The sequence below is a fragment of the Micromonospora sp. NPDC051196 genome (genome assembly GCF_040682415.1).
Lineage (GTDB): Bacteria > Actinomycetota > Actinomycetes > Mycobacteriales > Micromonosporaceae > Micromonospora.
Window position 1 is genome coordinate 173,015 of sequence record NZ_JBFBAY010000007.1, and the last position, 57,671, is coordinate 230,685.

Sequence of the window (57,671 nt, forward strand, 5' to 3'; positions counted from 1 at the left end):
CGCCGCCTCCACCGCGAAATGACCCACGAAACCCACCGCCACACCACCCGCCCCGTCCGCCCCACCCGCCCCCGCCACCCCCGCTGACCCGCCCGCCCGCTCTCCCCACCCGCCCCGCCCCGCCCGCGCTCCCTCTCGCCCCGCCCCGTCGATCTTGCACTTTTGGTCGCCCGAATACCGGTTGTGATCGGTTATGTCCCGACCGGAAGTGCAAGATCGGCGAAGTGAGGGCGGGGCGGGGGGGGGGCGGGGGAGGGCGGGCGACGGGGCGGGGAGGGTGAAGTCGCGGGGGTGGGGAGGGGGTGTGGGGGAGGGGGAGGGGTGGGATGTGTGGTGGGGGGAAGTTGTCGTAGGGCGGGTCTACAGTTGCCGGGGCGCACTCTCCGCGCTGGCACAACCGCTGGGTTCACCCTGAAAGCGGACAGATCCTCCTCTTCATCCTCACCCGGGAGTACACGGACCGTGGCCGACCGTCTGATCATCCGTGGCGCACGCGAGCACAATCTGCGTGACGTCAGCCTCGACCTTCCCCGGGACGCCCTGATCGTGTTCACCGGGCTGTCCGGGTCGGGCAAGTCGAGCCTGGCGTTCGACACGATCTTCGCCGAGGGGCAGCGCCGGTACGTCGAGTCGCTGTCGTCGTACGCCCGGCAGTTCCTCGGCCAGATGGACAAGCCGGACGTCGACTTCATCGAAGGGCTGAGCCCGGCGGTGTCGATCGACCAGAAGTCGACCTCACGCAACCCGCGTTCCACCGTCGGCACCATCACCGAGGTCTACGACTACCTGCGGTTGCTGTTCGCCCGGGTCGGTGAGCCGCACTGCCCGGTCTGTGGTGAGCGGATCTCCAAGCAGAGCCCGCAGCAGATCGTCGACCGGGTCCTGGCGATGGCCGAGGGCACCCGGTTCATGGTGCTCGCCCCGGTGGTGCGCGGTCGCAAGGGTGAGTACGTCGACCTGTTCGCCGAACTCCAGGCCAAGGGGTACGCCCGGGCCCGGGTCGACGGCGTGGTGCATCAGCTCACCGACCCGCCGAAGCTCAAGAAGCAGGAGAAGCACACCATCGAGGTGGTGATCGACCGGCTCAGCGTCAAGCCGAGCGCCAAGCAGCGGCTCACCGACTCGGTCGAGGCGGCGTTGGGGCTCTCCGGCGGCCTGGTCCTGCTCGACTTCGTCGACCTGCCCGAGGACGATCCGGGTCGGGAGCGCCGCTACTCCGAGCACCTGGCCTGCCCCAACGATCATCCGCTGGCGATCGAGGACCTGGAGCCCCGGGTCTTCTCCTTCAACGCGCCGTACGGCGCCTGCCCCGAGTGCACCGGCCTGGGCACCAAGAAGGAGGTCGACCCGGAGCTGCTCGTGCCCGACCCGGAGCGCAGCCTGCGCGAGGGCGCGATCCAGCCCTGGGCCACCGGCCACAACCTGGAATACTTCCTGCGCCTGCTGGAGGCCCTCGGCGAGGCCGAGCACTTCGACATCGACACGCCCTGGCGGGCGCTGCCGTCGAGGGCGCAGAAGACCATCCTGCACGGCTCCGACGACCAGGTGCACGTGCGCTACCGCAACAAGTACGGCCGGGAGCGGTCGTACTACACCGGCTTCGAGGGCGTGGTGCAGTGGATCGAGCGCCGGCACTCCGATACCGAGAGCGAGTGGTCCCGGGAGAAGTACGAGGGCTACATGCGCGACGTGCCGTGTGCGGCCTGCGGCGGTGCCCGGCTCAAGCCCGAGGTGCTCGCCGTCACGCTGGCCGGGCGCAGCATCGCCGAGGTGTGCAACCTGTCCGTCGGTGAGTGCGCCGACCTGCTGGCCGGCATCGAGCTGACCGACCGGCAGAAGTTGATCGCCGAGCGGGTGCTCAAGGAGATCAACGCCCGGCTGCGGTTCCTGCTCGACGTCGGCCTGGACTACCTCTCCCTGGACCGCCCGGCCGGCACGCTGTCCGGCGGCGAGGCGCAGCGCATCCGGCTGGCCACCCAGATCGGTTCCGGGCTGGTCGGTGTGCTCTACGTGCTGGACGAGCCATCCATCGGTCTGCACCAGCGCGACAACCACCGGCTGATCGAGACCCTGGTCCGGCTGCGCGGGCTGGGCAACACGCTGATCGTGGTGGAGCACGACGAGGACACCATCCGCACCGCCGACTGGATCGTCGACATCGGCCCCGGCGCGGGCGAGCACGGTGGGCAGATCGTGCACAGCGGCTCGGTGCCGGCGCTGCTGGCGAACCCGGAGTCGATCACCGGGGCGTACCTCTCCGGTCGTCGGGAGATCCCGACGCCGAAGGGCCGCCGGTCGCAGACCCCCGGGCGTGAGCTGGTGGTGCACGGCGCCCGCGAGCACAACCTGCGCAACCTGACGGTGAGCTTCCCGTTGGGCCAGCTGATCGCGGTCACCGGGGTCAGCGGCTCCGGCAAGTCGACCCTGGTCAACGACATCCTGTACGCCGTGCTGGCCAACCAGATCAACGGTGCCCGGCTGGTGCCCGGCCGGCACACCCGGGTCTCCGGGCTGGAGCACGTGGACAAGGTCGTCGGCGTCGACCAGTCGCCGATCGGGCGTACGCCCCGGTCCAACCCGGCCACCTACACCGGGGTCTGGGACCACGTGCGCAAGTTGTTCGCCGAGACCACCGAGGCCAAGGTGCGGGGGTACGGCCCCGGCCGGTTCTCGTTCAACGTCAAGGGTGGCCGCTGCGAGGCGTGCTCCGGCGACGGCACGATCAAGATCGAGATGAACTTCCTGCCCGACGTGTACGTCCCGTGCGAGGTCTGCAAGGGCGCCCGGTACAACCGGGAGACCTTGGAGGTGCACTACAAGGGCAAGACGGTCTCCGACGTACTGGAGATGCCGATCGAGGAGGCGGCCGAGTTCTTCTCCGCGATCCCGGCCATCCACCGGCACCTCAAGACCCTGGTCGACGTGGGTCTGGGCTACGTACGGCTGGGCCAGCCGGCGCCGACACTCTCCGGCGGTGAGGCGCAGCGGGTCAAGCTCGCCTCCGAGTTGCAGAAGCGCTCCACCGGGCGGACGGTCTACGTGCTCGACGAGCCGACCACCGGCCTGCACTTCGAGGACATCCGCAAGCTGCTGATGGTGCTGGAGGGCCTGGTCGACAAGGGCAACACGGTGATCACCATCGAGCACAACCTCGACGTGATCAAGAGCGCCGACTGGCTGATCGACATGGGTCCCGAGGGCGGCCACCGGGGCGGTACCGTGCTCGCCACCGGCACCCCGGAGGAGGTCGCCGAGGTCGCCGAGAGCCACACCGGGCAGTTCCTGCGTACCGTGCTCAAACTTGACGGCGCGGCCAAGGGCGCGGCGGCGGCCACCGCCCGGGCGGCCAAGGCGAACGGAAGCAAGTCGCGCGGCGGTCGCAAGACCGTCGCGGCCGGCTGACCCGGCATCGGGGCGGCACGCTGTGGTGTTCGCCGCCGTAGGTGGGTCGATCGGTCCGTGGGGTGGTCGATCGGGTGAACCGCCAGGCAGAGTGGTCCCGGTTGGGGAAGGTAGCCACGGATCATGCACGGTGGTAGCCGAGGAGGGCATGGGATGACTGACGACCAGGCGACGACTAAGCCGGTGCGGACACGGCGGGCACTGCTGGCCGGCGCGGGCGCGGCCGGCGCGGCGGCGGTGCTGGCCGCCTGCGGCGGCGGGGACGACGACGGCGCGGCGACCACCAGTCCGGGTCCGCAGGTGACGAACACCGGCGACGCCGGTGGGGGCGGCCGACAGGACAGCCAGTCCCTGGCCCGGACCAGCGACATCCCGGTCGGCGGGGGTGCCGTCCTGCCCGCCCAGGGGATCGTGATCACCCAGCCGTCGCCGGGCGAGTTCCGTGGCTTCGACCCGAAGTGCCCGCACCAGGGGTGCAACGTGACGACCGTCGAGGGCGGCACGATCAACTGCGTCTGCCACAACAGCCGGTTCTCCATCGAGGACGGCTCGGTGCAGTCCGGCCCGTCTCCCGCGCCGCTGGCGGCCAAGGACGTGAAGGTCTCCGGCGACCAGATCTCCCTCGCCTGAGCCTGCCCGCCCGTCGTCGGCCGTGGCCGGGATGAGTCCCGGCCACGGCCGATCGCACTCAGTGGGCGTACACGGACAGCTCCCACAGGGAGAAGCCGTAGGAGGTGCTTCGGGTGAGGCCGTACATCCGGACGTAGCGGGCCTGCTGCGGGGTGAAGGCGACCACATCCGTGCCGCCGTCGCCGGCCGTGGTCGACCAGACCGGCCGCCAGGTGTTCCCGTCGCTTGAGACCTCGACCCGGTACGACCGGGCGTATGCCGCCTCCCAGGCCAGCACCACCCGACCGACCTGTCGGACGCTGCCCAGGTCCACCCTGATCCACTGGTTGTCGGACCAGGAACTGGCCCAGCGGGTACCCAGGTCCCCGTCGACGGCGCGGGCGGCACCGTTGCCGAGTTGGCTGCTGGAGGCCGTCACCGGCCGTCCGACGGCCAGGTTGGTCAGGTCGTTGCCGCGGCGGGCCGGGAACGAGACCACCTGCTGGTAGGTGGGGCGGTTCTGCCAGGCGATGGTGGCGTGCTTGATGCCGCCCAGCGGGGACTGGATGATCGCGTCCGCGCACCACTGGTCGCCGGCGGCGCAGCTGGCGTCACCGGGATACGTCGTGGTGGCCGGGGTGGTCGCCGCCGTGCGCAGGGTGTCCAGCAGGATCTGCCGGCACGAGCCGAGGTTGCCGTTGCCGCAGAAGGTACGCCCGGGTCCACCGGCGACCGGGGCACCGAGGACCGCCCGCAGGTCCTTGTCGACGTAGCCCCACCAGCCGTACTGGAACGCCGAGCCCTTGTGGGTCTGTGCGCCGTTGGCCGAGGACGGCAGGTTCGACACGTCGCCCTGCTGAAGGCCGGAGGGCGACTCGTTGATCTGGAGGGTGTTGACCAGGGACTGGTAGAGGTCCGGGCCGAGCGGTTCCCGGAACATCCCCCGTACCAGCAGGGGCCACCAGGCGTCGAAGGTGCGGATCGCCTCGGCGTGCTGGTAGACCTTGGAGCCCTTGGCGGTCTCCACCCGCAACGCCCCCGCCTGCCGCCACGCCTTGAGCCGGCTGATCTCGGTGGTCAGCGCGGCGTCGGTGACCGGCTGGCTCTCCAGCACCCGGATCAGCTCGTCGAGCACCTCGGCACCGCGCAGGTCGGTCAGGCCGGCCCGCTGCACCAACTCGGTCAGCGAGGCCCGGTCGAACTTGCGGCCCGCGGCGATGGCCGCCTTCACCGGCTTGTCCAGCAGGTCACCCCGGTGTACGGCGCCGAAGCTGAAGTTGCCGTCGGCCGCCCCGAAGTCCTTGGCCTGCTTGTTGTTCCAGCTGATGTAGTAGTCCTGGTCGATCGACTGCGGGTGGGCGGAGCGTGGCGCGTACCGGGCGGTGCGGGCGTCCGGGTCGAAGTCCTGCCACTCGTAGGCGCGATCGGCGCGCATCGGCAGGTTCGGGTTGCTGCCGGTGGCCCGCACCGGGTTGAGCCCGGAGTTGAAGTACGCCGACTGGGTGGAGTTCACGTAGAACCAGTTGAAGGCGTACTCGACGTTGTGCGCCGACTCGATGAACGCCGACGCGGTGCCCATCTGGGTCGGGTCGTTGAACATCTGGAACCCGATCGCCGAGTCGGCCTCCCGCCCGTAGGTGGAGCGCAGCTGGGTGAAGGCGTGCGGGACGCCGCCGACGGTGCCGCGCCAGGCCACCAGGCCCAGCTTGGTCCGCCAGGCGACCAGCTTGTACGACCCGGCCGGGGTGCTGTCGGCGACGGTGGGGTTCCAGCGGTTGACGTGCGACAGTTCCTCCATCGCCAGGCACTGGCCACGGAACAGGTAGTGGTTGCTGGCCAGGGTGGGCGTGCCGCCACCGGGTACGCAGAGCGGCACCGCGTACGTGTCGGTGATGTCGTGGACGGCGGAGGTGGCGCTCCAGGCGTAGTCCTGGCCCCGGCCGAGCAGCACGTACAGGTTGAGTCCGGCGAAGGCGGCGCCCCGGGCGCTGATACCGGGGCCCTGCAACTCCTGAACCATCAGCAGTTGCGGGGAGAAATAACCGGTCTGCGGCCCGAACACGGCGATCGGATGGCCGGTCGCGGAGTGCTCGGCGGAAACTACCGCCGCGTTGGACATGCCCCGGTTGGCCGGGGTGATGGTCATCCCGGACAGCGCGGCGGCCAGCTCGGAGGAGCTGTTGGACCCGGCGGTGGTGGCGGAGCCGGTCGGGTCGGTGACGACCGGTTCGACCCGGGCGGAGCCCGCGTCGGGCAGCACCACGCTGGGGGCGTCGGGGGAGGCGTCACCGTACGGGAAGCTCTGCCCGTCGTGCAGGGTCAGCACGGTCTCCGGGTCGTTCTGGCCCCGGAAGCCGTTCCACACCCGGTCGCCCTCGACCGGGCCGTACTTGGCGCGGGCGGCGATGCGGACCAGCGCGGACTGCATCTCGTTGCCGCCACCGCCACCGAACAGGCCGCCGACCACCCCGGCGATGGCGATCAGGTCGGTCATGGTGAACGGCTTCGGCCCACCGGCGTTGGTGATCGCGTCCATGTGGCCGGTCAGCACGTACTCGCCGGGGCAGTTGCGGCCCGCCATGCAGGTGCGGATGTAGGCGTTGATCCCGGCGATGTACTCCTGCACGTCGGCGTAGAGCTGCTCGCCGCGCGCCCCGCCCTTCTGACGCAGCGCCGCGACCTGCGCGGCCAGGTCGGCCTCGGTGTACGGCGAGGTGCGCCAGACGCTCTGTTCAAGGGCGCGGTTGCCGGGGGCGCCGCCGGCGAACGAGGTCAGGGTGCCACGGCCGACGTGGCGCAGCAGGTCCATGGTGAACAGCCGGTCCTCGGCTCCGGCGTAGCCCGCGCCGTACATGGTGCCGGCCCGGGTGCTCCCGGTGATGTGCGGTACGCCGGTGGCCTTGTCCCGCACGATCCGTACGTCCGAGCGCGGGGAGTAGTCGCGTTCGACCTGGTTGGGGGCGACGCCGAAGGCGGCGTCGTGGAAGAACTCGCCGATCTTCTCCTCGCGCAGCCCGGCGTAGCCGTAGACGAGGTTGGCGTACTTGTCGAGTTGGTCGGCGGAGTGCCGGGGCAGGGTGCCGAAGGCCTGGTTGCCGAGGATCTCGACCAGGGTGGCGTTGCCGTTCTGGCCGGGCGGCAGGATCTCCGAGCATTCGCCGAGGCAGTAGTCGTTGCCGGCGAAGGCGCTGGCGACGTTCACCGCGAGGGTGCTGTTCGCGGGCGCGGCTGCGGTGACGGCGGTGGTGGCGGTGGCGGTGGTCGGGACGGCGACCAGCAGGGCGGCGACGGCGATGGCGCCGGTCGCACCGGCGAGCAGCCGGCGGGTGACGGTGGGAGCAGACATGGCGATCCTCTGTGGACGGGGGGCCATCGGGCGGGATCATTACATGAAGAACATTCGGTTACTGGATGGTAGGCCGAGTCGGTCGATATTGGAAGACGTCAATCGGGATGATCGGGCCTGACGGGCTCAGCCCGGCAGCAAACCGTCGACCAGGGACGATCAGGGCTGTCGGGGGCGGCGACTAGGCTCGGAGCGTGGCTGATCCGTCGACCTACCGCCCCGCCCCCGGCACCATCCCGGAGTCCCCCGGGGTCTACCGGTTCCGCGACGGCACCGGTCGGGTGATCTACGTCGGCAAGGCGAAGAACCTGCGCAGCCGCCTCAACTCCTACTTCGCCGACCTGCTGGGGCTGCACGACCGGACCCGGCAGATGGTCACCACCGCCGAGGCGGTCGACTGGGTCACCGTCGGCACCGAGGTCGAGGCCCTCCAACTCGAATACACCTGGATCAAGCAGTACGACCCGAGGTTCAACGTCCGCTACCGCGACGACAAGTCCTACCCCTACCTGGCGGTCACCCTCGACGAGGAATATCCGCGGTTGCAGGTGATGCGCGGCGCCAAGCGCAAGGGGGTGCGCTACTTCGGGCCGTACTCCCACGCCTGGGCGATCCGCGAGACGCTCGACCTGCTGCTGCGGGTCTTCCCGGCGCGGACCTGCTCGGCCGGGGTGTTCAAGCGGGCCGGTCAGGTCGGGCGGCCCTGCCTGCTGGGCTACATCGGCAAGTGCTCCGCGCCCTGCGTCGGCAGTGTCACCCCGCAGCAGCACCGCGAGATCGTCGACGGGTTCTGCGACTTCATGGCCGGGCGCACCGACACCATGGTGCGCAAACTGGAACGCGAGATGGCGCAGGCCAGCGCCGAGTTGGAGTTCGAGCGGGCGGCGCGGCTACGCGACGACGTCGCCGCGCTGCGCCGGGCGATGGAGAAGCAGACCGTGGTGCTGGGCGACGGCACCGACGCCGACGTGGTCGCCTTCGCCGACGATCCGCTCGAAGCCGCGGTGCAGGTCTTCCACGTCCGGGGCGGTCGGGTTCGGGGCCAGCGCGGCTGGGTGGTGGAGAAGACCGAAGACCTCACCACCGGCGACCTGGTGCACCACTTCTGCACCCAGGTCTACGGCGGTGAGCACGGCGAGGGCGACGTGCCGCGCGAACTGCTGGTGCCCGAGTTGCCCGCCGACGCCGAGGCGCTGGCCGACTGGCTGGCCACCCACCGGGGCAGCCGGGTGAGCCTGCGGGTGCCGCAGCGCGGTGACAAGCGTGCCCTGCTGGAGACGGTGGCGCGCAACGCCAAGGACGCCCTGGCCCGACACAAGCTCAAGCGGGCCGGCGATCTGACCACCCGGAGCAAGGCCCTCGACGAGATCAGCGAGGCGCTCGACATGCGGACGGCGCCGCTGCGCATCGAGTGTTTCGACATCTCCCAGATCCAGGGCAGTGACGTGGTGGCCAGCATGGTCGTCTTCGAGGACGGCCTGCCGCGCAAGAGCGAGTACCGCCGGTTCATCATCCGGGGCGCCACCGACGACCTGTCGGCGATGTCCGAGGTGCTGCGCCGCCGCTTCGCCCGCTACCTCGACACCCGCGCCGAGACCGGTGAGATCGGCGAGGAGACCGCCGCGGATCCGGATCGCCCCGGCGTCGACCCGACCACCGGGCGCCCGCGCAAGTTCGCGTACCCGCCGCAGTTGGTGGTGGTCGACGGCGGTGCGCCGCAGGTGGCCGCTGCCGCGCAGGCCCTCGCCGAGCTGGGCATCGACGACGTGGCGTTGTGCGGCCTGGCCAAGCGGCTGGAGGAGGTGTGGCTGCCCGACGACGACTTCCCGGTCATCCTGCCGCGCACCTCGGAAGGGCTCTACCTGCTGCAACGGGTACGCGACGAGGCGCACCGCTTCGCCATCACCTTCCACCGCCAACGCCGCTCCAAGCGAATGACCGCCTCCGCCCTCGACAACATCCCCGGCCTGGGCGAGATACGCCGCAAGGCCCTCCTACGCCACTTCGGCTCGCTCAAGCGGCTGTCGGCCGCCACCGTCGAGGAGATCACCGAGGTCCCCGGCGTGGGCCCCCGCACCGCCCAGGCGATCCTGACCGCCCTCAACCCACCCGATGCCCCCGTTGATCATGAGGTTAACGGCAGTGGGGGAGATCAACTTCGCCGCTAACCTCATGATCAACCTTGCGAAGGTTCGGCGAGCACAGTGAGGATCTGCTCGCCGTACTTGGCGAGTTTGTTCTCGCCGACGCCGCTGATCCGGGACAGCTCGGCCAGCGAGGTCGGAGTGTCGGCGGCGATCTGGCGCAGGGTGGCGTCGTGGAAGATGACGTATGCGGGGACGCTCTGTTCCTTGGCGGTCGCTGCCCGCCAGGCGCGGAGGCGCTCGAAGGTGCCGGTCGCCTCGGGGGACAGTTCGGCGACCATGGTGGCCGCGCCGCGCGGCTTGGCGGCGCGTGCCGCACGCGCCGGGCGGGCCGCCTCACGGCGCAACATCACCGTACGCCGCCGACCCAGCACCTCGGCGCTGGCGTCGGTGAGCGCCAGGGTGCCGTAGTCGCCCTCCACCGTCAGCAGCCCTTCGGCCAGCAGTTGCCGGACCACACCCCGCCACTCGGCCTCGCTGAGTTCGCCGCCGATGCCGAACACGGTCAGCGAATCGTGCCGATGCTGAGTGATCTTGTCGGTGCTGCGGCCCAGCAGGATGTCGATGCAGTGCCCGGCACCGAAGTGCTGATTGCGTTCCCGATCGAGCCGGAAGACGGTGGAGAGCAGCTTCTGCGCGGCGACGGTGCCGTCCCACGACTCGGGCGGTTCCAGGCAGGTGTCGCAGTTGCCGCAGGTGCCGTCCAGTCGCTGATCGAAGTAGTCGAGCAGCTGTACGCGACGGCAACGGACCGTTTCGCAGAGCGCCAGCATCGCGTCGAGGTGGGCGGCGAGGTTACGCCGGTGCGCCAGGTCACCCTCGGACGTGTCGATCATCTTGCGCTGCTGCACGACGTCTTGCAGCCCGTACGCCAGCCAGGCCGTCGACGGCAACCCGTCCCGGCCCGCGCGGCCGGTCTCCTGGTAATAGCCCTCGACGGACTTGGGCAGGTCGAGGTGGGCGACGAAGCGGACGTCCGGCTTGTCGATGCCCATCCCGAACGCGATGGTCGCCACCATCACCACCCCGTCGGCGCGCAGGAACCGCTGCTGGTTGGCCGCCCGGGTCGCCGCGTCCAGGCCGGCGTGGTAGGGCAGCGCGTCGATGCCGTTGGCGAGCAGGAACTCGGCGGTCTTCTCCACCGAGGCGCGGGACAGGCAGTAGACGATGCCGGCGTCACCCGGATGCTCGTCGCGCAGCAGGGCGAGCAGTTGCTTGCGCGGCTCCCGCTTCGGCACGATCCGGTACTGGATGTTGGGCCGGTCGAAGTTCGCCACGAAGTGCCGAGCCTCGGTCAGGTTGAGCCGGGTGGCGATCTCGGACCGGGTGGCGCTGGTCGCGGTGGCGGTCAGCGCGATCCGGGGTACGCCGGGCCAGCGCTCGTGCAACATCGACAGGTTCAGGTAGTCCGGGCGGAAGTCGTGGCCCCACTGCGACACGCAGTGCGCCTCGTCGATGGCGAACAGGCTGATCCGCCCCCGGTCGAGCAGGCTCAGCGTGGCCCGACTGGCCAGCGCCTCCGGGGCGAGGTAGAGCAGATCGATCTCACCGGCCACGAACTCCGCCTCGACCAGCCGGCGAGTGTCCAGATCGAGGGTGGAGTTGAGGAAGCCGGCCCGGACCCCGACGGCGGTCAGCGCGTCCACCTGGTCCTGCATCAGGGCGATCAGCGGCGAGACCACCACGGCGACGCCGTCGCGGACCAGCGCCGGGATCTGGTAGCACAGCGACTTGCCGCCGCCGGTCGGCATCAGCACCAGCGCGTCGCCGCCGGCCACCACGTGGTCGATCACCTCACGCTGGAAGCCGCGGAAAGCGTCGTACCCGAAGACCCGCCGCAGCACGTCGAGCGCTGCTGTCACCTTCTCGCCGGTAGGCGCATCGGAGGTGGTCAGGTCGGTGACGCTCACGTCGGCGCTGCTCACGGTGGTGCTGATCGACTCGGCGGGAGAAACCATCCAGGGATTCTATGAGCGCCCGTCACTCCCGCGGCGCACGGCTGAGAGCTGTGTCGAGGTCGTCGAGGTGACGTGCGACGGCGCCGACGGTGAGCATGCCGCTGCCCGCCCCGGCCAGCTCGCGGACGGCCGGCGTGAGTTCGATCCGGGCCCGTTTCATGGCTGCCCGGTCGTCGAGAGCGATCGCGGCTTGTGCGGTGAGGCACCACAGGGCCTCGAAGAGCAGGTCGCGTGGCGGATCCGGGGTCTGGCGCAGCACGTCGGCGGCATCGGCCAGGCGGTCTCGTCCCAGTAGGACCAGTGGGCGCGCCCAGGGCGTGTAAGGGCCCCAGTCGGGTTCGTCGTCGCAGCGCAGCGGTTCGCCATGCGACATCCGCAGGCAGAGCAGGGCCAGCGGCAGGAGGCCCCGTTCGACGCCGGGCATGCCGACGTTGGCGTGCTGTCTCGCCGCGTCGCGGTAGGCCGCTTCGGCGGCCTGGGGCGACGGCTCGGTCGCGGCCAGCCGCAGGGCGCGGTACCACTGGGTGAACACGCCGACCAGCGGACGGTCGTGCCGTGCGGCGAGCCGGTCCGCCGCGTTGGCGTGCTGGTTGGCGGTGGCGAAGTCCGCGAGCGCGCTGCGGGCCTGCAACCGGACGAGATGACCGAGGATCTCGAACGTCCCCAGGCCGTGCTGGGCGGAGAGGGCGACGAGTTCGGCGCCGATCTGGTCCCGCTCGGGCGCCAGGCCGGCACGGTGAAAGGTCTGCATGAACACGCCGTTCAGCGCGAAGGCCAGCAGGGCCGGGTCGCCCAGGCGGCGCGCGATGCGTTGCGCCTCCTGGGCTGCCTCGGGTCCGCGTGCCGCCCGCGTACCGCGTGACTCCACCGCGATCGTGGCCAGCAGCCGGGCTCGGGTCGCCTCGGACGAGCCGGGACGCAAGGCGGTCAGGGCCCGCTCGGCCGCCGTCACGATCTGCGCCGCCTGAGCGGGATCATCCGAGCGCGTCCAGATCGCGGGTACGTCGTAGCCGCCGACCACCTGGGCAGTGAGATCGGCATCACCCAACTGCTCGGCGGCGGCGATCACCGCGATCCGCTGCTGCCGCGCTGCCTCAAGTCCGCTCGCGCCCGTTACGGCGAGACTTCGCAGCAGGCCGACCGTGGACTCCAGTCGGGACCCGGAGCCGGAGGCCACGGCGCGGTCGTACGCCGCTGCGGTCTCCGCCCAGACCCGTTCCGGTCCCGCCGCGGTGGGACTGTCGCTGACCCCGTCGGCCTGCCGGAGGATGTCGGTTTCCAGGCGACGCAGTCGCGGGCTCGGATCGATGCCGAGCTGTTCCAGCAGCAGGCCGCGAGCTCGGCGTAGTACCGCAAGCGCATCACCCTGGCGTCCCGCGCGGTACAGGGCAAGGGCCAGCAGCCGCCACGCCTCCTCCCGCCACGGATGCTCGGCGACGTGGGCGTCGAGATCGGGTACGACCTCCGAGGCACGCCCGACGGCAAGCCGCGCCTCGGCGCGCTGCTCGATCGCGTTGAGCCGTAGCTGTTCGAGGCGGGAACGCTCGACCAGCGCCCACGGCTCGTCGTCGAGGCCGGCGAACGCGGGCCCCCGCCACCAGTTCAGCGCCCGATCGAGCCGTTCGACTGCCGCTTGCGGCGGCGCTTCGGACGCGACCGCGACCGCGTCCTCGAACTGCCAGGCGTCGACCGCGTCCGGCGCCACTCTGAGCGCGTAGCCCGGGCCCTCGGTGACCAGCAACCGAGCTGGCTCGCGTGGTGGACGCTGCGGCTCCAGCGCCCGCCGCAACGCCGCCACGAACGTGCGGACGCTGCCCACCGCGCCTGGTGAGGGCTCCTGCCACAGGTCATCGACGAGGCGGTCGACCGGTACGACCCGACCGCGTGCGACGAGGAGTCGCGCCAGCACCGCGCGGTGTTTCGGCCCCTTGAGGTCCATCGGCGCGCCGGAGCCGTCCCAGGCGACGACCGGCCCGAGCACACCGAACCTGACCTGCACCGATCGAACCGCCCTTCCGTACCTGCGCTCAACGTATCGCGCTCATCGTTTACTCATCCGCGCTCGGCAGGCTGGGTTCGTTCCAGCTGACGAGAGAAGGACGACCATGACCATCACCGTTCCCGGTTTCGACTACCAGCGCGTCGCGGTCGACGAGGACGTGACACTCAACGTGGCAGTGGGGGGTACGGGCCGCCCGATCGTGCTGTTGCACGGCTTTCCGCAGACCCACGTCATGTGGCGGCACGTCGCCGTCGACCTGGCCACCGAGCACACCGTGATCTGTCCCGACCTGCGCGGTTACGGTGCCAGCGACAAGCCCGAGGTGCGCGACGCGGACACGTACTCCAAGCGGACCATGGCCGCCGACATCGTCACGCTCGCCGGCAAGCTCGGCCACGAGCGCTTCGCCCTGGCCGGACACGACCGCGGTGCTCTCGTCGCCATCCGCGCCGGACTCGACCATCCCACGACGATCTCGCACCTCGCCATCCTCGACGTCCTGCCGACGCTGGACATGTGGGACATCCTGCACGGGTCCTCCGCCGCGGTCGCCTTCCACCTCTACCTGATGGCCCAGCCGCCCGGCCTGCCGGAGCAGATGATCAGCGCCAGTGCAGACGCCTTCTTCGGCTACTTCCTCGACGGGTGGGCCCAGAATCCGCAGGCCATTCCGGCGGAGCTGCGGGCGGAGTACCTGAGGGCATCCCGCGAGGCGGTTCCCTCCATCGTCGCCGACTACCGGGCCTCGGCCGGCATCGACATCGAACACGACCAGGCCGACCGAGCCGCCGGGAAGCGGCTGCCCATGCCGGTCACCGTCGTGCAGCAGGACTGGGGAGCCGCGCTCGGCTACGACGCCGCCTCGCTGTGGCACGACTGGACCGTTGATCTGGACCACCGCACCACGTCTGCCGGGCACTTCATGGCCGAGGAGGCGCCCGACGAGATCAGCAAGACCCTGCGCTCCCTGCTCGCGCGGTAGCCCGCCCGACGAGATCCGGCAGCCGGACGCGAACTCCGGCCGGGGGAGCGTCCGGCAGGCCCGGTGTCACGCGGCCGGGGTGACGGGCACCCGTTTGGCCCAGCGGACCTCGCCGTCGGCGTCGACGTGGCAGAACGCCACCAACAGGTGCGTCGGGTCGGTCAACGGTTCGGCGCCCATACCCATCTGGAACAGGGCGACCAGGCTGCCCGCGCTGGTCGCGTGGGTGCCCACCGCGCCGAGGTTGTCGGGAGTGGTGAGTGAGTCGCTGGACCAGGGGCGGGCGGCGGTGCCGGCGAGCCAGTCGTACCGCTGGGAAAGCATCTCGTACTCGTCGTCCCAGTTGAATCCGGTGCTGCCGGCGGCGTCCCAGCCGCTGTGCGGTCGGACCACCCGCGCCGGGTTGGTCCGGGTGTCCAGCAGGATCACCTGGTAGGAGCCCGGTCGGGCAGGGCCGGACCAGCTCAGACGCACCAGCACCGACTGATTTTGCGGGTTACCGGTGACGGCGGCGCCGTTGCGCCAGCCGTGTGCGGCGGTCAGGTCGGCCACCTGGCCCGCGGTCGGCAGGAAGGCCTCGACAGTCACCTGGACGACCGCACCGCCCTGCTCCCATTCCCGTTCCCGGTCGCGGAGCCGGTCCACCGTGGCCAGCACGGCGACCGTGGCAGCCACGAGCGCCACCACCCAGCGCAGCCGCGCCCCGTGCCTGCCCATGGCCGGAGGATAACCGTGTCGGCAGTCGGCCGCGGTCAGTCAGCCGACAGGCGAGGGGGCGGATCCCGCCCGGGTGCGGTACGGCGAGCTAGAGTCGCTGTCTGACCATGCCGGGTCGACATCGACCACGGCGCCACGGCTTGGGGGTTGATCGGTGGGCGAGGCGCACACGGCGGGCCACCGCGCCGGCGTTTCCGGAGACGGGCCGCAGATGGCGGTCGGCGAGACGGACACCACGCTGGTCGTGGTCACCGGCCTGTCCGGCGGTGGCCGCAGCACGGTCGCCCGGGCCCTGGAGAACGTCGGCTTCTACGTCGTGGACAACCTGCCGCAGGCGTTGTTGCTGGACATGGCCGAGCTGGCGGTGAAGGCGGGCGGGGCGGCCCGGCGTACGGCGATGGTGCTGGACGTGCGGTCCCGGGCGTTCTCCACCGACCTGGCCGAGGCGATCCGGGAGCTCAAGGAGCGCGGCTACGCGCCACGGGTGGTCTTCGTCGACGCCGACGACGAGGTGCTGATCCGCCGCTTCGAGAGCGTACGGCGTTCGCACCCGTTGCAGGGCGACGGGCGGCTCGCCGACGGCATCGCGGTCGAGCGCGGTCTGCTGGAGGAGGCTCGCGACCAGGCCGACGTGATCATCGACACCAGCCACCTCAACGTCAACCAGCTGCGTCGACGCATCGAGGAGCTGTTCGGTGGGGAGGACGCCCGCAAGCTGCGGGTGACGGTGATCTCCTTCGGCTTCAAGTACGGCCTGCCGCCCGACGCCGATTTCGTGCTCGACGCCCGGTTCCTGCCTAATCCGTACTGGGTGCCGGAACTGCGGGAGCACACCGGTCGGGAGGAGGCGGTCAGCGCGTACGTGCTGGGGCAGGAGGGGGCGGACTCCTTCATCTCGGCGTACGCCGACCTGGTGGGCGCCACCACCGCCGGCTTCGAGCGGGAGGGCAAGCGGTATCTGACCGTCGCGGTGGGCTGCACCGGCGGTAAGCACCGCAGCGTGGCCATCGCCGAGGAGTTGGCCGCCCGGTTGCGCCGTGCCGGCCTGGCCGCCAACGCCCAGCACCGGGACCTGGGGCGGGAATGACGATCCGGGTGGTGACCTTCGGCGGCGGGCACGGCCTGTCCGCCGCACTGCGGGCGCTGCGCCGCTGCGCACCCGAACTGGACCTGGACATCACCGCCGTAGTGACGGTCGGTGACGACGGCGGCTCCAGTGGGCGGCTGCGCGCCGAGCGGGGTGGCCTGCCGCCGGGCGACCTGCGGCAGGCGCTGGTCGCGTTGGCCGGCGACCATCCGGCGACCCGGCGCAGCGCCGGGCTTTTCCAGCACCGCTTCGCCGCGGTGGCCGCCGATGGCGGGCGGCACGACGCGTTGGCCGGTCATGCCGTCGGCAATCTGGTGCTCTGCGGGCTGATGGAGTTGCTGGGCGACCCGGTGGCCGCGTTGGAGCACGCCGGGGCGATGCTCGGCGCGGTCGGTCGGGTGTTGCCGATGTCGTGCCAGCCGGTCGACATCGAGGCGCAGGTACGCGGCGCGGACCCGAACCGACCCGACGAGGTGCGCACCGTTCGCGGCCAACACCAGGTCGCGGTCAGTACCGGGAGGGTGGAGTCGCTGCGGCTCACCCCGCAGGCCCCGACGGCCTGCCCGGAAGCGGTCGCGGCGATCGGCGCGGCCGACTGGTTGATCTTCGGGCCGGGTAGCTGGTACACCAGCGTCCTGCCGCACCTGCTGGTACCGCAGCTGGCCGCGGCGATCCTGGCCAGTCCCGCTCGCCGGCTGGTCACCCTCAACCTGGCCGCCGAGCAGGAGACTCTCGGCCTGTCCGTCGCCGACCACCTGGCGGCGTTGCGCTGGTACCTGCCGGAGTTGACGGTCGATCATGTGCTCGCCGACTCCAAGGCGGTGGGTGACCCTGCACCCGTCGACCGTGCGGCAGAATCGCTGGGGGCCCGACTGGTCCTCGCTCCCGTCGCGGTCGACGACGGTACTCCCCGTCATGATCCGGCCGCCCTGGCCGCCGCCCTGGTGCCCGTACTGGGCGCCGATCGTTAGACACGTACGTAATCTCCGGCGACACGCCGGAACCGGTCCGTGAGGGGACGCACAATGGCGATGACGGCTGCGGTCAAGGACGAGCTGAGTCGGGTCGACGTGCCCAAGCCCTGCTGCCGGCGGGCGGAGATGGCCGCGCTGCTGCGGTTCGCCGGTGGGCTGCACATCGTCTCCGGGCGAGTGGTGGTGGAGGCGGAACTGGACACCGGCGCGGTGGCCCGGCGGCTGCGCCGGGAGATCGCCGAGGTCTACGGCTACCCGAGTGAGATTCACGTGCTGGCCTCCGGCGGGCTGCGCAAGGGCAGCCACTTCATCGTCCGGGTGGTCAAGGACGGCGAGGCGCTCGCCCGGCAGACCGGTCTGCTGGACGTGCGGGGTCGGCCGGTACGCGGGCTGCCGCCGCACGTGGTCGCCGCCAACGTCTGCTGCGCGGTCTCCGCCTGGCGGGGCGCGTTCATGGCGCACGGCTCGCTGACCGAGCCGGGCCGTTCCAGCGCCCTGGAGATCACCTGCCCGGGGCCGGAGTCGGCCCTGGCGCTGGTAGGTGCGGCCCGCCGGATCGGCATCACCGCGAAGAACCGCGAGGTGCGCGGCGTGGACCGGGTGGTGGTCAAGGACGGCGACGCGATCGCCGCGCTGCTCACCCGCGTCGGCGCCCACGCCAGCGTGCTGGCTTGGGAGGAACGCCGGGTCCGCCGGGAGGTACGCGCCACGGCCAACCGGCTGGCGAACTTCGACGACGCCAACCTGCGCCGCTCGGCGCGAGCGGCGGTGGCCGCGGCGGCCCGGGTCACCCGGGCGTTGGAGATCCTCGCCGACGACGCGCCGGAGCATCTGACCTCGGCGGGCCGGCTGCGGCTGGAGCACCGGCAGGCGTCCCTGGAGGAGTTGGGCGCGCTGGCCGACCCGCCGTTGACCAAGGACGCCATCGCCGGTCGGATCCGCCGGCTGCTGGCACTGGCCGACAAACGGGCGCGGGACCTGGGCATCCCGGATACCGAAGCGGCCGTCACGCCCGACATGCTCGTGGTCTGATAGGACGGTGGGGTCGTCCGGCGTGGGCGGGCCGGTGTCGTGCCGGCACGTGCCGCCGGCACGGTGCGACGTCCCGTGTGGTGTGGGTGGGCAACCACCCGACGCAGCGCGGCTCGACGCGCTCGGATATGGTCGCTGCGTACGGCAAGGGGGCCGGAACCGGTGCACCCGCCGTACCCACCGCCTCGGGCGGTCAGGTCCCTCGGACCGCGGCGGGGTGGCCGAGATGAATCGTCAACGGCCGGCTCCAACGGTCGGCGCACACCGCTTCGCCGACCGAGGGTCTCCACGCCGGCGAACCAGAACGCGAGGAGATGGGACCTGTGACCATCCGGGTTGGCATCAACGGCTTCGGCCGGATCGGCCGTAACTTCTTCCGGGCAGTGCTGGCGTCCGGCGCTGACGTGGAGGTCGTTGCGGTCAACGACCTCACCGACAACGCCACGCTCGCCCACCTTGTCAAGTACGACAGCATCCTGGGCCGCCTTCCGCACGAGGTGAAGGCCACCGCCGACGAGATCACCGTCGGTGGCAAGACCATCAAGGCGTACGCCGAGCGTGACCCGGCCGCGCTGCCGTGGGGTGACCTGAACGTCGACGTCGTCATCGAGTCCACCGGCTTCTTCACCGACGCCACCAAGGCCAAGGCGCACCTCGACGGTGGGGCCAAGAAGGTCATCATCTCGGCGCCGGCCAAGAACGAGGACGTCACCGTCGTGATGGGCGTCAACGAGGGCTCGTACGACCCGGCCAAGCACAACATCATCTCGAACGCCTCCTGCACCACCAACTGCCTCGCACCGATGGCGAAGGTGCTGCACGACACGTTCGGCATCGAGCGTGGTCTGATGACCACCATCCACGCGTACACCCAGGACCAGAACCTCCAGGACGCGCCGCACTCCGACCTGCGTCGGGCCCGCGCCGCCGCGCTGAACATCGTGCCGACCTCGACCGGTGCGGCGAAGGCCATCGGCCTGGTGCTGCCGGACCTCAAGGGCAAGCTCGACGGGTACGCGCTGCGGGTGCCGATCCCCACCGGCTCGGCCACCGACCTCACCGTCACCGTCGGTCGGGAGACCACGGTGGACGAGGTCAACGCCGCACTCAAGGCCGCCGCCGAGGGGCCGCTGCGGGGCATCCTCACCTACAACGAGGACCCGATCGTCTCCGCCGATATCGTCACCGACCCGGCGTCGTGCATCTTCGACGCGCCGCTGACCAAGGTCATCGGCAACCAGGTCAAGGTGGTCGGCTGGTACGACAACGAGTGGGGCTACTCGAACCGCCTCGTCGACCTGGTCAAGCTGGTCGGTCAGTCGCTGTGAGTGAGCAGCTTGCGAACGGGAGGCTGACTCCGTGAGCATCCGTACCCTCGACGACCTGCTCGCCGAGGGGGTGTCGGGTCGGCGCGTGCTGGTGCGTGCCGACCTGAACGTCCCGCTCGACAAGCAGACCGGTGCCATCACGGACGACGGCCGCATCCGCGCGGTCCTGCCGACCCTGGGGGCGCTCACCGAGGCCGGCGCCAAGGTGGTCGTCTGCTCGCACCTGGGCCGGCCGAAGGGCAGCCCGGATCCACAGTTCAGCCTCAGCCCGGTGGCCGGGCGGCTCGGCGAGCTGCTCGGTGCCCCGGTGCACTTCGCCACCGACACGGTCGGCGAGTCCGCCCAGGCGACCGTCGACGCCCTGGCCGACGGCGAGGTCGCGCTGCTGGAGAACCTCCGCTTCAACAAGGGGGAGACCAGCAAGGACGACGCCGAGCGGGGGGCCTTCGCCGACCAGCTCGCCGCGTTCGGTGACGCGTACGTCGACGACGCCTTCGGTGCCGTGCACCGCAAGCACGCCAGCGTGTACGACGTGCCGGCGCGGTTGCCGCACGTGGCCGGTCGTCTGGTGCTGCGGGAGGTGGAGGTGCTCTCCACCCTCACCGGCAGCCCCGAACGGCCGTACGTCGTGGTGCTCGGTGGTTCCAAGGTCTCCGACAAGCTCGCGGTGATCGAGGCGCTGCTGCCCACGGTCGACCGGCTGCTCATCGGCGGCGGCATGTGCTTCACCTTCCTCAAGGCGCAGGGCCACGAGGTGGGCACCTCGCTGCTGGAGAAGGAGATGGTCGAGACCTGCCGCAACCTGCTGGAGCGCTCCGAGGGCAAGATCATGCTCCCGGTCGACGTGGTGGCCGCGGACGCCTTCGCCCCGGACGCCGCGCACGACGTGGTGCCGGCCAACGGCATCCCCAGCCACCGGGTTGGCCTGGACATCGGGCCGGAGACGGTGGCCGGCTTCGCCGCCGCGCTGCGCGGCTCGTCGTCCGACGGCACGGCCAACGCGCGGACGATCTTCTGGAACGGCCCGATGGGCGTGTTCGAGATGCCGGCGTTCGCCAACGGCACCCGGGGCGTCGCCGAGGCGATCGCCGAGTCCGACGCGTTCAGTGTCGTCGGCGGCGGTGACTCGGCCGCCGCCGTGCGGGCGCTGGGCCTGGACGAGAAGTCCTTCGGACACATCTCCACCGGCGGCGGCGCCTCCCTGGAGTACCTGGAGGGCAAGACCCTCCCCGGCATCGCGGCCCTGGAGAACTGATGGCGAGCGCTCCCCGCCGGCCCCTGATGGCCGGCAACTGGAAGATGAACCTCAACCACCTTGAGGCCAACCTGCTGGTGCAGAAGCTGGCGGCCAGCCTCACCGAGAAGCAGCTCACCGAGGTGGAGACGGTGGTCCTGCCGCCGTTCACCGATCTGCGTACGGTGCAGACCGTCGTGGAGGGTGACAAGCTGCTGATCGGCTACGGGGCGCAGGACCTCTCCGCGCACGCCTCGGGCGCCTACACCGGCGAGATCGCCGGGTCGATGCTGGCCAAGCTGGGCTGCACGTACGTGGTGGTCGGGCACTCCGAGCGGCGGGAGTACCACCGCGAGGACGACGCGCTGGTGGGTGCCAAGGTGCAGGCCGCGCTGGCCAACGGGCTCACCCCGATCCTCTGCGTGGGGGAGGGGCTCGACGTCCGGGAGCAGGGCCGGCAGGTCGCGCACTGCGCCGAGCAGCTCGACGGGGCGCTCAAGGGGCTCTCCGCCGAGCAGGTGACCAAGGTCGTGGTGGCCTACGAGCCGGTCTGGGCGATCGGCACCGGCAAGACGGCCACCCCAGAGGACGCCCAGGAGGTGTGCGGCGCGCTGCGTACCCGGCTCGCCGAGACCTTCGACCAGGCCACCGCTGACCAGGTGCGGGTCCTCTACGGCGGTTCGGTGAAGTCGTCGAACGTCGCGTCGATCATGGCCCAGCCGGACGTGGACGGCGCCCTGGTCGGCGGTGCCAGCCTGGACGCCGAGGAGTTCGCGAAGATCTGCCGGTTCCCGGAGCACATCACCGGCTGATCGCTCGCTATCCTTGACTCCGCCCGTCCGTCGGTCGGTGCCGCCGTGCCCGAACTGCCCGGGCGAGGATCGTAACGAGAGGACTGACCCCCGCCATGCCGATCTGGTTCGCCTACACGTTGATCGTGTTGCTGGTCATCACGAGCTTCATGCTCGTCCTGCTGATTCTGCTGCACCGCGGCAAGGGTGGTGGGATGTCCAGCATGTTCGGCGGTGGCGTCAGCTCCAGCCTGGCCGGCTCGTCAGTGGCTGAGAAGAACCTCGACCGTTACACCGTTCTGGTGGGCATCGTCTGGTTCGCCTGCATCGTCGGGCTCGGGCTCTGGCTTCGGTTGCAGGTGGGCGTCTGAGCAGGCCCCGCCAGTCGTACAATCTGCGCGCGGTCCGTCACTCGACGGGCCGCGCGCAGTCCGTTTCACCCGCTGCACCGCGTCGCCCGCCGTCCACCCCTCGACGGCGGTCCCCTCCGACGACAGGAGCGAGCGCCGTGTCGAACGGCAACGTCATCCGGGGCGCCCGAGTCGGGTCCGCGCCGCCACGCCACCCCGAACGCCACCGCCCGGTCCCGTGCCGGTCGGTCAGCTTCTGGTGCCGCAACGGGCACCGCACCGACATCCGCATCGCCGCCGATGCGACGGCCCCGGAGCTGTGGGACTGCCCCCGCTGCGGGCTGCCCGCCGGCCCGGACGCGCAGGACCCGCCGGGCCGGGCCCGCGCCGAGCCGTACAAGACCCACCTGGCGTACGTGAAGGAGCGGCGTACCGACGCGGAAGGGGAGGCGATCCTCGCCGAGGCCCTCGCCGCCCTACGCAACCGGCGTGGCGGGAGCTGAGCGCCGCCTGCACGCCACCGCCTGCCTCAGGCCGACGTGTTAAGCGGGGGCCCCTTTACTACGCGAGGCGTTAATAAGGGGCCCTTCCTTTCAGCGGAGGCTGCGGAAGCGGGCGGGGACGGCGGCCGCGGCGGCCCGGTCGAGCAGCCACAGGGTGCGGCCGGTGCCCTGCACCCCGGCGGCGGGAATCTGCACCGGGCCGGCGCCGGCCAGGGCCATGCCCACCGCGTGCGCCTTGTCGGCACCGCCGGCGACCAGCCAGACCTCCTCGGCCGTGTTGATCGCCGGCAGGGTGAGGGTGACCCGTACCGGCGGCGGCTTCGGGCTGCCCCGCACCGCGCTGACCGGCCGGCTCTCGTAGTGCACCGGATGCTCCGGGAAGACCGAGGCGACGTGCCCGTCCTCGCCGACACCGAGCATCAGCACGTCGAAGTGGGGGAGTACGGCGGTGCCGGGCCGGGCGGCCCGGGCCAGCTCGGCCGCGTACTGCGCGGCGGCTTCCTCCGGGTCGACACCGGCGTCGGAGGGCGGCATCGGGTGGATCCGCTCCGGAACCACCGGCACCGCGTCGAGCAGCGCCGCACGGGCCTGGGTCTCGTTGCGCTCCGGGTCACCGGCGGGCAGGAACCGCTCGTCACCCCACCAGAAATCCACCCGGGACCAGTCCACCGCGTCCTTGGCCGGTAGGGCGGCGACGGCCCGGTAGACGGCGGCGGCGATCCGGCCCCCGGTGAGCACCACCGACGCCTGCCCGCGTTCGGCCTGCGCGTCGAGCAGCTTCACCACCAACCGCGCCGCGACCGCCTGTGCCAGCAGGTCGGCATCGGCGTGTACGGCGACACTCGCCTCGCTCATGGTGTCCTTCCGCGACCGCCACGGCGGCCGGTGTAGTGCCATCTCCCGCAGGTGGGGAACGGTCAGGATTGAGTGCTCGTCGACGTGTGCGCGGTGACACCGGCCTCGGCCCGTTCGGCGGTGGCTGGGTCCTTCCAGACGTGCACCCGCTGGCTGGGGCGGCGATCCAGCGTGGTCAGCCCGGCGAAGGCACCCAGCGCCTCGGCGTACACCTGGTCGGGGCCGAGCCGGCGCAACTCCTCGGCCAACTCGTCGCCGAGGGGCCGCCGGACCAGCGGCAGGATCCGGTCCTCCTGGCCGGTACGCCGGAAGATGGCCACGTTGTCGTCCCGGGTCAGCGTCAGCTCGTCGCTGTTGGCGCAGCGCAGCTGCACCTCACGCATGCGCGGGAAGTCCTTCGTCCGCTCCCAGCGTGGCTTGATGCCCAACCGGCTGCGCAGCCAGCCGCGCATCAACGCGGCGGTCGGGTCGCTCGGCGGCGCGACCACCGCCGCCTCGATCAGCTGTGCCTCGGTGGTGTCGAACGCGCCCGCCACCACTGCCCGCCACGGGGTGATCCGGGTCCAGGCGAGATCGGTGTCGCCGGGAGCGTAGTCCCGGGCACGTTGCCGCAGCGCCTCGATCGGGTCGGCGGCCTGGGCCGAATCGGTGATCCGCCGGTCGGCGACCACACCGAGAAAGTCGGTGGCGATCTCCAACGGTGGCTCGCCGTGCCACCAGGTCACCACCGGTACGTCCGGCACCAGCAGCGGCATCACCACCGACTCGGCGTGCAACGCCAGCCGGCCGTACATCCGCATGACGACGGCCTCGCAGGGGCCGAGCCGCCCGCCGACGACGATCTCCGCGTCGAGTCGGCTGCGGTCGCGTTCCAGATCGGAGCGGACGACCACCAGCAGCCGGCACGGGTGCGCGGCGGCGGCGATGGTGGCTGCCGCCTCCGCGTCGCGTACGCGCTTCTCGTCGACCACCACGATCAGGGTCAGGGCCATGCCGCTGGCCACCCCACCGGCGCTGCGCCGCTCGGCGGCGAGTGCCTTGACCACCTCGTTGCCGGTGGTGTCCCACAGTCCGATCAACGGAGCCTCCAGGTTCGCTCGTGGTGCCCGGTCACGCCCGCCGCCAGGCCCGACCTTCGCGGGCCAGCATCTCGTCGGCAGCGCGGGGACCCCACTCGCCGGCCCGGTAGGGCTCGGGCTTGGTGCCCTCCCAGGCGTGTTCCAGCGGGTCCACCACTGCCCAGCTCTGCTCGACCTCGGCGGCGTCCGGGAACAGCGTCCGATCGCCGATCAGCACGTCCAGCACGAGCCGCTCGTACGCCTCCGGGCTGGACTCGGTGAACGCCTCGCCGTACTGGAAGTCCATCGCGATGTCGCGGACCTCCATCGTGGTGCCCGGCACCTTGGAACCGAACTTGAGCACCACACCCTCGTCCGGCTGGACCCGGATGACCAACTGGTTGTTGCCGAGCATCTCCATGTCGGTGGGATTGAACGGCAGGTGCGGGGCCCGCTTGAACATCACCGCGACCTCGGTCACCCGCCGGGGCAGGCGCTTGCCGGCCCGGATGTAGAACGGCACCTCGGCCCAGCGGCGGTTCTGGATGCCCAGCCGCACCGCCACGTACGTCTCGGTGGTCGAGGTCGGCGGGACGCCGTCCTCCTCCAGGTAGCCCTTGGCGCGCTGGCCACCGACCCAACCGGGTAGGTACTGCCCGCGTACGGTCCCCTCGGTGACGTCCTTGGGCAGGGTGATGGCCTTGAGCACCTTGAGCTTCTCGGCCCGGATCTCGTCGGCGTCGAAGCTGGTCGGCTCCTCCATGGCGACCAGGGCGAGCAGTTGCAGCAGGTGATTCTGCAACACGTCCCGCGCGGTGCCGACCGAGTCGTAGAAGCCGGCCCGGGAACCGATTCCCACATCCTCGGCCATGGTGATCTGCACCGAGTCGACGTACTGCGAGTTCCACAACGGCTCGAAGAGGCTGTTGGCGAAGCGCAGGGCGAGGATGTTCTGGACGGTTTCCTTGCCCAGGTAGTGGTCGATGCGGAACACGTCCCGCCGGGTGAACACGTCGTCCACCAGGTCGTTGAGGGCCTTCGCCGAGGGCAGGTCGTGCCCGAACGGCTTCTCCACCACCACCCGACGCCAGCCGCCGCACCGCTCGTTGTCGGCCATGCCGGTACGGGCCAGTTGCTTGAGCACCACGGGGAACGCCGCCGGTGGGATGGAGAAGTAGAACGCGACGTTGCCGTGGATGCCGTGGCTGTCGCGCAGGCTGTCCAGACACTGGTTGAGTCGGTCGAAGGCGGTGTCGTCGTCGAACGAGCCACCGACGAACTTGATGTTGTGTTCCAGTCGCGACCAGACCTCCTCGCGCCACGGTGTGCGCGCGTGGCTCTTGGCCGCCTCCCGGGCCAGCGACGCGAAGTCGCCGTCGACCCAGTCCCGCCGGGCGAACCCGACGACCACGAAGCCGGGCGGCAGCAGCCCCCGGTTGGCCAGGTCGTAGATCGCCGGTAGCAGCTTCTTCTGGGCCAGGTCGCCGGTCACTCCGAAGATCACCAGAGCGCAGGGCTCCGGGATCCGTGGTAGCCGCCGGTCCTGCGGGTCGCGCAGCGGGTTCACTCTGTCTCCTCTGTTCGCGACTGCGGGGCTCGCAGGATCGGCTCACTCCTCGCGCTCACGGTGCCTTCCCGATCCTGGTCGTCCACATCGTTCATCGTCATGTCCGCAGTGACCCGACCGCGTCGAGCAGCTGGGCCAGGCCCGCCGACCGGTCGGTCAGGTGCAGTCGCAGCAGCGGGCGCTCGCGACCGGCCAGGGCCCGCCGGTCGCCGGCGGCCTGCGCCGCCTGTAGCTCCCCGAAGGAGTACGGCTTCCCGGGCACCGGCAGATCAACATCGACCGTACCGGTTACCTGAAGAAAGCTACCCACTCGCGGCCCACCCTTGTGGAACTGGCCGGTGGAGTGCAGGTGGCGTGGCCCCCAACCGAAGGTGACCGGACGGGGGGTGAGCTGCGCCAGCAGCGGACGCAGCCGGGCCACGTCGGCGTCGGCGTGCCGGTCGAGGTACGCCGCAATCGCCAGGTAGCCGTCGTCGCCCAGCCCTGCCAGCAGATGCCGCAGCGCACCGGCCAGGTCGGCCGGGCTGCCCGGCGGGGCGTACACCTCGATCGTGCCCTCGGTCGCCGACGGCGCCGATGCCGGCGGACGCTGCGCCAGGACGGCCGCGGTGTGCTCCTTGGCCTCGGCCACGTCGGGCTGGTCGAACGGGTCGACCCCCAACACGCTGGCGGCGAGCGCGGTGGCGTACTCCCAGGCCAGGAACTGGGCGCCGAGCGGGCCGTTGACCGCGACGTCGGGGGTGCGGCCGGGTGCGGGCAGATCACCCGGGGCCAGCGCGCCGCCGTAGCTGACGGTGAGCAGGTCGGGGCCGGTCAGGCCGGGACTGTCCGGTGACTCGACCACCACCGGCAGGAGACCGAGCCCGTCTTTACCGGTGGACTCGGCGAGCAGCTGCTCGACCCAGTCGCCCAGCCCTTCGACGCCGGTGCCGTCGCCGACCAGGACTACCTTGTCCCGTCCTGTCGTCGCGGCGGCGGCCAGCGCGGCGCCGAGCGCCAGGGCCGGGTTCGCCTCGGTGCTCTCCAAGGTGGCCGCGAACTCCTCGGCCTGGTCGAGCAGGTCGGCCACCGCGACCCCGGCGAGCGCGCAGGGGACCAGACCGTACGCGGTCAGCGCCGAGTACCGGCCGCCCACCTCCGGGTCGCCGAGAACGGTGATCGCGCCGAGTTCGGCGGCGACCGCCTCCAGCGGCGAGCCCGGATCGGTGACCACGACGAAGTGTCGCCCCGCCTCGGCCTCGGTCATCCCCGAGTCCAGGAACGCCTGCCAGTAGGCACGCCGGTGGCAGTCGGTCTCCACCGTGGTACCGGACTTGCTGGCCAGCACGACGACGGTGCGGGCCAGCCGGTCGGCCAGCGTGGCGCGCACCTGACCGGGGTCGGTGGTGTCGAGCACGGTCAGCTCCCGGCCGGTGGTCCGGGTGATGACCTGCGGCGCGAGCGACGAGCCGCCCATGCCCGCGAGCACCACGTGATCCAGGTCGGCCAGCTCCGCGGTCAGCTCGGCGAGCTGGGGGAGCAGCTCGCGGCCACGCCGGTGGCAGTCCAGCCAGCCGAGCCGGCCGGCCGCACCGGCCGCCGCGTCCGGACCCCACAGGGTCGGATCCTTGGCGACCAGCCGGCCGGGTACGCCGGCGTCGACCAGCGCCCGCCGGGTGGACGCCGACGCGCTGGCGTCCACCGCCCGCGCGCCGTACACCGCGAGACCACCAGCGGCCTCGGCCGGTGCGGCCAGCAGATCACCCACGCCGCCACCTGTCGCAGGTGGCGGCGTGGGGGACGCCGGGGCGAACCGTCACGCAGTTCCCCCGGCCTGCGCGGCGCCGCCCGGATGACCGGTGCCCTGAGCGGCAGCGACCAGCGACTTGCGTACGCCGTCGAGCAGCTCCTGCCAGCTGGCCTCGAACTTCTCCACGCCCTCACGTTCCAGCGTCTCGATCACGTCGGCCATGTCGACGCCCACCGCGGCGAGCCGCTCGAAGACCTGCCGGGCGTCGTCGTACGCGTCGGTGACGGTGTCGGGGCGGGTCTCGCCGTGCTCGGCGTAGGCGTGGATGACCGCCTCCGGCATGGTGTTGACCGTACCGGGGGCGATCAGCTCCTCGACGTAGATGACGTCCCGGTAGTCCGGGTTCTTCGTCGAGGTGGAGGCCCACAGCGGGCGCTGCGGGTGCGCTCCGGCGTCGGCCAGAGCCCGCCAGCGGTCGCCGGCGAAGACCTCGCTGTAGCGCTCGTACGCCAGCCGGGCGTTGGCCACGGCGGCCTTGCCGCGCAGCGCCTTGGCCTCGTCGGAGCCGATCTTCTCCAGCCGCTTGTCCACCTCGGTGTCGACCCGGGAGACGAAGAACGAGGCCACCGAGGTGATCTTCGACAGATCGTGGCCGTTGGCCCTGGCCTGCTCCAGCCCGGCGAGGAACGCCTCCATCACCTGCGAGTAGCGGTCCAGCCCGAAGATCAACGTCACGTTGACGCTGATCCCCTCGGCCAGCGTGGCGGTGATCGCCGGCAGGCCGTCCTCGGTCGCCGGGATCTTGATGAACAGGTTCGGCCGGTCGACCAGCCACCACAGCGCCTTGGCCTCGGCCACGGTGCGCTCCGCCTCGTGGGCCAGTCGCGGGTCCACCTCGATCGAGACCCGACCGTCGACCCCGCCGCTGGCGTCGTACGCCGGGCGCATCACGTCGCAGGCCCATCGCACGTCGTACGTGGTGAGCATGCGGACCGCCTCCTCGACGTCGACGCCCCGCACGGCCAGGTCCCGCAGTTGCCAGTCGTAGGTGTCGGCGTCGCTCAACGCCTTGGCGAAGATCGTCGGGTTGGTGGTCACCCCGACCATGTGCTTCTCCCGGCGCAGCTGATCCAGCCCACCGGAGGACAGTCGTACCCGAGAAAGGTCGTCGAGCCAGACCGCCACCTTCGCGGCGGAAAGCTCACCCAGCCTGTCGGTCGTCATGTGCGCCAACGCTCCCCTCAGTTGCCGGTCGTGAAACCGGTGATGTCACCGACACGGGTCAGCGCCGCGTGCGCGGCGGCGACGATCCGGTCGGGGGTGAAGCCGAACTGCTCGAACAGCACCGAGTGCGGGGCGCTGGCGCCGTAGTGCTCCAGGCTGACGCTCTCGCCGCAGTCGCCGACGATCCCGCGCCAGGACATCGCGATGCCCGCCTCCACGCTCACCCGGGCCTTTACCCCGCGCGGCAGCACCGACTCCCGGTAGGCCTCGTCCTGCTCGAAGAACCACTCCTGGCAGGGCATCGACACCACCCGGGTGGGCGTGCCGTCGGCCTCCAGGCGCTCCCGCGCGGTCAGGCAGAGCTGCACCTCGGACCCGGTGCCGACGATGATCACCTGCGGCTTGCCGTTGGACGCCTCGGCCAGCACGTAGCCGCCCTTGGCGACGCCGTCGGCGCCGGCCAGCTGCGAGCGGTCCAGGGTCGGCAGCGGCTGGCGGCTCAACGCCAGCGCGGTCGGCCGGTCGGTGTGCTCCAGGGCCTGCCGCCACGCCCACGCCGTCTCGTTGGCGTCGGCCGGGCGGACCACGTCCAGACCCGGGATGGCGCGCAGCGCGGTCAGGTGCTCCACCGGCTGGTGGGTCGGACCGTCCTCGCCGAGGCCGATCGAGTCGTGCGTCCAGACGTAGACCACCGGCAGCTTCATCAGCGCGGCCAGCCGCACCGAGGGACGCATGTAGTCGCTGAACACCAGGAAGGTGCCGCCGTACGGCCGGGTGCCGCCGTGCAGGGCGATGCCGTTGAGGATCGCGCCCATGGCGTGCTCACGGATGCCGAAGTGCAGCGTGCGGCCGTACTCGTGGCCGGGGAACTCCTTGGTGGCGTACTGGCTCGGCACGAAGGAGGGTTCGCCCTTCATCGTGGTGTTGTTGCTCTCGGCCAGGTCGGCGGAGCCGCCCCACAGCTCGGGCAGCACCGGGGCGAGGGCACCCAGCACCTTGCCGGAGGCGGCCCGGGTCGCCACGCCCTTGGCGTCGGCCGGGAACTCCGGCAGCGCCTCCGTCCAGCCCTCCGGCAGCGCCCGCGCGGCCAGCCGGTCGTACAGGGCGCGACGCTGCGGGTTGGCCTCGGACCAGGCGCCGAAGGCGGTCGTCCACTCCTGCTGGGCGGCCTCGCCCCGGCGCAGCGTGCCCCGGGTGTGGGCGAGCACCTCCTCGGTGACCTCGAACGAGCCGGCCGGGTCGAAGCCGAGGATCTCCTTGGTGGCGGCCACCTCGTCGGCGCCGAGCGCCGAACCGTGGATCTTGCCGGTGTTCTGCTTGTTCGGTGCCGGCCAGCCGATGATGGTGCGCAGCGCGATGAACGACGGGCGGCCGGTCTCCGCCTTGGCGGCCAGCAGCGCCTGGTACAGCTCCTCGACGTTCTCGTGGTAGTCGCCCTGGTCGGCGTCGCCGCGCCGCCAGTCGACCGTCTGCACGTGCCAGCCGTACGCCGCGTAGCGGGCCGCCACGTCCTCGCTCATCGCGATGCGGGTGTCGTCCTCGATCGAGATCTCGTTGTCGTCGTAGATCACGCAGAGGTTGCCCAGCTGCTGGTGCCCGGCCAGGGCGCTGGCCTCGTGGCTGATGCCCTCCTCGATGTCACCGTCGGAGGCGATGCACCAGATGTGGTGGTCGAACACCGACTCGCCGGGCTCGGTCTCCGGGTCGAACAGGCCGCGCTCGCGGCGCGCCGCCATGGCCATGCCGACGGCGTTGCCCAGACCCTGCCCGAGCGGACCGGTGGTGGTCTCCACACCCGGGGTGTGCCCGTGCTCGGGGTGACCCGGAGTGAGTGAACCCCACTGCCGCAGCGACTTGAGGTCGTCGAGGCTCAGCGGGTAGCCGGCCAGGAAGAGCTGGATGTAGAGCGTCAGGCTGGAGTGACCGGCGGAGAGCACGAAGCGGTCCCGGCCGGCCCAGTTCGGGTCGGCGGGGTTGTGTCGCATCACCCGGTTGAACAGCAGGTACGCCGCGGGGGCGAGACTCATCGCGGTGCCCGGGTGGCCATTGCCGGATTTCTCCACGGCGTCCATGGCCAGTACGCGGACGGTGTCCACGGCACGGCGATCGAGGTCGGACCAGTCAAGTGCGGGGTGCTCGGGTCGTTTGGCAGCCACGGTGGTTAGTGCTCCTCGGCGAGATGGGCGGAACCCTCACTGGTGACCCTATCGAGCGTGCCTAAACGTGCGCCCGAGGATCTCAACATGCTGGTCTGTACGGTTCGGTCCGGCCACCCGGTTCAGCTGGGCCGATCAACCGTCGGTGTGACGGTTCGCACCGTTGCCGGGTCGCCCGGGCAGCCAAAACGACAGCGCGTAGTGTGTGGGGCGGTTGTGTGTGGATCCGCTGGGTCCGACCGTCCCGACCTCCCCTGCCGACGCCGGAAGGTGGCAATCCGTGAGCATGATCACCGAGCGCCCGGTCAGTAACCCTGCCGGGGAGTCGCCGGTGCGCTCGGCGGAGGAGTCGCCGGCCCGCTCCCGCGACGTGCGGGCGGTGGTCGCCGCGTACGTGTCGCTGACCAAGCCGCGCATCGTCGAACTGCTGCTGGTGACCACGGTGCCGGCGATGATGCTGGCGCACGGCGGACTGCCGTCGCTGTGGCTGGTGGCGGTGGTGCTCGTCGGCGGCTCACTCGCCGCCGGTGCGGCCAGCGTGCTCAACTGCTACATCGACCGCGACATCGACCAGGTGATGCGGCGGACCAAGCGCCGGCCGCTGCCCGCGCACACCGTGACGCCGCGCAACGCCCTGATCTTCGGTCTGGTGCTGGCGGCGGTCTCGATCGCGCTGATGGCGGCGTTCACCAACCTGCTCGCCACCGGCCTCACTCTGGCCGCGATCCTCTACTACGACCTGGTCTACACGCTGTGGCTCAAGCGGACCACGACGGCGAACACCTTCTGGGGCGGGGCGTGCGGGGCCGCGCCGGTGCTGATCGGCTGGGCGGCGGTGACCGGGTCGCTGTCGCCGGTGGCCTGGGGGCTGTTCGCGGTGGTCTTCTTCTGGCAGATGCCGCACTTCTACCCCCTGGCGATGAAGTACAAGGACGACTACGCCCGCGCCGGGATCCCGATGCTGCCGGTGGTGGCCTCCGTCCGACGGGTGAACGCCGAGATCGTGCTCTTCGCCTGGCTGACGGTGCTGTCCTCGCTGGCCGTGTGGGCGCTGGGCCTGAGCCCGGTGTACGGCGTACCGACGCTGGTGGTGGGCGTGATCTTCATCGTCGAGGCGCACAAGCTGGCTGGCCGGGCCCGCCGGGGTGAGCCGGTCAAGCCGATGCGGTTGTTCCACTGGTCCACGACCTACCTGACGATCGTCTTCGCCGCCGCCGCCCTCGACGCCTTGCTGTAAGGAAGGGCCCCCTCTTAACGCCTGCGGTATAGGAAGGGTCCCTTCTTGACAAGTGGTAGGCGCCGATGGGTGGTTGTCTGAATTGTCACCACATCGGGCACGTCGAGGGACCCGCCTGATCTGCTCGATGCTGGGGTATTAACCCCTATCTGACCGGTCACTTTGGCTGCTTTGGCCCGGATAAATACGGGCGAAATGCCTCAGTGCTTCGCTAAACCCCGACGTTATCGGTATCACAAAAGGCTTACGGTTCTCCTACGTCCGGCCACATCTCTGCTTAGGCTTCGGGTTATGGCAGATGGTTCCGACACGACGCTGACGGCCGATCAGACCGCCTCCGGGGCGGCCCCCCACGGGCTGGTCGCGGGCATCAAGTCGTTCGCCGCCGGACACGGCGGGGCGAAGGCGGTCATCGAGTACGTCGGCAAGCGCGGCGCACGGATCGTCCTGGTGGGTTCGGACGGGGCGTGGGGCGACCAGTTCGCAGAGGACACGGTCGTCGCCCGGGAGGCCTGCGCGCAGGCCGGGGTCGCGGTGGAGAACGCCTGGGAGCGGGAACTGATGGACCAGATGCGCCCGAGCAACGACCTCTGGCGATCGATGGCCCGACGTACGATGGCCCGTTGAGATAAATTGACCAACCACCACCAATCGACCCGGGGGAAACCCCGGGTCGCTCTTGTCACCTGCACCGACATGGCCGACCTTGAGGCGGACGATCGCCTCGTGGTCGACCCGCTGGCCACTCGCGGCATCGCCGCCGAACCGGTCGTCTGGGACGATCCGGCCGTCGACTGGGCCGGGTACGACCTGGTCGTGCTCCGCTCGCCCTGGGATTACATGCCCCGCCGCGAGGAGTTCGTCGCCTGGGCCGCCCGGGTGCCCCGACTGGTCAACCCGGCCGACGTGGTGCGGTGGAACACCGACAAGCGCTATCTGGACGAACTCTCCGCCGCCGGCGTGCCGACCGTACCCACCGGCTGGGTGCTGCCCGGTGAGCCGTGGCAGCCGCCCGCCGACGAGGGCGAGTACGTCGTCAAACCGTCGATCAGTGCCGGCAGCCAGGACACCGGCCGCTACGACCTGGCCGATCCGGAGCACCGGGAACTCGCCGTGGCGCACGTACGCCGGCTCGGCGCCGCCGGTCGGGTCGCCATGATCCAGCCGTACCTGAGCGCGGTGGACACCGCCGGTGAGACCGCGCTGCTCTACTTCGCCGGCCCGTCGGGGTTGGTGTTCAGCCACGCGATCCGCAAGGGGCCGATGCTCGCCGGACCGGACCTGGGGACGGAGGGGCTGTACAAGGCCGAGGCGATCAGCCCGCGTACCGCCACCGGGGACCAGCTCGCGGTGGGGGAGCGGACCCTGGCCGTGGTGCCCGGCGGGCCCCAGCGCCTGCTCTACGCCCGGGTGGACCTGATCCCCGGCCCGGACGGTACGCCTGTGCTGGTGGAGCTGGAGCTGACCGAGCCGTCGCTGTTCCTCGGCTACGCCGACGGTGCGCCGGACCGCCTCGCCGAGGCGATCCGCACCCGTCTGCAGCGTCGCTGAAGCGCGACGTCTCAGGCGTGGGCGGGGACGGGTTCCTCGGCCGACGTGGCGGGCTCGGTGCTCGGGCCGCCGACCGGGCGACGTTCGCGGATCGACCAGAGCACCGACAGCGTGGCCAGCCATACCAGGCAGGAGCCGAGCATGTGGGCGCCCACCAGCAGCACCGGCAGGTTGGTGAAGTACTGCACGAAGCCGATCACGCCCTGGGCCAGCTCGACCAGCAGCAGGGTGCGGGCGGCGCGTACGGTCTCGGCCGGTGCGCCGAGGGCGCGCAGCGCCAGCCACAGGCCCAGGGTCAGGCCGAGCAGCAGGAAGACCAGGTCGGCGTGCACCTGGGAGATGGTCTGCGGGTCCAGGCCGTTGCGGACCGCGTCCGCGTCACCGGCGTGCGGGCCGCTGCCGGTGACCAGGACCCCGACGACGATCACCGCCGCGCTGACCACCACCGTGATCCAGGTCAGGGCACGCAGGGCGCCAGGCACCAGCGCGACCTTGGGGCCGTCGGGTTCGCGCACCTGCCGCCACAGGGCGTACGAGACGAGCAGCAGCAGCATCGAGACCACGAAGTGGATGCCGACGACCGAGGGGTGCAGCTGGGTGCGTACCGTGATGCCGCCGATCACGGCCTGCGCCACGATGCCCAGCACGACGGCCAGCGCGAGGGCCAGCGCCCCCCGCCGACGCGGGCGGTGAGCCAGGACGGCCAGCAGGGTGGCACCGGCGATCAGCACCAGGACGAAGGTGAGCAGCCGGTTGCCGAATTCGATCACCCCGTGGATGCCCATCGCGGGCGTGGTGGTGTACGAATCATCGGTGCACCTGGGCCAGGTGGGGCAGCCGAGGCCCGAGGCGGTCAGCCGGACCGCCCCGCCGGTCACGACGATCACCACGTTCGCGACGATGTTGGCGAACGCGAGACGGCGCAGCAGCGTGGTGGAGACCGGGAACCGGGCAGGTCGCTTCACGAAGCGAATCCTACGCACCGTAGTTGTCCCCGATCGGGTGACTCCGCCCTTTCGGTGGTTCGGATCACCGGACCCTCGTTTGCAGGGCCTGGTCGAATTACGTAACGTGGGCGTTGTGAAAAAGGTGGCAGGGCTTTCGGAGCAGCCGCCGACGGCCGCCGCGGTCGTCGGGCGCTCGGTGCCGCCTGCCCCTGCCGCCCCGGTCGCGGACAGCGCCCCGAGCGCCGACCTGTCGACCCGGGACCGGGTCACCCAGCTGCTGCTGGAGCGCCGCGCCGCCACCGCCGCCCAGCTGGGCGGCGCGTTGGGGCTCAGCCCGGCGGCGATTCGCCGACACCTCGACGCGATGCTCGCCGACGGCGACGTGATCGCCCGTGAGCAGGCGGTACGCGGTCACCGCAGGCGGGGCCGACCGGCCAAGGTGTTCCTGCTGACCGATGCCGCCCGGAGCCGGTGCGGCACCCACCACTACGACAACATGGCCACCGCCGCGCTGCGGTGGATCGCCCGCACCGGTGGTTCGCGGGCGGTGGAGGAGTTCGCCGCCGAGCAGGTCGCCGCCCTGGAGGCGCGCTGCCAGGCGGTCCTGGCCGACGCCGGGGACGATCCGATGGCGCGAGCGGAGGCACTCGCCGCCGCGCTGACCGCCGAGGGTTACGCTGCCAGTGCGTCCACGATCGCTTCCGGTGGCCAGCTCTGCCAGCACCACTGCCCGGTGGCGCACGTGGCCGCCGAGTTTCCTCAGTTGTGCGAAGCCGAGACCACGGTGATCTCCCGCCTGGTCGGCACGCATGTACAGCGCCTGGCCACCATCGCGCACGGTGACGGGGTGTGCACCACGCACATTCCCGGTTCGCCGCCTGCCCAGTCCGGTACGACCGTCACCACTGTGAGGACAGATAGATGACCGAGCAGATCGTCCAGCCCCTGACCCAGGAGGAGCAGCTCGCTGCCCTGGGCAACTACGAGTACGGCTGGGCCGACCCGGACGTCGCCGGGGCTGCCGCCCAGCGTGGTCTCAGCGAGGCGGTGGTGCGGGACATCTCGGCCAAGAAGAACGAGCCGGCCTGGATGCTCGACCTGCGCCTGAAGGGTCTGCGGCTGTTCGGCCGCAAGCCGATGCCGGCCTGGGGCGCCGACCTCACCGGGATCGACTTCGACAACATCAAGTACTTCGTGCGCTCCACCGAGAAGCAGGCCACCAGCTGGGAGGACCTGCCCGAGGACATCAAGAACACCTACGACAAGCTGGGCATCCCGGAGGCGGAGAAGCAGCGGCTGGTCGCCGGTGTGGCCGCCCAGTACGAGTCCGAGGTGGTCTACCACAAGATCCGCGAGGACCTGGAGGAGCAGGGTGTCGTCTTCCTCGACACCGACACCGCCCTCAAGGAGCACGAGGATCTGTTCAAGGAGTACTTCGGCACGGTGATCCCGGTCGGCGACAACAAGTTCGCCGCGCTGAACACGTCCGTGTGGTCCGGTGGCTCGTTCATCTACGTGCCGAAGGGTGTGCACGTGGAGATCCCGCTCCAGGCGTACTTCCGGATCAACACCGAGAACATGGGCCAGTTCGAGCGGACGCTGATCATCGTCGACGAGGGTGCCTACGTGCACTACGTCGAGGGCTGCACCGCGCCCATCTACTCCTCGGACTCGCTGCACAGCGCGGTCGTCGAGATCATCGTCAAGAAGAACGCCCGGTGCCGCTACACCACCATCCAGAACTGGTCGAACAACGTCTACAACCTGGTCACCAAGCGCGCGGTGTGCCACGAGGGCGCGACCATGGAGTGGATCGACGGCAACATCGGCTCCAAGGTGACCATGAAGTACCCGGCGGTCTACATGACCGGCGAGCACGCCAAGGGCGAGGTGCTCTCGGTGGCCATGGCCGGCGAGGGGCAGCACCAGGACGCCGGCGCCAAGATGGTGCACGCGGCGCCGCACACCAGCAGCACCATCGTGTCGAAGTCGATCGCCCGGGGCGGCGGCCGGACTTCGTACCGAGGGCTGGTGCAGGTGCTGGAGGGTTCGCACAGCAGCGCCAGCACGGTCAAGTGCGACGCCCTGCTGGTGGACACCATCTCCCGCTCGGACACCTACCCGTACGTCGACATCCGTGAGGACGACGTCTCGATGGGGCACGAGGCCACCGTCTCCAAGGTCAGCGAGGACCAGCTCTTCTACCTGATGAGCCGGGGCCTGAGCGAGGACGAGGCGATGGCGATGATCGTGCGTGGCTTCATCGAGCCGATCGCCAAGGAACTGCCGATGGAGTACGCCCTGGAGCTCAACCGCCTGATCGAGCTGCAGATGGAGGGCGCGGTCGGCTGACCCCGCCCGGCGGGCCGGTACGCCCGGCCCGCCAACCCAGCACCTTCACCGTCGTCGCAAGAACAGACCAAGGACGAGATGACTATCCAGGCTTCCGCGCCGCCGACCACCAAGTCGCAGGCGCTGCGCTCGTACGACGTCGCCGACTTCCCGGCCCTCACCGGCCTGGAGGAGGAGTGGCGCTTCACTCCGCTCAAGCGGCTGCGTGGGTTGGTCGGCGCCGACCGCGTCGCCACCGGCACGATCCGGCACGAGTACGCCGAGCTGCCCGAGGGCGTGACGGTGGAGCGGATCGGCCGCGACGACAAGCGGGTCGGTAGCGTGCTCACCCCGTTCGACCGGGTCAGCGCGCTGGCCTACGGCGGCGCCGAGCAGGCGCTGCTGGTGCGGGTGGCCCAGGACGCGGTGGTCAGCGGCCCGACCGTCCTGCGGGTGGTCGGCGAGGGCAACGAGGGCCTGGCCTTCGGGCACACCTTCGTCGAGGTGGGCCGGTTCGCCGAGGCGATCCTGGTGCTGGAGCACGTGGGCTCGGCGACGCTCGCCGACAACGTGGAGGTCTCCGTCGGCGACGGGGCGAAGCTGACCCTGGTCACCGTCGCCGACTGGGCCGACGAGGCGGTGCAGGCGCAGCACCTGAAGGTGAAGCTGGGTCGTGACGCGCGGGTGCTGCACGTCCAGGTCACCCTCGGCGGGGACCTGGTCCGGCAGCACACCACGGTCGAGTACACCGGCCGGGGCGGCGAGGCCGAGCTGTACGGCGTCTACTTCGCCGACTCCGGCCAGCACCTGGAGCACCGCCAGCTGGTCGACCACACCGTGCCGGACTGCCGCAGCTACGTCGGCTACCGGGGCGCGTTGCAGGGTGACAGCGCCCGCACCGTCTGGGTCGGCGACGTGCTGATCCGCGCCGAGGCCACCGGCACCGACACGTACGAGATCAACCGGAACCTGCTGCTCAGCGACGGCGCGCGGGCGGATTCCGTACCGAACCTGGAGATCGAGACCGGCGAGATCGCCGGCGCCGGCCATGCCAGCGCCACCGGCCGCTTCGACGACGAGCAGCTGTTCTACCTGATGGCCCGGGGCATCCCGGAGGCCGAGGCCCGCCGGCTGGTGGTGCGCGGTTTCTTCGCCGAGCTGCTCAACAAGATCCCGGTCGAGGAGCTGCGCGAGCGGATCGGCGGGACCATCGAGGCACGACTGGCCAAGGCCGGCGCCTGATGATCCCGATCTGTGCCGTCGAGGACGTGCCGAAGGGCACCGCGATCAGCGCCGACGTCGGAGGCACCCAGGTCGCGCTGGTGCACGGCGAGGACGACCAGTTCTACGCCGTGCACGACGAGTGCTCGCACGCTGCCGTGGCGCTCTCCGAGGGCGAGGTCGAGGGCTGCACGCTGGAGTGCTGGCTGCACGGGTCCCGTTTCGACCTGCGTACCGGTGAGCCGACCGGGCTGCCCGCCACCGAACCCGTTCCTGTCTATTCCGTCGAAGTACGTGACGGCGACATCTACCTTTCCGTGGACGGCGACGGCCGTCCGCTGCCGAGCAATGGAGTGACCCGATAATGAGCACCCTGGAGATCCGTGACCTGCAGGTGTCGGTCAAGCTGCCCGAGGGTGAGCTCAAGCCGATCCTGGCCGGTGTCGACCTGACCGTCCGCTCCGGTGAGACCCACGCCATCATGGGCCCGAACGGCTCCGGCAAGTCGACCCTGGCGTACTCGATCGCCGGGCACCCGAAGTACGAGATCACCGGCGGCTCGGTGACTCTTGACGGCGTCGACGTGCTGGAACTCTCCGTCGACGAGCGGGCCCGCGCCGGTCTCTTCCTGGCCATGCAGTACCCGGTCGAGGTACCGGGCGTGTCGGTGGCGAACTTCCTGCGTACCGCCAAGACCGCGATCGACGGCGAGGCGCCGAAGCTGCGTACCTGGGGCGGTGAGCTGCGCGGGGCGATGGAGCGCCTGCACATGGACCCGGCCTTCGCCCAGCGCAACGTCAACGAGGGCTTCTCCGGTGGTGAGAAGAAGCGGCACGAGATCGTGCAGCTGGAGCTGCTCAAGCCGAAGATCGCCATCCTCGACGAGACCGACTCCGGCCTGGACGTCGACGCGCTGCGCGTGGTCAGCGAGGGCGTGAACCGGGTGCGCGACACCGGCGACACCGGCCTGCTGCTGATCACCCACTACACCCGGATCCTGCGCTACATCAAGCCGGACTTCGTGCACGTCTTCGTGGCCGGCCGGATCGTCGAGCAGGGCGGCCCGGAGCTGGCCGACAAGCTCGAGGAAGAAGGCTACGAGCGGTACGTGGCCGGGGCCGGTTCGGCGCGGGCCTGACCTCCAAGGAAAGGCTGGTCACGACGATGACCACCATCGCGATCCCGCCGGGGATGCCGCAGTACGACGACGTACCGCGCTTCGACGTGGCGGCGGTACGCGCCGACTTCCCGATCCTGGGTCGGGAGATCAACGGCCATCCGCTGGTCTACCTCGACAGCGCCAACACCTCGCACAAGCCGCGTCAGGTGCTCGACGTGCTGCGCGAGCACTACGAGCGGCACAACGCCAACGTGTCCCGGTCGGTGCACACACTGGGCACCGAGGCCACCGAGGGATACGAGGCGGCTCGGGCGAAGGTCGCCGGCTTCGTCAACGCGCCCAGCGTCGACGAGGTGGTGTTCACCAAGAACTCCACCGAGGCGATCAACATCGTGGCGTACGCCTTCTCCAACGCCTCGCTGCGCGCGGACGCCGACCCTCGGTTCCGGCTCGGCCCGGGTGACGAGATCGTCATCTCCGAGATGGAGCACCACTCGAACATCGTGCCGTGGCAGTTGCTGGCCGAGCGCACCGGCGCGACGCTGCGCTGGTTCCCGGTCACCGACTCCGGCCGGCTGGACGAGTCGGGGCTGACGGATCTGGTCACCGAGCGGACGAAGATCGTCTCGCTGGTGCACATGTCCAACATCCTGGGCACGGTCAACGCCACCTCGCGGATCACCGAGCGGGTCCGTGAGGTGGGCGCGCTGCTGCTGTGGGACTGCTCGCAGTCGGTGCCGCACATGCCGATCGACGTGGTCGACCTGGACGCCGACTTCATCGTCTTCACCGGGCACAAGATGTGCGGCCCGACCGGCATCGGGGTGCTGTGGGGACGGGCGGAACTGCTCGCCGCGATGCCGCCGGTGCTCGGTGGCGGCTCGATGATCGAGACGGTGACGATGGCCGGCTCGACGTTCGCCGCACCGCCGGCCCGGTTCGAGGCGGGCACCCCGCCGATCGCCGAGGCGGTCGCGCTTGGTGCGGCGGTGGACTACCTCACCGGCCTCGACATGCGGGCGATCCAGTGGCACGAGAAGCAGTTGACCGCGTACGCCCTGGACGCCCTGGGTAGCGTGCCCGACCTGCGGATCTTCGGCCCGGAGGTGCCGGTCGGTCGGGGTGGCACGATCTCCTTCGCCCTCGGCGACGTGCATCCGCACGACGTCGGGCAGGTGCTCGACTCCCTCGGTGTGCAGGTGCGGGTGGGTCACCACTGCGCCCGGCCGGTCTGCACCCGCTTCGGGGTGCCGGCGATGACCCGGGCCTCGTTCTACCTCTACACCACCACGGAGGAGATCGACGCCCTGGTGGCGGGCCTGGAACAGGTGCGGAAGGTGTTCCGTTGAACCCAGCGACGCAGGCCCGGCGAATCGACGGGAGTCCAGCCTGATGCAGCTTGAGTCTCTTTACCAGGAGATCATCCTGGACCACTACAAGCACCCGCACGGGCGCGGGCTGCGCGACGCCGCCGACCCGGCCGACCGGGTGGCCGAGGCGCACCACGTCAACCCCACCTGTGGCGACGAGGTGACCGTGCGGGTGGCCACCGACGGCGAGGTGCTGCACGACGTGTCGTACGACGGCATGGGCTGCTCGATCAGCCAGGCGTCGGCCAGTGTGCTGCACGAACTGCTGACCGGCCGGGATGCGGCGGCGGCGTTCGAGGTGCACGAGGCGTTCGTGGCGCTGATGTCCGGCCGTGGCCAGGTCACGCCGGACGAGGAGGTGCTCGGTGACGGGGTGGCGTTCGAGGGTGTCGCCCGCTATCCCGCCCGGGTCAAGTGCGCGTTGTTGCCGTGGATGGCGTTCAAGGACGCCGCGGCACGCGCCGGTGTGGGCGCGAGCCCGACGGAGGTGAAGGCATGACCGAGGAAACCAGCACGCCGGAATCGGGCGCCGTGGCGACCGACGCCGCCGCGACCCCCGACAGCACGGCGACGCCGGCGGCCGGCGGCAAGGCGGCCGTGGCAGACGTCGAGGAGGCGATGAAGGACGTCGTCGACCCGGAGCTGGGCATCAACGTGGTCGACCTGGGCCTGGTGTACGGGGTGCACATCGACGACGAGAACGTGGCCACCCTGGACATGACGCTGACCTCGGCGGCCTGCCCGCTCACCGACGTGATCGAGGACCAGACCCGTCAGGCGCTGACCACCGGCCCGGGTGGCGGCCTGGTCAACGACATCCGGATCAACTGGGTCTGGCTGCCGCCGTGGGGACCGGACAAGATCACCGACGAGGGTCGGGACCAGCTCCGTTCCCTCGGCTTCAACGTCTGACTCGTCGCAACAGGCGCCCGGAGTCCGGCCTCGGTCGGTGCTCCGGGCGCTTTCTGCTGCCAGGTCGCGGGCTGTTGAGGTCGCCACCGGGTAATCCGCTGGCCTGGCTGGGGCGGCTGACGCAGGATGGGCGCGTGTGCGAGGCGTTCCCGATTGAGCCGTCCCCTGTCGCCGTGACCATCGTCGCGCGCCGACAGCAGTGGCCGGCGGGCGCTGTCTCGATCCACTGTCGACCATCATGACCGGCGCGTTCCTGGCCGGCCTGGTCGCCGGCTACGGTGTCGCCATCCCGGTCGGCGCGATCGCCGTACTCATCCTCGGGCTCGCCGCGCGGACCTCGTTCCGGGTCGGTGCGTCCGCCGCGCTCGGGGTGGCCACCGCCGACGGGATCTACGCCGGGGTAGCGGCGTTCGGCGGGGCCGTCGTCGCCGGTTGGCTGGCGCCGCTCGCCACGCCGCTACGGCTGATCGCGGCGGCGGTGCTGTTGGGCCTGGCCGGGTACGGGGCCTGGCGGGCCCTGCGGCCTCGCGGCGCGGCGCGTCCGGAAGCAGGCGTCGAGGGTCGGGACGACGGCCCACGGGCGGCGCGACGGGGCCTGGAGACCCCGATCCGGGCGTTCGCCGGGATCCTCGCCCTGACCCTGCTCAATCCGGCCACCGTCGTCTACTTCACGGCGCTGGTGCTGGGTCGGGTGGACCTCGGCGGTTCGGGGATCGCCCTGGCGGCACTGTTCACCCTCGGGGTGTTCCTCGCCTCCGCCAGCTGGCAGCTGCTGATCGCCGCCGGTGGCACGATGGTTGGGCAGGTGCTCATCAGCGACCGTGGCCGTCTGGTGACCGCTCTCCTGTCGAGCGCCATCATCGGCGCACTCGCCGTCGCGACCCTCGTCAGCGGTTGATCGACCCAAACGCTCCACTTCGGACAGTCCTGGCGCGACGATTGTGGTCCGCGACCGTCGCAGATCGACTGTCCGGCCGCAGTCCAGTAGTTCTTTCCCTGTTCAGGGGATGTCCCGCATCGGCTGTCGGCCTAGGGTGCTGTCAGATCCGTAGATCATCCACGGCTGTCCCGCAGACCCGGGCAGGCGTGGTCGGTCTCACCCCTCCATCAACAGGGAGCTGACTTGAGGACCCCCCTCGCCCACCCATCGGGTGGTCGGTCGATCCACGGCCGGTCACGCCGTGGTCGACTGGCCACCATCCTGGTAACCGCGTTGACCGCAGCGATGCTGCCGGTCCTGGCGGCACCGACGGCCGCTGGTGCCGCCCCCTCCGCCGACGGGCCGTGGCACAAGGTAGACGGCAAGCCCGCCGCGACCAAGTCCGGCCGAGCGGCCGCGATCAAGGCGAACCGGCTCAGTGCCTACACTCTCGACCGTGCCGGCATCAAGGGCGTGCTGGACCAGGCCCCGACGGAGAACCGCCGGGCGTTGCGCCAGCTCAAGAAGGTGGTGTCGCTGCCCGCGCCGGATGGCACCTTCCAGCGCTTCGAGCTGGTCAAGTCGCCGGTGATGGAGGCTGGCCTGGCCGCCATGCATCCGGAGATCAACACGTACGCGGGTAAGGGCCTGGACGACCCGACCGCGACGATCCGGGCGGACCTGACGCCACTCGGCTTCCACGCGTCGATCCGCTCGGCCGACGGTGCCTGGTACATCGACCCCTTCTACGAGCGCGACCAGAGCCTGTACGCGAGCTACTTCGCCCGGGACCTGGAGGACCGGCACGGCGACTTCGTCGAGCGGGAGGACGTCGAGACGGCGGCCCACGCCCTGCACGACGAGATCCACGAGGCGCTCGACGAGCCGGTGGCCGGCCCGCGGGTGAACCTGCGCACCTACCGCCTCGCGTTCATCACCGACCCGACGTACGCCAACTACTTCGGTGCGGAGAACGTGACCGCGGCGAAGGTGACGTTGATCAACCGGGTGAACCAGATCTACGAGGACGAGACGGCGATCCGGCTGGTCCTGGTCAACGACACCGACAAGACCAACCTGAACACCCCGGCCCTGGCCACCGAGCCGAACGGCCCGTGCGGCTCGGCGCCGTGCTACACCCCGGCCCAGGTCGCCGGGTGCAGCAGCGGCCTGTTGAACCGCAACCGGATCGTGCTCGGCCAGATCATCGGCGCCAGTAATTACGACGTCGGCCACATCGGCCTCGGTCTCAGCGGCGGCGGTATCGCCGGTCTCGGCGTGGTCGGCGGCGACGGCAAGGCCCGTGGCTGCACCGGTCTGCCGAACCCGGTCGGTGACTACTTCGCGGTCGACTACGTGGCACACGAGATCGGTCACCAGTTCGCCGGCAACCACACCTTCAACGGCAACCAGCACAACTGCTCCGGCGGCAACCGCAGCGCGGCCAACTCGTACGAGCCGGGCAGCGGTTCGTCGATCATGGCGTACGCCGGCATCTGCCGGCAGGACAACCTCCAGCCGCACACCGACCCGTACTGGTCGCACCGCACCTTCACCGAGATCACGAACTTCGTGACCGCGAACCGGCCGGCGATCAACGAGGTGCAGACGGTGTCGCTGGTCGACTTCGACACCAACGGCGACTCGTTCACCGTCAACTACGGTGGCGTCGACTCGGCGCCGATCGTGCGCGGGGTCAACTACACCACCGCCGGGATCAAGGCGGCGATCGAGTCCATCGCCGGTTGGCCGGTGGGGGCCACGGTCAACGTGGCCGCCTTCGGTGGCAGCGGCACGCTCAACGACACCGGCTTCCAGGTCACCTTCACCGGCGCCCTGGCCGCCACCAACGTCGCCCCGCTCACCCTGACCAACCTCAACGAGGTCACCGGCTTCGTCGGCGAGACCGCCAAGGGTGGTGCCATCGACAACGGTGGGTACCTGGTCGAGCAGACCGCCAACCACGCTCCCGTGGTCACCGTGCCGGCCAACGTCACCATCCCGGTGCGTACCCCGTTCGCCCTCACCGGCAGCGCCACCGACGTCGACGGTGACACACTCACCTACCTGTGGGAGCAGAACGACCGGGGCGGCAGCGCCGGTACCGCGCTGATGAACAACACCAAGACCAACGGCCCGCTGTTCCGGGTCTTCGGCGAGCCGGCGTGGGTGTCCCCGGAGGACGCGCTGAAGTACCACTCGCCGGGCCAGAACGCGGTGACCACGAACTCCACCCGGGTCTTTCCGGACATGAAGCAGATCCTGGTGGGCAACACCAACGCCAAGACTGGTGCCTGCCCGACCGCTCCGGCCCCGCCGACCAGCGGTAGCGCCTCGAACGTCCCGCCGGAGATCCTGGACTGCTACTCGGAGTTCCTGCCCACCCGCGACTGGGTCGGCTTCAACAACGACCGTACGCTGAACTTCAAGCTCACCGCCCGTGACGGTCGCCTCGGCGGTGGCGGCATCGGCAGCGCCAACGTCGCACTGACGCTGGCTCCGGACGCCGGGCCGTTCCTGGTCACCTCGCAGGCCGCCGCCACCACCGTCGACGGCGGCTCGGCGCAGACCGTGACCTGGGACGTCGCCGGCACCGACGCGGCGCCGGTGAACGCCGGCAACGTGAAGATCACGCTCTCGGTCAACGGTGGCGAGACCTTCCCGTACGTGCTGGCCGAGAGCACCCCGAACACCGGTACCGCGACGGTGAACCTGCCGAACGTGGCCACCGACAAGGCCCGGATCAAGGTCGAGGCGGTCGGCAACGTCTTCTTCGCCGTCAACGACGCCGAGTTCACCATCCGGTCCGCTCCCGAGGTGTCCGACGACGCCCCGGCGGGCGGGGTCAGCGTCCAGTACAGCGACGCGCTCTCGTCCACGGTGACGGTCCGGGCGACCGACGGCGACACCGCCGGCTCGGCGCTGGTCGCGTCCGCCACCGGCCTGCCGGCCGGTCTGGTACTGACCGTGGGGACCACCTCCGGTACGGACACCCGGCCCGGTACCCGGAGCTGGACGGTCACCGGCACCACCGTGGCGGCCCCGGGCGACTACCCGGTCACCGTCACCGTGACCGACGGCTCCGGCCTGGTCGGCAGCACCGCGTTCACCATCCGGGTGGCCCCGGAGAACGCGGCAGCCACCTGGGCCGGGGACACCCTGGTGAGCACCGTGACCAACGGTGCCGCCGGCAGCGCGCTGCTGCGGACCGTCCTGCGGGACAGCTCGGTGCTCCCGTCGGCGACCGACACCACCGCCGGTGACCTGCGCAACGCCACGGTCACCTTCACCGCGAACGGTGCGACCCTCTGCACCGCCACGGTGGGCCTGCTCGGCACGGCCATCACCACCGGCTCGGCGGCCTGCACGGCCACCCTGCCGGCGGGCACCCACACGGTCACCGCGACGGTCGGCGGCCACTACACCGGCAGCACCACCGCCACGGTGCGGGTGGCCGTCTCCGACGGCGGTTTCCTCACCGGTGGTGGCCACTTCACCGCCGGTCGGTCCGCCGGCGCCTACCCGGCCGACCGGAACTCGAAGGTCTCGGTGGAGCTGAACGCCAAGCCGGCCACGAGCAAGAAGGCCGCCTCGGGCAAGGCCGACATCGAGTTCCGTTCCGGTGGCAAGACCTACCAGATCAAGGCCACCACGGTCACCGGCGGCGGGATCACCTCCGCGGGCAACCGGGCCGACCTGCGCTACCAGGCCAGCCTCTACGACAGCAAGGGCAAGCTGGTGGCCAGCGGTCTGACCCTGGCGGCGACCGTTACCGACCGGGGTGCCCCCGGTCGTAACGACTCCGTCGGGCTGACCCTGTGGCAGGGCGGCGTCCTGCTCTTCTCGTCCGACTGGACGGGTGCGGGGACCGGCGAGGTCAACCTGACCGGCGGCAACCTGACGGTGCACTGACCGACGGTTGACTGACGCGGGAGGACACCACCTCAGGTGTCCTCCCGCGTTCCGTTTCCCGGTCGGCGTCCCCAGCCCGTTCGGCAGGAGACCAGGGCTGTCACGCCGGCACCCGGCGCGGAGTTCGGCGTGCCTCAGCGGCCGAGGCCGTCCCGCCTGCCGGGGCCGCCGCGCGGTGTCGTACGGTCGAGGCATGAGCAGCCGACCCGCCGCCGGAGGTGGCCGGTGGGTCGAGGTCGACCCGGCCCGCGTCGCGCGCTGGGTCGCCGGCTTCGCCGAGCGACACGGCCAGCCGACCATCGGAATCGAGGAGTACGGCCTGCTGCTGTCGGCGCCGGACGGCGCCACCGCCGAACTGCACACCCCACCGGGAGCACCCGCCACCGAGGACCTGGAGGCCTTCGTCGCCCAGGCCGTGGCGTCCCGCCGGATCGGGCTGCTGCTGGCCCGCAAGAGCGCGGTGGCGGTCGGCATCGCCGAGGGGGAGCGGCTACCGGTGCACAAGGTGGACACCCGGTACGTGCAGGGGCGTACCGCCGCGGGTGGCTGGTCGCAGCAGCGGTTCGCTCGCCGCCGGGACAACCAGGCGAAGGCGGCCCTGGCCGAGGCGGCGGAGCTTGCGGTGCGGTTGCTGCTGCCGGAGGTCGACCGCCTGGCCGCGCTGGTCGTCGGCGGTGACCGGCGGACGGTGGACGGGATCCTCGCTGACCGCAGACTCGCCCCGCTGGCCGCGTTGCGCGCCGAGCGGCTGCTCGACGTTCCCGAGCCCCGATACGCGGTGCTGCAGGACGCGGCTACCGCCGCCCGTGCAGTCCGCATCCTCGTCCGCGACCCCGCCTGACCGCCCTGAGCGTCAGCTGCTCAGGGGGGTCAGTGCGGTTTCGATACGGCGACCGGACAGCCGGCTCGTGCGACGCTCAGGAACGGACGAAGAGGGTCGCCCGGCCGTCGCGTACGCCGACGATCTGCCCCCGACCGTTGATGTCGACGACCCGGTCGGTGGCGCGCAGCCCGAGGCTGGTCAGGTCGGTCATCCGGCCATGCCGCCAGAGAAAGGGGTGCGACGCGCCGTCGGCGCCGTCGGCGTGGCCGACGATCTCGCCGAGGTCATTGATCCCCGTCGCCTCGCTGACGCTGCCACCCAGCGTGCCGAGGTCGCGGATCGCCCCGTCACGCCACAGGTAAGCCCGCAACGTCCGATCCGCGTTGTGCGAGTAGCCGACGATCTCGCCCCGGTTGTTGATATCCGTGGGCGAATTCCAGCTCGGCCCACCGAGGGTGCCCAGCGGGGTGAGCACCCCGTTGCGCCAGCGGCCACCGAAGCAGTCGCAAATCTGGTACCAGTTCTCGGTCACGTAATTGACCGCGAGGTCGCCCCGGTTGTTCAGCAACGCCGGACTGCCGTGGTACATGTTGTTGCGCTGCACCCTGATCGTCTCGCCCCGCCGCATCAGGAAGGTGTTGTCCGGCCAGTCCGGTGCTCGGCTGTAGCCGGCCACCGCCCCCGAGTCGTTGATGGAGAGGGCGTAACTCTCCTCGTCGCCGAGCGCCGCCAGCCTGATCACCTGGCCGTCACGCCAGAGCGCCGCCTGATCGCCGCCCCACATGTTGGTGACGCTGCCGGCCACCACGCCCGCGCTGTTGATGTCCCGGACCGAGAACCGATGGACGTCGGCGGGCAGGGGCAGCAGCTTTCCCCGCCCCGCGTGCCAGATGAAGCTGATGCGGCTGCCGGCGTCGGTGCCGACGACCTGTCCCCGTTCGTTGAGAGCCAGGAGGGAGGGGTGGGCGTAGAAGCCGAGGTCGACAGCCTGGTACCTGAACGGCAGCGGGCCTGCTGCGGCGGAGGCGGGCACCGCCGCGGCGACCGCGACGGCCGTGGCCAGAAGGGCGGCGGCGATTTTGCTGGAACGGCGGGAGATGACGGTGGGCCGGTGCTCGGTCGAAGGCATGGCGGCTCCCTGGCGGACCGACGAATGGGCCGACTACATTGGAGGGTCATCCGGCAACGTAGGGTAACAACCTCGCTTCGGCCCGCACCAGCCCGAACGGGACCCGGTGGTTAAAGGGTCCCCTTTCTTACACCTGGCCACTGAAGGTGTCGCACGAGGCCGGGTCACCGCTTTCGTAGCCCCGGCTGAACCAGCGCTTGCGGTCGGCCGAGGAGCCGTGGGTGAACTCGTCCGGGTTCACCGGCCGGTTCGCCCGCTCGGAGATGGCGTCGTCGCCGATCGCCTCGGCGGTGTCGATGGCCTCGGCGATGTCCCGCTCGGTGATGCTGGTGAAGATCTTCTGACCTCGGTCGTCGGCGGTGCCGGTGGCGTTCTTGGCCCAGGCGCCGGCATAGCAGTCCGCCTGCAACTCCAGTCGTACGGACAGCTCGTTGGCCGCACCCGGGTCGCGCTGCTGGGCGCGGCGCACCTGCTCGTTGGTGCCGAGCAGGTTCTGCACGTGGTGGCCGTACTCGTGGGCCAGCACGTATGGCTGGGCGAACTCGCCGGTGGCGCCGAGTTGCCCGGCCAGCACCTCATAGAAGCTCAGGTCGATGTAGACCAGCGAGTCGGCCGGGCAGTAGAACGGGCCTACGCCGGAGCCGGCCGAGCCGCAGGCGGTGTTGACGGCCTGGTCGAAGAAGACCGTACGGGTCGGGCGGTACTGCTCGCCGAAGGCCTCCGGCAGGGCAGTACGCCAGTACGCCTGGATCGAGTTGACGTACAGGTTGTTGCGGCAGTCCAGGTGCTCCAGCGCGTTCGGTGCCTCGCAGCGTTGCTCGAGCGCGGTGTTGTCGCCCTGTTCGTCGCCGGTCAACGCGTTCAGACCGAACCCACCGCCGACCAGCGCCACCAGGACGGCGATGACGATCCCGACGATGCCGCCGCGCCCGCCGCCGATCGGGATGGGGATGCCCAGCCCGCCGCCTCCGCCGCCTCCGCCGCTGCCTCGCCGGTCGTCCACCTGACTGGTGTCGATGCGGGCGTTCTCGTTCAGCTCCATGGTGACCCCGATCAGTCGATGATCAGTTGAGGTGGTCGCGGTGCCGGAAACAGGCTCCGGTGGGCGATCCGGTACCCGACGATCTTGGTTGGTAATCCCCGGTGCCCATCAACCGGGGCCCGGTACACTTGTCGCCGTGCTGCTCTGCGAAGGCTGAACGCCCCGCGCCGACGGGTCACCAGATCCGCCGGCGCTTTCGTGTGCCCTGAGTCAGCCCTTCGGATCCCGAGAGCGAGTACCCCGACATGATCACTGCCAGCGGCTTGGAACTGCGCGCCGGCGCCCGGATCCTGCTGTCCGACACGACGCTGCGGGTGCAACCCGGCGACCGGATCGGCCTGGTCGGGCGCAACGGCGCCGGCAAGACCACCACACTGAAGGTGCTGGCCGGTGAGGGCCAGCCGTACGCCGGGCAGGTCGACCGGCGCAGTCCCGTCGGCTATCTGCCGCAGGATCCGCGTACCGGCGATCTTGAGGTCACCGGCCGCGACCGGGTGCTCTCCGCCCGCGGCCTGGACACCCTGATGGCCGGCATGCAGGAGTTGGAGGCCAAGCTCGCCGACGGCGGCGACGAGAAGTTGGTCCGCCGCTACGGCGCGCTGGAGGACCAGTTCGCCGCGCTCGGTGGGTACGCCGCCGAGGCCGAGGCGGCCCGGATCTGCGCCAACCTCGGGTTGCCCGACCGGGCCCTGGCCCAGACCATCGGCACCCTCTCCGGTGGTCAACGTCGCCGCATCGAGCTGGCCCGGATCCTGTTCCGTGACGCCGGTGACAACGGTGGCGGCATCCTGCTGCTCGACGAGCCCACCAACCACCTCGACGCCGACTCGATCACCTGGCTGCGCGGCTTCCTCGCCAACCACAAGGGCGGGCTGGTGGTCATCTCCCACGACGGTGACCTGCTCGAATCGGTGGTCAACAAGGTCTGGTTCCTCGACGCCACCCGGTCCGTGGTCGACGTCTACAACCTGGGCTGGAAGGCGTACCTGGAGGCGCGGGAGACCGACGAGCGGCGCCGCCGCCGGGAGCGGGCCAACGCCGAGAAGAAGGCCGGGGCGCTGATGGCCCAGGCGGACAAGATGCGGGCCAAGGCGACCAAGACCGTCGCCGCGCAGAACATGGCCCGCCGGGCCGAGCGGCTGATGTCCGGCCTGGAGGAGGTACGCGTCTCCGACAAGGTGGCCAAGGTTCGCTTCCCCGCGCCGGCCCCGTGCGGCAAGACCCCGCTGACCGCTACCGGCCTGTCCAAGTCGTACGGCTCCTTGGAGATCTTCACCGACGTCAACGTGGCGGTGGACCGGGGTTCCCGGGTGGCCATCCTGGGGCTCAACGGTGCCGGCAAGACGACGCTGCTGCGGATGCTCGGCGGCCTGCTGGAGCCCGACACCGGCGAGGTGCACGCCGGGCACGGGCTGCGGCTGGGCTACTACGCGCAGGAGCACGAGACGCTGGACGTGACGCGGACCGTACTGGAGAACATGCGAGCCGCGGCGATCGAGCAGACCGACACCGAGCTGCGCAAGATCCTCGGCGCGTTCCTCTTCTCCGGTGAGGACGTGGACAAGCCCGCCGGGGTGCTCTCCGGTGGGGAGAAGACCCGACTCGCCCTGGCCACCCTGGTCTGCTCCGGCGCGAACGTACTGCTGCTCGACGAACCGACCAACAACCTGGACCCGGTCAGCCGGGAGCAGGTCCTCGACGCCATCGCCCGCTACCCGGGTGCGATCGTCCTGGTCACCCACGACCCGGGCGCGGTACTCGCGCTCAAACCCGATCGGGCCATCCTGCTGCCCGACGGCGACGAGGACGCCTGGAGCGACGACCTCCTCGAACTCGTCGAGCTGGCGTGAAAGGAGGGGCCCCTTCTTAACGCCTCCGGTAGAGGAAGGGCCCCTTCTTAACAACCCGGTCAGCGGGCCAGGTCGATCAGGCGGCTGACGACGCCGGAGGTGGCCACGATGAGCACGCCGATGGCGATGAACACCACCGGCACCAGCCACCGGCCGGTGCGCTCGACCAACCGGGCCACCCGCGGATGGTTGCCCAACCAGGCACCGGCCGCGCACCAGGCGGCGATCAGGATCACGAAGACCAGCACGAACACGGCGGTGTCGGCGGGACCGAGGGTGCGGAACACCGGCACGTAGACCGCCACGTTGTCGGCACCGTTGGCGACCGTCACACCGGCCACCCCGAGCGTGCCGGCGACCACCGGTGCGGCCTGCTCCTCGTCCCGGCCCAGCAGTGCGCGTACGCCCAGCGCGATCGGCAGCAGGCCGAGCAGGCCGGTCCACTCGTCGGGCAGCACCAGCAGCCCGGCCGCGACCACGCCGGCGGCCAACACGAGAGCGCCGATGCCGAGGTACTGGCCGGCGACGATCTGCCAGGTATAGGGGCGCCCGGTGGTACGGGCGGCGACGAAGAACAGCGTCAGGATGACGATGTCGTCGATGTCGGTGGCGGCGAACACGACCGTGGCGCCGGTCACGGTGCCGAGCAGATCGAGCATGGCTGGCAAGGTACGCGCCGAGCACAGGGTGAGTCGATCATTGCGGTACGTGATTGCTGGAGTTCGGAGTCGACGGCCAGGTGACCTGGGCCGGGTCTGGGAAGCGTCACCTATCGGGAAGCTGACATTGCATAGCGTGTCGGTTGGCGAATAGTTGATATCTGGCGCATGATCGTTCGAGACGGTCTAATAGGTGGGACCGTATCCGAACCGCACAGTCTGGGACGTGAGGACACAGCATGGCAGCCACGGGCACAGCCACCAGCACTGAGAAGGGTCGCCGGATCGTCGGAGCCGAGCGTCAGACGCTCGCCAAGGACCTGGTCAAGCGGTACACCGGGGGAGAGAGCATTCGTGCCCTCGCGGCCTCAACCGGCCGTTCCTACGGGTTCATCCACCGGGTGCTCACCGAGTCCGGGGTGCAGCTGCGGCAGCGCGGCGGCGCTCGGCGCCGTAAGAAGGCGTGACGCGTCGATCGACGGCGCCCATCATCGCCGTGACCCGGGCCGCCCGGTGACCGCCGAGGCGACCGGGGTCCGGCTGGAATGCGACGGGCCGGTAGCCACAGTCACCCTGTGCCGGCCCGACGTGCTCAACGCGCAGACCCCGGCGATGTGGCGCGCGATGAGCGAATTCTCCCGGGCCCTGCCCGGCGACGTACGCGTCGTGATCCTCCGTGGTGAGGGGCGCGCGTTCTCGGCGGGACTGGACCTGTCGGTCGCGGGTGCCTCCGGCCCGGATTCCTTCGCCGAACTGGCCGCGCTACCCGAGTCGGAGTGCGCCGACCAGATCGCCGCCTACCAGGATGCGTTCACCTGGCTGCATCGGCCGGACATCATCTCGATCGCCGCTGTCCAGGGGCATGCGATCGGTGCCGGCTTCCAGCTCGCGCTCGCCTGCGACCTGCGGGTGCTGGCCACGGACGCAAAACTGTCCATGGCTGAGGTGACGATCGGTCTGGTGCCGGATCTGGCCGGCACCAAACGCCTGGTCGAGTTGGTCGGCTACGCCCGGGCGTTGGAACTCTGCGCCACCGGCCGCCGGATGGACGCCGCCGAGGCGGACCGGATCGGCCTGGCCACCCTCGTCGTGCCCGACGCCGACCTCGACGACGCGGTCCGCGACCTCGCCGCAGGTCTGCTCGCCAACGCCCGGAACGCGGTCGTGGAGATCAAGGCGCTGCTCGCCGGTGCGGCCGGACGTAGCCACGCCGAGCAGCAGCGGGCCGAGCGGGAGGCGCAGACCCGGCGGCTACGCGATCTCACCGGGCAGGGAGAATAGTAAGGACCGGTCGGGAAGTTCCGGGTTACTTACGAGGTTGTCGTAGTCATCGGGAGAATCGACCCGACGGCAGATTGACGTGACGACTCGATTGACGTGACGACCCGGAGGTAACGGTTGTCCAACCACATGGCCACTGGCGGTTGGGGCATGCTCCGGTCGATGCGCAGCCGTGACGAGATCTCCACCCACCGGCTCCAGCGCGGTGTGGCTCGGCGGATCGTGGCGTTCGCCCAGCCCTACCGGCGCGACATCATCGTGTTCCTGCTGACCGTGATCGTCGCGGCGGTGATCGGCGTGGCCACCCCGCTGCTCGCCGGTGACGTGATCGACGCCATCACCCAGGGCGGTCCCGACGGCGGGGCGGTGGTGATCCGGCTGGCGTTCTTCATCGCCGGGCTGGCCGTCGCCGACGCACTGCTGTCGTTGGCCCAACGCTGGTATTCGGCGCGCATCGGCGAAGGCATCATCCTCGACCTGCGTACCCGGGTCTACGACCACGTGCAGCGCATGCCGTTGCAGTTCTTCACCCGTACCCAGACCGGCGCGCTGGTCAGCCGGCTCAACAACGACGTGCTGGGAGCCCAGCGGGCGTTCACCTCGACGCTGTCCGGCGTGGTCAGCAACGTGATCCAGCTGGTGCTCACCGCTGCGGTGATGCTCACCCTCTCCTGGCAGATCACCGCGCTGTCGCTGGTGCTGCTGCCGGTGTTCATCATTCCGGCCCGCCGGGTCGGGCGGCGGCTGGCCGAGATCACCCGCGAGTCGTACAACCTCGACGCCAAGATGAACGCGACCATGACCGAGCGGTTCGGGGTCGCGGGCGCGTTGCTGGTCAAGCTCTTCGGCCGCCCGGACGCGGAGGCCGACCGGTTCGCCCGCCGCGCCGAGCGGGTACGCGACATCGGCATCCAGTCGGCGATGTACTCGCGGACCTTCTTCGTGGCGATGATGTTGGTGGCCTCGTTGGCCCAGGCGCTGACCTACGGTCTCGGTGGTTGGCTGGCGGTCAGCGGTGAAGTCAGCGCCGGCACCGTGGTCACCCTCGCGTTGCTGCTCACCCGGCTCTACGGTCCGCTGACCGCGTTGAGCAACGTCCGCGTCGACGTGATGAGCGCGCTGGTCTCCTTCGACCGGGTCTTCGAGGTGCTCGACCTGAAGCCGGCGATCACCGAGAAGCCCGACGCGGTACCGGTGCCCAACGGGGCGGGCACGGTGGAGTTCCGGGACGTGCGGTTCCGCTACCCGAGCGCGGCGGAGATCTCGCTGGCCTCCCTCGAGGAGGTCGCCACGCTGGACCGTACGATCAACGAGCCGGTGCTCAAGGGCGTGTCGTTCAAGGTCGAGCCGGGCCAGATGGTGGCACTGGTCGGTCCGTCCGGTGCCGGCAAGTCCACCCTGTCCATGCTGATCTCCCGCATCTACGACGTCACCGACGGGCAGGTGCAGATCGGTGGAGTGGACGTGCGGGACGCCACGCTCGGCTCGTTGCGGGACGAGATCGGCGTGGTCACCCAGGACTCCCACCTGTTCCACGAGACCATCGCGGAGAATCTGCGCTACGCCAAGCCCGACGCCACCGACGACGAACTGTGGGCGGCGCTTGCTGGCGCGCAGGTCGCCGATCTGGTCCGGTCGCTGCCCGACGGGCTGGAAACCACCGTGGGCGAGCGCGGCTACCGCTTCTCGGGCGGGGAGAAGCAGCGCATCGCCATCGCCCGGTTGCTGCTCAAGGCACCGTCGATCGTCATCCTCGACGAGGCCACCGCCCATCTCGACTCGGAGAGCGAGGCGGCGGTGCAGCGGGCGCTGTCGGTGGCGTTGACCGGGCGTACCGCGCTGGTGATCGCGCACCGGCTGTCCACCGTTCGCGACGCGGATCAGATCCTCGTTCTCGACGGGGGCCGGATCGTCGAGCGGGGTCGTCACGAGGAACTGGTCGCTGTCGGCGGCCTCTACGCCGAGCTGTACCGAACCCAGTTCGCGGTGGCCGATTCGCCCAGCCCGTACGCCGACGCCGCGCACCCCGAGCCGGTCGTCATCCCCACCCGCGAGTATCTCGCCGACGAAGCTCTCCCGCCCGCCGCCGCGAACTGATCGCGTTCTTCGAAGGGGCTATGTGGTGGTGGCCTCGCGTAGCGTGGCGAAGGCGGCCGCGAGGGTTTGTGGGGTGTAGTGGGCGTTCAGGCCGCTGGGATTGGGCAGCACCCAGAGCTGGGCACCGGCCAGCGGCTCAGGCTGCCGACCGAAGGTCGCCTTCGGCCGAGCGAACCCCACCCGGTACGCGGTCACCCCGACCACCGCGACCCACCGGGGCCGGTACCGGGCGACCTTCTCGGTCAACTCCCGGGCGCCGGCCACCAGCTCGGCGGCGGTCAGTTCGTCGGCCCGCGCGCTGGCTCGGGCGACGACGTTGGTGATGCCCAGCCCCAGCGCGGGCAGGGTGTCCTGCTCGCTGGGGTGCAGCAGACGAGGGGTGAATCCGCCCCGGTGCAACGCCGGCCAGAACCGGTTGCCCGGGCGGGCGAAGTGCCAGCCGGTGGCCGCCGACCACAGCCCCGGGTTGATGCCGACGAAGAGGACGTCCAGCCCGGCGGTGATGACGTCCGGCAGCGTCTTGTCGACGGCCGCAGCCAGTTCCTGACGGGTGGGGCGTGGATTCGGGTGGGGTGTTGTCGCCTTACCCGGTCGGGGGCCGCGCCGGGGCCGTCGGTGCTGGTCGGCGGGCGGCTCGACGGTCACAGGCCGCGTAGCGCGCCACCGTCGACCGGGATGGTGCTCCCGGTGAGGTAGCTCGCCGCCGGGGAGAGGACGAACGCGGCGACCCGCCCGAACTCGGCCGGGTCGCCGATGCGCCGCAGCGGGATGCCCGCCTCCGCCTCGGCGCGGGCCTGTTCCGGGTCGCCGTTGGCGGCGAAGAGTTCCCGGTTGCGGTCGGTGAGGATGCGTCCGGGCAGCAGTCCGACCACCCGTACACCGCGTGGACCGTATTCGTCGGCGACATCCTTGGCCACACCGGCCAGGCCGGGCCGCAGACCGTTGGAGATGCCCAGTCCGGGCACCGGCCCACGGGCCGAGGTGGACAGCACCAGCGCGATCGCGCCGCCGTCGGGCAGTGCGGCGGCTACCGTCCGCACCATCCGTACGCTGCCCAGGAAGACCGTCTCGAAGGCCTGTCGCCACTGCTCGTCGTCGACCGAGGCGGCGCTGCCCGGTGTCGGCCCGCCCACCGAGACCAGAGCCCCGTCGAGTCGGCCGAAGTGCCGGTGCGCTGCCTCCACCAGCCGGCCAGGGGTGGCCGGGTCGGCGAGGTCGGCGGTGATGCCGACGGCCCGGTCCGGCCCGCCGAGGTCGGCCGTGGCGGCGGCCACCTCGTCGGGACGTCGGGCCGAGAGCACCACCCGGGCACCGTCGGCCACCAGGCACTGCGCGGTGGCGTAGCCGAGCCCACGGGAGGCGCCGGTGAGCACGTACACCCGGTCGGTCAGTCCCAGATCCATACCGACGATCCTGCCGCACCGCGCCCGCGACCCGGCATCCCGGCCCCGCCCGCACCCTTGCCCTTGGAGGCGGAGCGGGCACTGCGATCGGGTCGGCCCTCCCCCGTGGGCGGGTGAGTGCGGCCATCGGCGGAGCCGGGTCGGCGCTTGTCGTGGGCGGGTGGGCGCCGCTACCGGGCCGGGCGGATCAGGCGTACCCGGCCGGCGAGTTGCACGGCGACGGCGCCGCCGGCCCGACCGACGGCGGGGGACCGGCGGCGGCGTGGCGGCTCGTCTGCGTCGTAGCGGAAGGTCGCCTCCCGCACCGCCAGTTCGTCGGCGCCGAGCGCCGGCAGTGCGCGGCGGGCCTGTAGTGCGCGGGCCAGGTCCCAGCCGTCGCGTAGTCCGCCACCGGTGGGCCGGTCCCCGGCCCATGCCATGAAGGTCGCCGGCCAACTCGGGCCGAGCGCGGCGGCGAGCAGCGGCCAGTGCCGAGCGACCTCGCCGGCCCGCTTGCGCAGCAACGCGGCTCGGGCGGCGGCCAACGGGGCCGGCGCGAAGCCCGGCGGGGGTGGCCCACCGGCCACCAGCGCCGCGACCAGTGCCGCCTGCCGCGAGGCCAGCGATCCGTCCGCCGGGCGGTGCGCGTCGGGCGTACTCGGGCGGTGGTCGGTGGCGTTCGGGTCACCGGCGGGAAGCGCGCTCATGTGACCAGCGGGAAGCCGGTGGCGGCGGCCACCGCGTCCAGTTCGGCGCGTAGCTCGGCGGCCGGCGGATAGTGCCCGTCGCGTTCCAGCAGCACCGCCGGTGGACGGCGTCGCGCGCACAGCTCGGCGAGCA

49 protein-coding genes (2 of these 49 running past the window's edge) are annotated in these 57,671 nt (G+C 70.9%); 31 read left to right on the top strand and 18 right to left on the bottom strand.

The annotated features are described in order from the left end of the window. The 3 genes from rsgA to AB0M35_RS16240 form a co-directional block, all read left to right on the top strand. A protein-coding gene (gene rsgA / locus AB0M35_RS16230; RefSeq protein ID WP_363745975.1) for a ribosome small subunit-dependent GTPase A crosses the window boundary here: on the top strand, positions 1-87 show its final stretch. 945 nt of this gene lie to the left of the window's left edge; only the last 87 of its 1,032 coding nucleotides appear in the window; its start codon lies off the left edge, out of view; it ends in the stop codon at positions 85-87. Between the two features lie 375 nt (positions 88-462). Beyond that, positions 463-3,402, top strand: coding sequence for an excinuclease ABC subunit UvrA (gene uvrA, locus AB0M35_RS16235; RefSeq protein WP_363745977.1), 2,940 nt, complete (start codon positions 463-465; stop codon positions 3,400-3,402). A gap of 153 nt (positions 3,403-3,555) precedes the next feature. Beyond that, the gene (locus AB0M35_RS16240; protein WP_363745979.1) at positions 3,556-4,032 is read left to right on the top strand and encodes a Rieske (2Fe-2S) protein; all 477 of its coding nucleotides are present in this window, start codon (positions 3,556-3,558) and stop codon (positions 4,030-4,032) included. Between the two features lie 58 nt (positions 4,033-4,090). Here AB0M35_RS16240 and AB0M35_RS16245 read toward each other — a convergent pair whose 3' ends face one another. Then, complete coding sequence (locus AB0M35_RS16245) at positions 4,091-7,357, bottom strand: penicillin acylase family protein (RefSeq protein ID WP_363745981.1); 3,267 nt, start codon at positions 7,355-7,357, stop codon at positions 4,091-4,093. Between the two features lie 194 nt (positions 7,358-7,551). On the opposite strand from AB0M35_RS16245, the gene uvrC reads away from it, so the two are divergent. Next, complete coding sequence (gene uvrC / locus AB0M35_RS16250) at positions 7,552-9,525, top strand: excinuclease ABC subunit UvrC (RefSeq protein ID WP_363745982.1); 1,974 nt, start codon at positions 7,552-7,554, stop codon at positions 9,523-9,525. An 8-nt stretch (positions 9,526-9,533) separates the two neighbouring features. Here uvrC and recQ read toward each other — a convergent pair whose 3' ends face one another. Then, positions 9,534-11,459, bottom strand: coding sequence for a DNA helicase RecQ (gene recQ, locus AB0M35_RS16255; protein ID WP_363745983.1), 1,926 nt, complete (start codon positions 11,457-11,459; stop codon positions 9,534-9,536). A gap of 22 nt (positions 11,460-11,481) precedes the next feature. After that, complete coding sequence (locus tag AB0M35_RS16260) at positions 11,482-13,458, bottom strand: BTAD domain-containing putative transcriptional regulator (RefSeq protein WP_363745985.1); 1,977 nt, start codon at positions 13,456-13,458, stop codon at positions 11,482-11,484. Positions 13,459-13,564: 106 nt separating this feature from the next. On the opposite strand from AB0M35_RS16260, the gene AB0M35_RS16265 reads away from it, so the two are divergent. Then, a complete protein-coding gene (locus tag AB0M35_RS16265) occupies positions 13,565-14,443 on the top strand; it encodes an alpha/beta hydrolase (RefSeq protein ID WP_363745987.1) in 879 nt (292 codons plus the stop codon). A 66-nt stretch (positions 14,444-14,509) separates the two neighbouring features. Here the strand turns inward: AB0M35_RS16265 and AB0M35_RS16270 are convergent, their stop codons facing one another. After that, complete coding sequence (locus AB0M35_RS16270) at positions 14,510-15,160, bottom strand: hypothetical protein (RefSeq protein WP_363745989.1); 651 nt, start codon at positions 15,158-15,160, stop codon at positions 14,510-14,512. 211 nt (positions 15,161-15,371) lie between these two features. On the opposite strand from AB0M35_RS16270, the gene rapZ reads away from it, so the two are divergent. From rapZ to AB0M35_RS16310, 8 genes are all read left to right on the top strand, one after another. Then, complete coding sequence (rapZ, locus tag AB0M35_RS16275; protein ID WP_363746210.1) at positions 15,372-16,247, top strand: RNase adapter RapZ; 876 nt, start codon at positions 15,372-15,374, stop codon at positions 16,245-16,247. Then, a complete protein-coding gene (yvcK, locus tag AB0M35_RS16280) occupies positions 16,244-17,218 on the top strand; it encodes a uridine diphosphate-N-acetylglucosamine-binding protein YvcK (protein ID WP_363745991.1) in 975 nt (324 codons plus the stop codon). Before rapZ ends, yvcK begins: the two co-directional genes overlap by 4 nt. A 54-nt stretch (positions 17,219-17,272) precedes the next feature. After that, a complete protein-coding gene (whiA, locus tag AB0M35_RS16285) occupies positions 17,273-18,253 on the top strand; it encodes a DNA-binding protein WhiA (protein WP_363745993.1) in 981 nt (326 codons plus the stop codon). A 323-nt stretch (positions 18,254-18,576) separates the two neighbouring features. Beyond that, positions 18,577-19,581 carry a type I glyceraldehyde-3-phosphate dehydrogenase gene (gap, locus tag AB0M35_RS16290; RefSeq protein WP_363745994.1) on the top strand — a complete coding sequence of 335 codons (1,005 nt, stop codon included), beginning with the start codon at positions 18,577-18,579 and terminating at the stop codon, positions 19,579-19,581. A gap of 31 nt (positions 19,582-19,612) precedes the next feature. Continuing rightward, positions 19,613-20,836, top strand: a complete 1,224-nt coding sequence (locus AB0M35_RS16295) for a phosphoglycerate kinase (protein WP_363745996.1) — start codon at positions 19,613-19,615, stop codon at positions 20,834-20,836. Further along, complete coding sequence (tpiA, locus tag AB0M35_RS16300; protein ID WP_363745998.1) at positions 20,836-21,627, top strand: triose-phosphate isomerase; 792 nt, start codon at positions 20,836-20,838, stop codon at positions 21,625-21,627. The genes AB0M35_RS16295 and tpiA overlap by 1 nt, the downstream gene beginning before the upstream one ends. 95 nt (positions 21,628-21,722) lie before the next feature. Continuing rightward, entirely contained in the window at positions 21,723-21,977 is a 255-nt protein-coding gene (secG, locus tag AB0M35_RS16305; protein WP_102658524.1) for a preprotein translocase subunit SecG, read from the top strand. Between the two features lie 137 nt (positions 21,978-22,114). Further along, positions 22,115-22,459: an RNA polymerase-binding protein RbpA gene (locus AB0M35_RS16310; RefSeq protein WP_363746000.1), complete on the top strand. Its 345-nt coding sequence runs from the start codon at positions 22,115-22,117 to the stop codon at positions 22,457-22,459. 90 nt (positions 22,460-22,549) lie between these two features. Here the strand turns inward: AB0M35_RS16310 and pgl are convergent, their stop codons facing one another. From pgl to tkt, 6 genes are all read right to left on the bottom strand, one after another. Beyond that, positions 22,550-23,314 carry a 6-phosphogluconolactonase gene (pgl, locus tag AB0M35_RS16315; protein WP_363746002.1) on the bottom strand — a complete coding sequence of 255 codons (765 nt, stop codon included), beginning with the start codon at positions 23,312-23,314 and terminating at the stop codon, positions 22,550-22,552. A gap of 62 nt (positions 23,315-23,376) precedes the next feature. Next, complete coding sequence (locus tag AB0M35_RS16320) at positions 23,377-24,393, bottom strand: glucose-6-phosphate dehydrogenase assembly protein OpcA (RefSeq protein WP_363746004.1); 1,017 nt, start codon at positions 24,391-24,393, stop codon at positions 23,377-23,379. A 31-nt stretch (positions 24,394-24,424) separates the two neighbouring features. Next, a complete protein-coding gene (gene zwf, locus AB0M35_RS16325; protein ID WP_363746005.1) occupies positions 24,425-25,939 on the bottom strand; it encodes a glucose-6-phosphate dehydrogenase in 1,515 nt (504 codons plus the stop codon). Positions 25,940-26,036: 97 nt separating this feature from the next. Continuing rightward, complete coding sequence (locus AB0M35_RS16330; protein WP_363746007.1) at positions 26,037-27,686, bottom strand: glucose-6-phosphate isomerase; 1,650 nt, start codon at positions 27,684-27,686, stop codon at positions 26,037-26,039. Between the two features lie 48 nt (positions 27,687-27,734). After that, entirely contained in the window at positions 27,735-28,892 is a 1,158-nt protein-coding gene (gene tal, locus AB0M35_RS16335; protein ID WP_363746009.1) for a transaldolase, read from the bottom strand. Between the two features lie 17 nt (positions 28,893-28,909). Continuing rightward, a complete protein-coding gene (tkt, locus tag AB0M35_RS16340) occupies positions 28,910-31,048 on the bottom strand; it encodes a transketolase (protein WP_363746011.1) in 2,139 nt (712 codons plus the stop codon). 280 nt (positions 31,049-31,328) lie between these two features. Between tkt and AB0M35_RS16345 the strand changes: the two genes are divergently transcribed. From AB0M35_RS16345 to AB0M35_RS16355, 3 genes are all read left to right on the top strand, one after another. Further along, positions 31,329-32,285 (top strand): heme o synthase, encoded by a 957-nt coding sequence (locus AB0M35_RS16345; RefSeq protein WP_363746013.1) that lies wholly within the window; start codon positions 31,329-31,331, stop codon positions 32,283-32,285. A gap of 291 nt (positions 32,286-32,576) precedes the next feature. Further along, the gene (locus tag AB0M35_RS16350; protein ID WP_363746014.1) at positions 32,577-32,912 is read left to right on the top strand and encodes a hypothetical protein; all 336 of its coding nucleotides are present in this window, start codon (positions 32,577-32,579) and stop codon (positions 32,910-32,912) included. 6 nt (positions 32,913-32,918) lie between these two features. After that, complete coding sequence (locus tag AB0M35_RS16355) at positions 32,919-33,836, top strand: hypothetical protein (protein ID WP_363746016.1); 918 nt, start codon at positions 32,919-32,921, stop codon at positions 33,834-33,836. 11 nt (positions 33,837-33,847) lie between these two features. Here AB0M35_RS16355 and AB0M35_RS16360 read toward each other — a convergent pair whose 3' ends face one another. After that, the gene (locus tag AB0M35_RS16360; RefSeq protein WP_363746018.1) at positions 33,848-34,819 is read right to left on the bottom strand and encodes a COX15/CtaA family protein; all 972 of its coding nucleotides are present in this window, start codon (positions 34,817-34,819) and stop codon (positions 33,848-33,850) included. A gap of 160 nt (positions 34,820-34,979) precedes the next feature. Between AB0M35_RS16360 and AB0M35_RS16365 the strand changes: the two genes are divergently transcribed. From AB0M35_RS16365 to AB0M35_RS16415, 11 genes are all read left to right on the top strand, one after another. Then, on the top strand, positions 34,980-35,708 hold the full coding sequence (locus tag AB0M35_RS16365) for a transcriptional regulator (RefSeq protein ID WP_363746212.1): 729 nt from the start codon (positions 34,980-34,982) through the stop codon (positions 35,706-35,708). Then, positions 35,705-37,135 carry a Fe-S cluster assembly protein SufB gene (gene sufB, locus AB0M35_RS16370; protein WP_363746020.1) on the top strand — a complete coding sequence of 477 codons (1,431 nt, stop codon included), beginning with the start codon at positions 35,705-35,707 and terminating at the stop codon, positions 37,133-37,135. The genes AB0M35_RS16365 and sufB overlap by 4 nt, the downstream gene beginning before the upstream one ends. A 78-nt stretch (positions 37,136-37,213) precedes the next feature. Then, positions 37,214-38,356: a Fe-S cluster assembly protein SufD gene (gene sufD, locus AB0M35_RS16375; RefSeq protein ID WP_363746022.1), complete on the top strand. Its 1,143-nt coding sequence runs from the start codon at positions 37,214-37,216 to the stop codon at positions 38,354-38,356. Further along, positions 38,356-38,700, top strand: a complete 345-nt coding sequence (locus AB0M35_RS16380; protein ID WP_363746024.1) for a non-heme iron oxygenase ferredoxin subunit — start codon at positions 38,356-38,358, stop codon at positions 38,698-38,700. The genes sufD and AB0M35_RS16380 overlap by 1 nt, the downstream gene beginning before the upstream one ends. Next, complete coding sequence (sufC, locus tag AB0M35_RS16385; protein WP_363746026.1) at positions 38,700-39,473, top strand: Fe-S cluster assembly ATPase SufC; 774 nt, start codon at positions 38,700-38,702, stop codon at positions 39,471-39,473. The genes AB0M35_RS16380 and sufC overlap by 1 nt, the downstream gene beginning before the upstream one ends. 26 nt (positions 39,474-39,499) lie before the next feature. Then, positions 39,500-40,804, top strand: a complete 1,305-nt coding sequence (locus AB0M35_RS16390; RefSeq protein ID WP_363746028.1) for a cysteine desulfurase — start codon at positions 39,500-39,502, stop codon at positions 40,802-40,804. 43 nt (positions 40,805-40,847) lie between these two features. Continuing rightward, positions 40,848-41,324 carry a Fe-S cluster assembly sulfur transfer protein SufU gene (gene sufU, locus AB0M35_RS16395; RefSeq protein ID WP_363746030.1) on the top strand — a complete coding sequence of 159 codons (477 nt, stop codon included), beginning with the start codon at positions 40,848-40,850 and terminating at the stop codon, positions 41,322-41,324. Then, positions 41,321-41,737, top strand: coding sequence for a metal-sulfur cluster assembly factor (locus AB0M35_RS16400; RefSeq protein WP_363746032.1), 417 nt, complete (start codon positions 41,321-41,323; stop codon positions 41,735-41,737). Before sufU ends, AB0M35_RS16400 begins: the two co-directional genes overlap by 4 nt. Before the next feature lie 226 nt (positions 41,738-41,963). Next, positions 41,964-42,635, top strand: coding sequence for a LysE family transporter (locus AB0M35_RS16405; protein WP_363746214.1), 672 nt, complete (start codon positions 41,964-41,966; stop codon positions 42,633-42,635). Positions 42,636-42,860: 225 nt separating this feature from the next. Next, positions 42,861-46,568: a M12 family metallo-peptidase gene (locus AB0M35_RS16410; RefSeq protein WP_363746034.1), complete on the top strand. Its 3,708-nt coding sequence runs from the start codon at positions 42,861-42,863 to the stop codon at positions 46,566-46,568. 193 nt (positions 46,569-46,761) lie between these two features. Then, the gene (locus tag AB0M35_RS16415; RefSeq protein WP_363746036.1) at positions 46,762-47,409 is read left to right on the top strand and encodes an acVLRF1 family peptidyl-tRNA hydrolase; all 648 of its coding nucleotides are present in this window, start codon (positions 46,762-46,764) and stop codon (positions 47,407-47,409) included. A 76-nt stretch (positions 47,410-47,485) separates the two neighbouring features. On the opposite strand, the gene AB0M35_RS16420 is transcribed toward AB0M35_RS16415, so the two are convergent. After that, entirely contained in the window at positions 47,486-48,520 is a 1,035-nt protein-coding gene (locus AB0M35_RS16420; protein ID WP_363746038.1) for a hypothetical protein, read from the bottom strand. Positions 48,521-48,647: 127 nt separating this feature from the next. Next, the gene (locus AB0M35_RS16425) at positions 48,648-49,562 is read right to left on the bottom strand and encodes a neutral zinc metallopeptidase (RefSeq protein ID WP_363746040.1); all 915 of its coding nucleotides are present in this window, start codon (positions 49,560-49,562) and stop codon (positions 48,648-48,650) included. Positions 49,563-49,807: 245 nt separating this feature from the next. Between AB0M35_RS16425 and AB0M35_RS16430 the strand changes: the two genes are divergently transcribed. Continuing rightward, entirely contained in the window at positions 49,808-51,412 is a 1,605-nt protein-coding gene (locus AB0M35_RS16430) for an ABC-F family ATP-binding cassette domain-containing protein (RefSeq protein ID WP_363746042.1), read from the top strand. A gap of 59 nt (positions 51,413-51,471) precedes the next feature. On the opposite strand, the gene AB0M35_RS16435 is transcribed toward AB0M35_RS16430, so the two are convergent. After that, entirely contained in the window at positions 51,472-52,071 is a 600-nt protein-coding gene (locus tag AB0M35_RS16435; protein ID WP_363746044.1) for a cadmium resistance transporter, read from the bottom strand. Positions 52,072-52,310: 239 nt separating this feature from the next. Here AB0M35_RS16435 and AB0M35_RS16440 point away from each other — a divergent pair, with 239 nt between their 5' ends. The 3 genes from AB0M35_RS16440 to AB0M35_RS16450 all read left to right on the top strand — a co-directional run bounded on the left by AB0M35_RS16440 (position 52,311) and on the right by AB0M35_RS16450 (position 55,449). Further along, complete coding sequence (locus AB0M35_RS16440; RefSeq protein WP_007072022.1) at positions 52,311-52,538, top strand: helix-turn-helix domain-containing protein; 228 nt, start codon at positions 52,311-52,313, stop codon at positions 52,536-52,538. 46 nt (positions 52,539-52,584) lie between these two features. Then, positions 52,585-53,352 carry an enoyl-CoA hydratase/isomerase family protein gene (locus tag AB0M35_RS16445; RefSeq protein ID WP_363746046.1) on the top strand — a complete coding sequence of 256 codons (768 nt, stop codon included), beginning with the start codon at positions 52,585-52,587 and terminating at the stop codon, positions 53,350-53,352. Positions 53,353-53,481: 129 nt separating this feature from the next. Continuing rightward, the gene (locus tag AB0M35_RS16450) at positions 53,482-55,449 is read left to right on the top strand and encodes an ABC transporter ATP-binding protein (RefSeq protein ID WP_363746216.1); all 1,968 of its coding nucleotides are present in this window, start codon (positions 53,482-53,484) and stop codon (positions 55,447-55,449) included. Between the two features lie 18 nt (positions 55,450-55,467). Here AB0M35_RS16450 and mug read toward each other — a convergent pair whose 3' ends face one another. The 4 genes from mug to AB0M35_RS16470 form a co-directional block, all read right to left on the bottom strand. After that, positions 55,468-55,989, bottom strand: coding sequence for a G/U mismatch-specific DNA glycosylase (gene mug / locus AB0M35_RS16455; RefSeq protein WP_363746218.1), 522 nt, complete (start codon positions 55,987-55,989; stop codon positions 55,468-55,470). A gap of 101 nt (positions 55,990-56,090) precedes the next feature. Further along, the gene (locus AB0M35_RS16460) at positions 56,091-56,852 is read right to left on the bottom strand and encodes an SDR family oxidoreductase (protein ID WP_363746048.1); all 762 of its coding nucleotides are present in this window, start codon (positions 56,850-56,852) and stop codon (positions 56,091-56,093) included. Between the two features lie 170 nt (positions 56,853-57,022). Beyond that, positions 57,023-57,538: a hypothetical protein gene (locus AB0M35_RS16465; RefSeq protein ID WP_363746050.1), complete on the bottom strand. Its 516-nt coding sequence runs from the start codon at positions 57,536-57,538 to the stop codon at positions 57,023-57,025. Continuing rightward, positions 57,535-57,671: the 3' end of a DUF692 domain-containing protein gene (locus AB0M35_RS16470; protein WP_363746052.1), read on the bottom strand. The gene runs 682 nt beyond the window's last position; the window shows 137 of its 819 coding nt (coding positions 683-819); the start codon falls outside the window, past its right edge; the stop codon is at positions 57,535-57,537. Before AB0M35_RS16470 ends, AB0M35_RS16465 begins: the two co-directional genes overlap by 4 nt.

Coding starts and splice junctions, on each gene's coding strand:
- AB0M35_RS16240 (WP_363745979.1), top strand. CDS start 3,556: ATGACTGACGACCAGGCGACGACTAAGCCGGTGCGGACACGGCGGGCA.
- AB0M35_RS16245 (WP_363745981.1), bottom strand. CDS start 7,357: ATGTCTGCTCCCACCGTCACCCGCCGGCTGCTCGCCGGTGCGACCGGC.
- recQ (WP_363745983.1), bottom strand. CDS start 11,459: ATGGTTTCTCCCGCCGAGTCGATCAGCACCACCGTGAGCAGCGCCGAC.
- AB0M35_RS16265 (WP_363745987.1), top strand. CDS start 13,565: ATGACCATCACCGTTCCCGGTTTCGACTACCAGCGCGTCGCGGTCGAC.
- AB0M35_RS16270 (WP_363745989.1), bottom strand. CDS start 15,160: ATGGGCAGGCACGGGGCGCGGCTGCGCTGGGTGGTGGCGCTCGTGGCT.
- rapZ (WP_363746210.1), top strand. CDS start 15,372: ATGGCGGTCGGCGAGACGGACACCACGCTGGTCGTGGTCACCGGCCTG.
- yvcK (WP_363745991.1), top strand. CDS start 16,244: ATGACGATCCGGGTGGTGACCTTCGGCGGCGGGCACGGCCTGTCCGCC.
- whiA (WP_363745993.1), top strand. CDS start 17,273: ATGGCGATGACGGCTGCGGTCAAGGACGAGCTGAGTCGGGTCGACGTG.
- tpiA (WP_363745998.1), top strand. CDS start 20,836: ATGGCGAGCGCTCCCCGCCGGCCCCTGATGGCCGGCAACTGGAAGATG.
- secG (WP_102658524.1), top strand. CDS start 21,723: ATGCCGATCTGGTTCGCCTACACGTTGATCGTGTTGCTGGTCATCACG.
- pgl (WP_363746002.1), bottom strand. CDS start 23,314: ATGAGCGAGGCGAGTGTCGCCGTACACGCCGATGCCGACCTGCTGGCA.
- tal (WP_363746009.1), bottom strand. CDS start 28,892: ATGACGACCGACAGGCTGGGTGAGCTTTCCGCCGCGAAGGTGGCGGTC.
- AB0M35_RS16350 (WP_363746014.1), top strand. CDS start 32,577: ATGGCAGATGGTTCCGACACGACGCTGACGGCCGATCAGACCGCCTCC.
- sufB (WP_363746020.1), top strand. CDS start 35,705: ATGACCGAGCAGATCGTCCAGCCCCTGACCCAGGAGGAGCAGCTCGCT.
- sufD (WP_363746022.1), top strand. CDS start 37,214: ATGACTATCCAGGCTTCCGCGCCGCCGACCACCAAGTCGCAGGCGCTG.
- AB0M35_RS16380 (WP_363746024.1), top strand. CDS start 38,356: ATGATCCCGATCTGTGCCGTCGAGGACGTGCCGAAGGGCACCGCGATC.
- sufC (WP_363746026.1), top strand. CDS start 38,700: ATGAGCACCCTGGAGATCCGTGACCTGCAGGTGTCGGTCAAGCTGCCC.
- AB0M35_RS16390 (WP_363746028.1), top strand. CDS start 39,500: ATGACCACCATCGCGATCCCGCCGGGGATGCCGCAGTACGACGACGTA.
- sufU (WP_363746030.1), top strand. CDS start 40,848: ATGCAGCTTGAGTCTCTTTACCAGGAGATCATCCTGGACCACTACAAG.
- AB0M35_RS16400 (WP_363746032.1), top strand. CDS start 41,321: ATGACCGAGGAAACCAGCACGCCGGAATCGGGCGCCGTGGCGACCGAC.
- AB0M35_RS16415 (WP_363746036.1), top strand. CDS start 46,762: ATGAGCAGCCGACCCGCCGCCGGAGGTGGCCGGTGGGTCGAGGTCGAC.
- AB0M35_RS16420 (WP_363746038.1), bottom strand. CDS start 48,520: ATGCCTTCGACCGAGCACCGGCCCACCGTCATCTCCCGCCGTTCCAGC.
- AB0M35_RS16425 (WP_363746040.1), bottom strand. CDS start 49,562: ATGGAGCTGAACGAGAACGCCCGCATCGACACCAGTCAGGTGGACGAC.
- AB0M35_RS16430 (WP_363746042.1), top strand. CDS start 49,808: ATGATCACTGCCAGCGGCTTGGAACTGCGCGCCGGCGCCCGGATCCTG.
- AB0M35_RS16435 (WP_363746044.1), bottom strand. CDS start 52,071: ATGCTCGATCTGCTCGGCACCGTGACCGGCGCCACGGTCGTGTTCGCC.
- AB0M35_RS16440 (WP_007072022.1), top strand. CDS start 52,311: ATGGCAGCCACGGGCACAGCCACCAGCACTGAGAAGGGTCGCCGGATC.
- AB0M35_RS16450 (WP_363746216.1), top strand. CDS start 53,482: ATGGCCACTGGCGGTTGGGGCATGCTCCGGTCGATGCGCAGCCGTGAC.
- AB0M35_RS16460 (WP_363746048.1), bottom strand. CDS start 56,852: ATGGATCTGGGACTGACCGACCGGGTGTACGTGCTCACCGGCGCCTCC.
- AB0M35_RS16465 (WP_363746050.1), bottom strand. CDS start 57,538: ATGAGCGCGCTTCCCGCCGGTGACCCGAACGCCACCGACCACCGCCCG.